General features: G+C 36.3%; 62 protein-coding genes and 1 other annotated feature (2 of these 63 only partly in view). Of the genes, 37 read left to right on the top strand and 25 right to left on the bottom strand.

Annotated elements, in window-relative coordinates; all coding sequences use genetic code 11:
• Positions 1 to 301, bottom strand: the 5' portion of a protein-coding gene (locus tag TY11_RS17225; RefSeq protein WP_042149107.1) for a YhjD family protein. 95 nt of this gene lie to the left of the window's left edge; only the first 301 of its 396 coding nucleotides appear in the window; it begins with the start codon at positions 299 to 301; its stop codon lies off the left edge, out of view.
• A 228-nt stretch (positions 302 to 529) separates the two neighbouring features.
• Here TY11_RS17225 and TY11_RS17220 point away from each other — a divergent pair, with 228 nt between their 5' ends.
• The 3 genes from TY11_RS17220 (at position 530) to addA (ending at position 8,674) form a co-directional block, all read left to right on the top strand.
• Positions 530 to 1,183, top strand: a complete 654-nt coding sequence (locus TY11_RS17220) for a TVP38/TMEM64 family protein (protein WP_042149102.1) — start codon at positions 530 to 532, stop codon at positions 1,181 to 1,183.
• Between the two features lie 251 nt (positions 1,184 to 1,434).
• The gene (gene addB / locus TY11_RS17215; RefSeq protein WP_042149098.1) at positions 1,435 to 4,938 is read left to right on the top strand and encodes a helicase-exonuclease AddAB subunit AddB; all 3,504 of its coding nucleotides are present in this window, start codon (positions 1,435 to 1,437) and stop codon (positions 4,936 to 4,938) included.
• On the top strand, positions 4,931 to 8,674 hold the full coding sequence (gene addA / locus TY11_RS17210) for a helicase-exonuclease AddAB subunit AddA (RefSeq protein ID WP_042149097.1): 3,744 nt from the start codon (positions 4,931 to 4,933) through the stop codon (positions 8,672 to 8,674). The genes addB and addA overlap by 8 nt, the downstream gene beginning before the upstream one ends.
• A 90-nt stretch (positions 8,675 to 8,764) precedes the next feature.
• On the opposite strand, the gene TY11_RS17205 is transcribed toward addA, so the two are convergent.
• The 7 genes from TY11_RS17205 to TY11_RS17175 all read right to left on the bottom strand — a co-directional run bounded on the left by TY11_RS17205 (position 8,765) and on the right by TY11_RS17175 (position 12,314).
• Positions 8,765 to 8,983 (bottom strand): spore germination protein, encoded by a 219-nt coding sequence (locus TY11_RS17205; protein ID WP_042149092.1) that lies wholly within the window; start codon positions 8,981 to 8,983, stop codon positions 8,765 to 8,767.
• 60 nt (positions 8,984 to 9,043) lie between these two features.
• On the bottom strand, positions 9,044 to 9,433 hold the full coding sequence (locus TY11_RS17200; protein ID WP_052345881.1) for a spore germination protein GerPE: 390 nt from the start codon (positions 9,431 to 9,433) through the stop codon (positions 9,044 to 9,046).
• Between the two features lie 15 nt (positions 9,434 to 9,448).
• Positions 9,449 to 9,628: a spore gernimation protein GerPD gene (locus tag TY11_RS17195; protein ID WP_042149090.1), complete on the bottom strand. Its 180-nt coding sequence runs from the start codon at positions 9,626 to 9,628 to the stop codon at positions 9,449 to 9,451.
• Positions 9,628 to 10,206, bottom strand: coding sequence for a spore germination protein GerPC (gene gerPC, locus TY11_RS17190; RefSeq protein WP_052345880.1), 579 nt, complete (start codon positions 10,204 to 10,206; stop codon positions 9,628 to 9,630). The genes TY11_RS17195 and gerPC overlap by 1 nt, the downstream gene beginning before the upstream one ends.
• Before the next feature lie 98 nt (positions 10,207 to 10,304).
• The gene (locus TY11_RS17185; RefSeq protein WP_042149087.1) at positions 10,305 to 10,505 is read right to left on the bottom strand and encodes a spore germination protein GerPB; all 201 of its coding nucleotides are present in this window, start codon (positions 10,503 to 10,505) and stop codon (positions 10,305 to 10,307) included.
• A 14-nt stretch (positions 10,506 to 10,519) separates the two neighbouring features.
• Complete coding sequence (locus TY11_RS17180) at positions 10,520 to 10,732, bottom strand: spore germination protein (protein ID WP_042149084.1); 213 nt, start codon at positions 10,730 to 10,732, stop codon at positions 10,520 to 10,522.
• 385 nt (positions 10,733 to 11,117) lie between these two features.
• A complete protein-coding gene (locus tag TY11_RS17175; RefSeq protein WP_155982728.1) occupies positions 11,118 to 12,314 on the bottom strand; it encodes an ornithine--oxo-acid transaminase in 1,197 nt (398 codons plus the stop codon).
• Between the two features lie 214 nt (positions 12,315 to 12,528).
• Between TY11_RS17175 and TY11_RS17170 the strand changes: the two genes are divergently transcribed.
• The 7 genes from TY11_RS17170 to TY11_RS17140 all read left to right on the top strand — a co-directional run bounded on the left by TY11_RS17170 (position 12,529) and on the right by TY11_RS17140 (position 18,023).
• Entirely contained in the window at positions 12,529 to 12,897 is a 369-nt protein-coding gene (locus TY11_RS17170; RefSeq protein ID WP_042149082.1) for a YisL family protein, read from the top strand.
• A gap of 193 nt (positions 12,898 to 13,090) precedes the next feature.
• Positions 13,091 to 14,587: an alpha-amylase family glycosyl hydrolase gene (locus TY11_RS17165; protein ID WP_042149079.1), complete on the top strand. Its 1,497-nt coding sequence runs from the start codon at positions 13,091 to 13,093 to the stop codon at positions 14,585 to 14,587.
• A 229-nt stretch (positions 14,588 to 14,816) separates the two neighbouring features.
• Complete coding sequence (locus TY11_RS17160) at positions 14,817 to 16,010, top strand: PstS family phosphate ABC transporter substrate-binding protein (protein WP_042149076.1); 1,194 nt, start codon at positions 14,817 to 14,819, stop codon at positions 16,008 to 16,010.
• 52 nt (positions 16,011 to 16,062) lie between these two features.
• Positions 16,063 to 16,491: a DUF1801 domain-containing protein gene (locus TY11_RS17155; RefSeq protein ID WP_042149073.1), complete on the top strand. Its 429-nt coding sequence runs from the start codon at positions 16,063 to 16,065 to the stop codon at positions 16,489 to 16,491.
• Positions 16,492 to 16,559: 68 nt separating this feature from the next.
• Positions 16,560 to 17,057, top strand: coding sequence for a hypothetical protein (locus tag TY11_RS17150; RefSeq protein WP_042149070.1), 498 nt, complete (start codon positions 16,560 to 16,562; stop codon positions 17,055 to 17,057).
• A 17-nt stretch (positions 17,058 to 17,074) separates the two neighbouring features.
• The gene (locus tag TY11_RS17145; protein ID WP_231495872.1) at positions 17,075 to 17,599 is read left to right on the top strand and encodes an NUDIX domain-containing protein; all 525 of its coding nucleotides are present in this window, start codon (positions 17,075 to 17,077) and stop codon (positions 17,597 to 17,599) included.
• Positions 17,600 to 17,612: 13 nt separating this feature from the next.
• Positions 17,613 to 18,023, top strand: a complete 411-nt coding sequence (locus tag TY11_RS17140; RefSeq protein WP_042149067.1) for an NUDIX hydrolase — start codon at positions 17,613 to 17,615, stop codon at positions 18,021 to 18,023.
• Between the two features lie 14 nt (positions 18,024 to 18,037).
• On the opposite strand, the gene TY11_RS17135 is transcribed toward TY11_RS17140, so the two are convergent.
• From TY11_RS17135 to TY11_RS17120, 4 genes are all read right to left on the bottom strand, one after another.
• Positions 18,038 to 18,904 carry an SDR family oxidoreductase gene (locus TY11_RS17135; RefSeq protein ID WP_042149064.1) on the bottom strand — a complete coding sequence of 289 codons (867 nt, stop codon included), beginning with the start codon at positions 18,902 to 18,904 and terminating at the stop codon, positions 18,038 to 18,040.
• Between the two features lie 140 nt (positions 18,905 to 19,044).
• The gene (gene yppF, locus TY11_RS17130) at positions 19,045 to 19,233 is read right to left on the bottom strand and encodes a YppF family protein (RefSeq protein WP_042149061.1); all 189 of its coding nucleotides are present in this window, start codon (positions 19,231 to 19,233) and stop codon (positions 19,045 to 19,047) included.
• 162 nt (positions 19,234 to 19,395) lie between these two features.
• Positions 19,396 to 21,645 (bottom strand): beta-propeller domain-containing protein, encoded by a 2,250-nt coding sequence (locus TY11_RS17125; protein ID WP_052345879.1) that lies wholly within the window; start codon positions 21,643 to 21,645, stop codon positions 19,396 to 19,398.
• Positions 21,646 to 21,822: 177 nt separating this feature from the next.
• Positions 21,823 to 22,683, bottom strand: a complete 861-nt coding sequence (locus tag TY11_RS17120; RefSeq protein WP_042149057.1) for a DegV family protein — start codon at positions 22,681 to 22,683, stop codon at positions 21,823 to 21,825.
• A gap of 99 nt (positions 22,684 to 22,782) precedes the next feature.
• Here TY11_RS17120 and TY11_RS17115 point away from each other — a divergent pair, with 99 nt between their 5' ends.
• Both TY11_RS17115 and TY11_RS17110 read left to right on the top strand, forming a co-directional pair.
• Positions 22,783 to 23,625, top strand: a complete 843-nt coding sequence (locus TY11_RS17115; protein ID WP_042149053.1) for a YitT family protein — start codon at positions 22,783 to 22,785, stop codon at positions 23,623 to 23,625.
• Between the two features lie 12 nt (positions 23,626 to 23,637).
• On the top strand, positions 23,638 to 24,042 hold the full coding sequence (locus TY11_RS17110; protein ID WP_042149051.1) for a lipoprotein: 405 nt from the start codon (positions 23,638 to 23,640) through the stop codon (positions 24,040 to 24,042).
• A 42-nt stretch (positions 24,043 to 24,084) separates the two neighbouring features.
• Here the strand turns inward: TY11_RS17110 and TY11_RS17105 are convergent, their stop codons facing one another.
• From TY11_RS17105 to TY11_RS20715, 3 genes are all read right to left on the bottom strand, one after another.
• Positions 24,085 to 24,348 (bottom strand): NifU N-terminal domain-containing protein, encoded by a 264-nt coding sequence (locus tag TY11_RS17105; RefSeq protein ID WP_042149048.1) that lies wholly within the window; start codon positions 24,346 to 24,348, stop codon positions 24,085 to 24,087.
• Between the two features lie 223 nt (positions 24,349 to 24,571).
• Positions 24,572 to 24,766 carry a DUF3813 family protein gene (locus TY11_RS17100; RefSeq protein ID WP_042149045.1) on the bottom strand — a complete coding sequence of 65 codons (195 nt, stop codon included), beginning with the start codon at positions 24,764 to 24,766 and terminating at the stop codon, positions 24,572 to 24,574.
• Positions 24,767 to 24,916, bottom strand: coding sequence for a hypothetical protein (locus tag TY11_RS20715; protein WP_176481878.1), 150 nt, complete (start codon positions 24,914 to 24,916; stop codon positions 24,767 to 24,769).
• A 33-nt stretch (positions 24,917 to 24,949) separates the two neighbouring features.
• Between TY11_RS20715 and TY11_RS20515 the strand changes: the two genes are divergently transcribed.
• A complete protein-coding gene (locus tag TY11_RS20515) occupies positions 24,950 to 25,087 on the top strand; it encodes a hypothetical protein (protein WP_155982727.1) in 138 nt (45 codons plus the stop codon).
• Between the two features lie 38 nt (positions 25,088 to 25,125).
• On the opposite strand, the gene TY11_RS17095 is transcribed toward TY11_RS20515, so the two are convergent.
• Entirely contained in the window at positions 25,126 to 25,956 is an 831-nt protein-coding gene (locus TY11_RS17095) for a Cof-type HAD-IIB family hydrolase (protein ID WP_042149043.1), read from the bottom strand.
• A gap of 156 nt (positions 25,957 to 26,112) precedes the next feature.
• On the opposite strand from TY11_RS17095, the gene TY11_RS17090 reads away from it, so the two are divergent.
• The 3 genes from TY11_RS17090 to TY11_RS17080 all read left to right on the top strand — a co-directional run bounded on the left by TY11_RS17090 (position 26,113) and on the right by TY11_RS17080 (position 27,727).
• Positions 26,113 to 26,871 (top strand): prolyl oligopeptidase family serine peptidase, encoded by a 759-nt coding sequence (locus TY11_RS17090; RefSeq protein ID WP_042149041.1) that lies wholly within the window; start codon positions 26,113 to 26,115, stop codon positions 26,869 to 26,871.
• Between the two features lie 68 nt (positions 26,872 to 26,939).
• A complete protein-coding gene (locus TY11_RS17085) occupies positions 26,940 to 27,251 on the top strand; it encodes a metal-sulfur cluster assembly factor (RefSeq protein WP_042149037.1) in 312 nt (103 codons plus the stop codon).
• Positions 27,252 to 27,397: 146 nt separating this feature from the next.
• Positions 27,398 to 27,727: a hypothetical protein gene (locus tag TY11_RS17080; RefSeq protein ID WP_042149034.1), complete on the top strand. Its 330-nt coding sequence runs from the start codon at positions 27,398 to 27,400 to the stop codon at positions 27,725 to 27,727.
• Between the two features lie 152 nt (positions 27,728 to 27,879).
• Here TY11_RS17080 and TY11_RS17075 read toward each other — a convergent pair whose 3' ends face one another.
• Entirely contained in the window at positions 27,880 to 28,059 is a 180-nt protein-coding gene (locus TY11_RS17075; protein ID WP_042149031.1) for a YjzD family protein, read from the bottom strand.
• A gap of 119 nt (positions 28,060 to 28,178) precedes the next feature.
• Between TY11_RS17075 and TY11_RS17070 the strand changes: the two genes are divergently transcribed.
• From TY11_RS17070 to TY11_RS17045, 6 genes are all read left to right on the top strand, one after another.
• A complete protein-coding gene (locus tag TY11_RS17070; RefSeq protein WP_042149029.1) occupies positions 28,179 to 28,793 on the top strand; it encodes a hypothetical protein in 615 nt (204 codons plus the stop codon).
• A gap of 47 nt (positions 28,794 to 28,840) precedes the next feature.
• Entirely contained in the window at positions 28,841 to 29,776 is a 936-nt protein-coding gene (locus tag TY11_RS17065) for a BMP family ABC transporter substrate-binding protein (protein WP_231495871.1), read from the top strand.
• 124 nt (positions 29,777 to 29,900) lie between these two features.
• Positions 29,901 to 30,839, top strand: coding sequence for a beta-ketoacyl-ACP synthase III (locus TY11_RS17060; protein WP_042149022.1), 939 nt, complete (start codon positions 29,901 to 29,903; stop codon positions 30,837 to 30,839).
• 70 nt (positions 30,840 to 30,909) lie between these two features.
• Positions 30,910 to 32,148: a beta-ketoacyl-ACP synthase II gene (gene fabF, locus TY11_RS17055; RefSeq protein WP_042149019.1), complete on the top strand. Its 1,239-nt coding sequence runs from the start codon at positions 30,910 to 30,912 to the stop codon at positions 32,146 to 32,148.
• Between the two features lie 360 nt (positions 32,149 to 32,508).
• Positions 32,509 to 32,715 (top strand): YuzI family membrane protein, encoded by a 207-nt coding sequence (locus TY11_RS17050; RefSeq protein WP_042149016.1) that lies wholly within the window; start codon positions 32,509 to 32,511, stop codon positions 32,713 to 32,715.
• Between the two features lie 139 nt (positions 32,716 to 32,854).
• Positions 32,855 to 33,628 carry a YjbA family protein gene (locus TY11_RS17045; RefSeq protein WP_042149013.1) on the top strand — a complete coding sequence of 258 codons (774 nt, stop codon included), beginning with the start codon at positions 32,855 to 32,857 and terminating at the stop codon, positions 33,626 to 33,628.
• Positions 33,629 to 33,955: 327 nt separating this feature from the next.
• On the opposite strand, the gene trpS is transcribed toward TY11_RS17045, so the two are convergent.
• Entirely contained in the window at positions 33,956 to 34,945 is a 990-nt protein-coding gene (gene trpS, locus TY11_RS17040; RefSeq protein ID WP_042149010.1) for a tryptophan--tRNA ligase, read from the bottom strand.
• A 54-nt stretch (positions 34,946 to 34,999) separates the two neighbouring features.
• Positions 35,000 to 35,172: a binding site (T-box leader), on the bottom strand.
• A gap of 174 nt (positions 35,173 to 35,346) precedes the next feature.
• On the opposite strand from trpS, the gene TY11_RS17035 reads away from it, so the two are divergent.
• Positions 35,347 to 36,204 (top strand): MBL fold metallo-hydrolase, encoded by an 858-nt coding sequence (locus tag TY11_RS17035; RefSeq protein ID WP_042149007.1) that lies wholly within the window; start codon positions 35,347 to 35,349, stop codon positions 36,202 to 36,204.
• 117 nt (positions 36,205 to 36,321) lie between these two features.
• Here TY11_RS17035 and TY11_RS17030 read toward each other — a convergent pair whose 3' ends face one another.
• Positions 36,322 to 38,379 carry a catalase gene (locus TY11_RS17030; RefSeq protein WP_042149002.1) on the bottom strand — a complete coding sequence of 686 codons (2,058 nt, stop codon included), beginning with the start codon at positions 38,377 to 38,379 and terminating at the stop codon, positions 36,322 to 36,324.
• A 217-nt stretch (positions 38,380 to 38,596) separates the two neighbouring features.
• Between TY11_RS17030 and TY11_RS17025 the strand changes: the two genes are divergently transcribed.
• The 4 genes from TY11_RS17025 to TY11_RS17010 all read left to right on the top strand — a co-directional run bounded on the left by TY11_RS17025 (position 38,597) and on the right by TY11_RS17010 (position 42,146).
• A complete protein-coding gene (locus tag TY11_RS17025; RefSeq protein ID WP_042148999.1) occupies positions 38,597 to 38,890 on the top strand; it encodes a DUF378 domain-containing protein in 294 nt (97 codons plus the stop codon).
• Between the two features lie 166 nt (positions 38,891 to 39,056).
• Positions 39,057 to 39,668, top strand: a complete 612-nt coding sequence (locus TY11_RS17020; protein WP_369797421.1) for a DUF47 domain-containing protein — start codon at positions 39,057 to 39,059, stop codon at positions 39,666 to 39,668.
• Between the two features lie 12 nt (positions 39,669 to 39,680).
• Complete coding sequence (locus TY11_RS17015) at positions 39,681 to 40,682, top strand: inorganic phosphate transporter (protein ID WP_042148996.1); 1,002 nt, start codon at positions 39,681 to 39,683, stop codon at positions 40,680 to 40,682.
• 309 nt (positions 40,683 to 40,991) lie between these two features.
• Positions 40,992 to 42,146, top strand: a complete 1,155-nt coding sequence (locus TY11_RS17010) for a PQQ-dependent sugar dehydrogenase (protein WP_042148994.1) — start codon at positions 40,992 to 40,994, stop codon at positions 42,144 to 42,146.
• Positions 42,147 to 42,196: 50 nt separating this feature from the next.
• On the opposite strand, the gene TY11_RS17005 is transcribed toward TY11_RS17010, so the two are convergent.
• On the bottom strand, positions 42,197 to 44,449 hold the full coding sequence (locus TY11_RS17005; protein WP_042148991.1) for an outer membrane protein assembly factor BamB family protein: 2,253 nt from the start codon (positions 44,447 to 44,449) through the stop codon (positions 42,197 to 42,199).
• 187 nt (positions 44,450 to 44,636) lie between these two features.
• Here TY11_RS17005 and TY11_RS17000 point away from each other — a divergent pair, with 187 nt between their 5' ends.
• The 7 genes from TY11_RS17000 (at position 44,637) to pepF (ending at position 52,187) form a co-directional block, all read left to right on the top strand.
• A complete protein-coding gene (locus TY11_RS17000) occupies positions 44,637 to 44,921 on the top strand; it encodes a hypothetical protein (RefSeq protein ID WP_052345878.1) in 285 nt (94 codons plus the stop codon).
• 473 nt (positions 44,922 to 45,394) lie between these two features.
• Positions 45,395 to 46,621, top strand: coding sequence for a putative glycoside hydrolase (locus TY11_RS16995; RefSeq protein ID WP_042148988.1), 1,227 nt, complete (start codon positions 45,395 to 45,397; stop codon positions 46,619 to 46,621).
• Positions 46,622 to 46,779: 158 nt separating this feature from the next.
• Positions 46,780 to 47,373: a GNAT family N-acetyltransferase gene (locus tag TY11_RS16990; RefSeq protein ID WP_042148985.1), complete on the top strand. Its 594-nt coding sequence runs from the start codon at positions 46,780 to 46,782 to the stop codon at positions 47,371 to 47,373.
• 240 nt (positions 47,374 to 47,613) lie between these two features.
• Positions 47,614 to 48,009, top strand: coding sequence for a transcriptional regulator SpxA (gene spxA / locus TY11_RS16985; protein WP_042148982.1), 396 nt, complete (start codon positions 47,614 to 47,616; stop codon positions 48,007 to 48,009).
• A 295-nt stretch (positions 48,010 to 48,304) separates the two neighbouring features.
• Positions 48,305 to 48,997: an adaptor protein MecA gene (gene mecA / locus TY11_RS16980; RefSeq protein ID WP_042148979.1), complete on the top strand. Its 693-nt coding sequence runs from the start codon at positions 48,305 to 48,307 to the stop codon at positions 48,995 to 48,997.
• Between the two features lie 87 nt (positions 48,998 to 49,084).
• Positions 49,085 to 50,272 carry a competence protein CoiA gene (locus TY11_RS16975; protein ID WP_042148976.1) on the top strand — a complete coding sequence of 396 codons (1,188 nt, stop codon included), beginning with the start codon at positions 49,085 to 49,087 and terminating at the stop codon, positions 50,270 to 50,272.
• Positions 50,273 to 50,372: 100 nt separating this feature from the next.
• The gene (pepF, locus tag TY11_RS16970; RefSeq protein ID WP_042148974.1) at positions 50,373 to 52,187 is read left to right on the top strand and encodes an oligoendopeptidase F; all 1,815 of its coding nucleotides are present in this window, start codon (positions 50,373 to 50,375) and stop codon (positions 52,185 to 52,187) included.
• A gap of 197 nt (positions 52,188 to 52,384) precedes the next feature.
• On the opposite strand, the gene TY11_RS21185 is transcribed toward pepF, so the two are convergent.
• The 4 genes from TY11_RS21185 to TY11_RS16955 all read right to left on the bottom strand — a co-directional run bounded on the left by TY11_RS21185 (position 52,385) and on the right by TY11_RS16955 (position 54,892).
• On the bottom strand, positions 52,385 to 52,564 hold the full coding sequence (locus TY11_RS21185) for a hypothetical protein (protein ID WP_081755968.1): 180 nt from the start codon (positions 52,562 to 52,564) through the stop codon (positions 52,385 to 52,387).
• A 410-nt stretch (positions 52,565 to 52,974) separates the two neighbouring features.
• The gene (locus TY11_RS16965) at positions 52,975 to 53,865 is read right to left on the bottom strand and encodes a ClpXP adapter SpxH family protein (RefSeq protein ID WP_042148971.1); all 891 of its coding nucleotides are present in this window, start codon (positions 53,863 to 53,865) and stop codon (positions 52,975 to 52,977) included.
• 14 nt (positions 53,866 to 53,879) lie between these two features.
• On the bottom strand, positions 53,880 to 54,257 hold the full coding sequence (locus tag TY11_RS16960) for a globin domain-containing protein (protein ID WP_042148969.1): 378 nt from the start codon (positions 54,255 to 54,257) through the stop codon (positions 53,880 to 53,882).
• A gap of 68 nt (positions 54,258 to 54,325) precedes the next feature.
• Complete coding sequence (locus TY11_RS16955) at positions 54,326 to 54,892, bottom strand: CYTH domain-containing protein (protein ID WP_042148966.1); 567 nt, start codon at positions 54,890 to 54,892, stop codon at positions 54,326 to 54,328.
• A 127-nt stretch (positions 54,893 to 55,019) separates the two neighbouring features.
• Here TY11_RS16955 and yjbM point away from each other — a divergent pair, with 127 nt between their 5' ends.
• Genes yjbM through TY11_RS16940 form a run of 3 tightly spaced genes read left to right on the top strand, consistent with a single transcriptional unit; the run spans position 55,020 to position 57,357 of the window.
• Positions 55,020 to 55,628 (top strand): GTP diphosphokinase, encoded by a 609-nt coding sequence (gene yjbM / locus TY11_RS16950; RefSeq protein ID WP_042148963.1) that lies wholly within the window; start codon positions 55,020 to 55,022, stop codon positions 55,626 to 55,628.
• A 26-nt stretch (positions 55,629 to 55,654) separates the two neighbouring features.
• On the top strand, positions 55,655 to 56,455 hold the full coding sequence (locus TY11_RS16945) for an NAD kinase (RefSeq protein ID WP_042148960.1): 801 nt from the start codon (positions 55,655 to 55,657) through the stop codon (positions 56,453 to 56,455).
• A gap of 20 nt (positions 56,456 to 56,475) precedes the next feature.
• Positions 56,476 to 57,357, top strand: a complete 882-nt coding sequence (locus tag TY11_RS16940; RefSeq protein ID WP_042148957.1) for an RluA family pseudouridine synthase — start codon at positions 56,476 to 56,478, stop codon at positions 57,355 to 57,357.
• Positions 57,358 to 57,360: 3 nt separating this feature from the next.
• Here TY11_RS16940 and prpE read toward each other — a convergent pair whose 3' ends face one another.
• Positions 57,361 to 57,671, bottom strand: the 3' end of a protein-coding gene (prpE, locus tag TY11_RS16935) for a bis(5'-nucleosyl)-tetraphosphatase PrpE (RefSeq protein WP_042148954.1). 436 nt of this gene lie beyond the right edge of the window; only the last 311 of its 747 coding nucleotides appear in the window; its start codon lies off the right edge, out of view; the stop codon is at positions 57,361 to 57,363.

Genomic DNA, 57,671 nt, shown 5'->3' with positions numbered 1-57,671 from the left:
CAGGGTTAAAGTAGTTTCGTTTTTCTTCCTTTCCTTTACAGTAAAAGAGATAGGAAGAAAAAGAGTCATTTTTATTGATTAGCATCACTCGGAGCTTTTTGTTTTCCATTTTGATTCGTAATTGTCTGCGTTCTGCTAGTGCATTTGCATTCATTTTTTCTAAGAGCTGTATATATGGTTCTTTTATTTTAAAAGCGCCTTTTTGGATGTTTTGAATATCTTGCTGAATCACGACAATAGCCATGGAAAGAAAAAGGAAGCGAGAAGCAATACCTAATTCTTCATCTGTGAGATAGCGCATAAGTTACCCCTCCGGTTAGGAACATTTGTTCTTATTATACGCCAAAGTTAATCAAAAATACACTATAAAATTATAAAAAAATAATGGAAAAAATGGAAAGGGTATAGGCTATACTATACTTGTAAGTAGTGTAGGTTAATTCTAAACTTTGGTTAAAACTTTTCATAATGGGAAAATTCCATTAAAATAGAAGTATACATAAGGCCTTGGATGGGGAGATTTACATAAATGATTGTACAAAGTATAATAACAGATTGGAAAACAGCTGTTCAAAATGATGAATTAGATCAATACATAATGGAGTTATTACAGGATTATGAAAAGTTAGGTCCATTACCGGGAATTTTGTTACCGTTTATCGAAGCATTTCTCCCTTTTTTACCTTTAGTTGTTTTTGTTATGGCTAATGCTGCGGCATATGGTTTGCTAGAGGGCTTTTTATTATCATGGGCTGGTTCAAGTTTAGGGGCAATATTAGTTTTTTTGATTGTAAGAAACCTCGGAGATAAACGCATTTTTGTTGCTGTACGAAAAAATAAACAAGTAAAAAAGGTAACTAGTTGGTTGGAGAAGCATGGATTCGGGCCATTGTTTTTGCTCATGTGTTTCCCATTTTCACCATCAGCTGTCATTAATGTCGTTGCAGGTTTGTCTAAAATAAATATGTATCAGTTTATTTTAGCTGTTTTACTTGGAAAGTCAGTGATGATATTTTCAATTTCGTATGTTGGGTCTAGTATTGTATCATTTGCACAAAATCCTACAAGAACAATAGTAGTAGGGGTTTGTATCATTCTCTTTTGGATACTGGGTAAATTTATTGAAAATAAGCTTCACCAGAAATCAAAGAAAAAACTACCCGATTCGGAAGAAGTTAAATAGTAAGTCAAAACTTCTGTCTTGTACTATTATTTAGTCAGAAGTTTTTTTATTAGACTATTCTCTATGAAGCTTTTGCTATTTTGAAAAGGAAAGATAGGCTAACGCTAGGAGCAGCCCGTATACACATAGACTCTTGCGGGAGGCTCACCAGCCGCTCAGCGAGTAGGAAGTGTATACGGGCTGCGGACATTAATTTAACAACAAACTTTATGAGAAGAGAGCCTTACGTTTAAAAAGTAGGAGGTTATACGATGGGACTCCGTTTTATTTTAGGGAGAGCAGGTACGGAAAAAAGTACTGTCGCATTTGAAGAGATAAAAGAAAATTCGATTAGGAACCCGCAAGGTCCACCCATATTCTATATTGTTCCAGATCAGATGACCTTTGAACAAGAATATGCATTATTCCGAGATGAAGCATTTCAAGGGAGTATTCGTACTCAGGTGACAAGTTTTTCTCGTCTTGCTTGGCTAATATTGCAAGAAACTGGCGGAGCCACAAAACAATTTATTAGTTCAGTGGGGATACAGATGATGCTCCGAAAGATTATTGAGGAAAAAGAAGGAGAATGGCATGTATTCCAGAAAGCCGTGGAAAAACAGGGCTTTTTGAGTCAGTTGGAGAAACTCATTACCGAATTTAAACGATATGAGGTTACCCCTGAAACGCTCCTCGCGCAGAAGTATCAAATTAACCAGTATGCGCATAAGGAGCCTGGAGAACAGGCTCTAATTAGTAAATTAGATGATTTACACTATATTTATGAAAAATTGGGACAAGCACTTGCCGGTCAATACATTGATAGTGAAGATCAATTAAGCCTTCTTGCTGAAAAAATTACGGAAGCAAAATCATTGGAGGGAGCCGAAATCTATTTTGATGGTTTCCACCGGTTTACTCCTAAAGAATTAGTAGTGGTAGAAACGTTACTTAAAAAATGTGACCGTATTACGGTTACCTTGACCGTAGATGATGCCGATAACCCTAATTTCTCTGATATGGATCTGTTTCACCAAACAAAGGAGACCTATCAGGTTCTCAGACAAATAGCCGAGGTTAATGCTATTGAAATTGAAAGCAATATTATGTTAGATCCGATTGATGGTGTATTTCATGAAAAACCTTATTTTGCCCATCTTGAACGAAACTTTGATATTCGTCCAGCGCCAAGTTTTAATGGTGATGCCCCAATACAAATTGCAGAGGCGGTTCATCCCCGTGCTGAAATAGAGGGAGTCGCCCAAGAAATTTTACGTTTAGTTCGAGAAGAAAATTACAGATATCGGGATATAGCGGTATTAATTCGTCAAACCGAAACCTATCAAGATATTATAGGGACTATTTTCGAGGATTATAATATTCCTGTATTTATTGATGAAAAAAGATCTATGTTAAACCATTCTCTAATTGAATTTATTCGTTCTGCTTTAGAGGTAGTAGATGGGAATTGGCGTTATGATGCAGTTTTCCGTATGTTGAAAACAGGATTTATACCTCCTTCAGATGAAAAATACCCATTAACTAATGATGCGATTGATGAGCTGGAGAACTATTGCTTAGAGTATGGAATTCGTTCAAGAAAACAGTGGATGTCCAAGGAGAATTGGATATTCCAACGTTTTCGAGGGTTTGAACGTGTAGCACAAACCGATGCGGAGAAGGAAATGCAAACAAGGATTAACCATTATCGCAGGCAGATTGTCCAAGCCCTGGGAGAATTTGATGAGCAGATTCGAGCAGCAACAACTATTCGAGAGCTTTGCATGAATATGTTTATGTTACTAGAAAAATTGGGAGCTCCTGAGAAACTAGAAGAGATGCGTAATCTCTTTGACCAAAAAGGACAGCTTTCTAAAGGCCGAGAGCAGGAGCAAGTGTGGAATGCGCTTATCCACTTATTTGACGAAATGGTGGAAATGGCAGGAGATGAAGAAATGAACCTTGCGACCTATCGTGTTACGTTGGATGCAGGTTTAGAGACACTGAAATTTTCCCATGTACCACCAAGCATTGACCATGTTATTGTTGGAACAATTGACCGATCACGTATTAGTGATATCAAATGTTCATTTTTAGTAGGTGTTAATGAAGGGGTATGGCCATTAAAACCTCCCGCAGATGGAATGATTAATGAAACGGAACGTGAGCTTCTAGCTACCCATGGGATGAAACTTGCTGATACTAGTAAACGTCAGCTTTTAGATGATTGGTTCTATATGTATTTAGCTTTTTCGTCAGCAGCTGATTATTTATGGATTAGTTACCCGCTTAGTGATGAAGAAGGTAAATCAAAAATGCCGTCCCAGTTAATCAAGCGGATAGAGGATATGTTCCCTGCTTGCAAGGGGCATATATTATTGCAGGATCCAGATGAATTATTCGAGGCAGATCGTTATATTACGTCACCTGTAAAAACAAGATCAGCATTAACCGCGCAGTTAGCGCGAAGTAGAAAAGGTTATCCGGTTAAGTCAGTTTGGTGGCATGTTCTGAACTGGTATATGATTAACCAACCAAAATATGATACAACCTATAATATTTTACAGAGTCTATTCTACGAGAATACCCCTTCTGATATGGCAGAAGAAGTAGTAGAAGAGCTTTATCCAAAACAACTGTCAGCAAGTGTATCACGATTAGAGACCTTCTATAGCTGTTCCTATCAGCACTTTGCAAAATATAGCCTTGGGCTTGATGAAAGAAAAACCTATAAATTGGATGCACCAGATATCGGCAATCTTTTCCATGAAGCATTAAAAATAATTACGGAATGGATTCAAGAAGAGGGAAAAGACTTTGCGCATTTAACCAAAAGGGATACAGAACAATATGCTGAACGTGCGGTATCAAGTCTGGCACCAATTTTACAACATCAGATTTTACACAGTACGAACAGGTATAAGTACATTCAAAAGAAACTACAAGATGTTATTGCTCGGGCTGCATATGTGTTAAGTGAACAAGCAAGATTGAGTAACTTTTCACCAGTTGGATTGGAACTAGGTTTTGGTACTAAGGGAGATAAGCTAAATCCGGTGACCTTACAGCTGCCAAATGGTTATGAAATCAAACTTCGTGGTCGTATTGACCGGGTAGATAAGGCACTAGACCAAGAGGATTTATATTTAAGAATCATTGATTATAAATCGAGTGCTCGTGGTCTTGATATGGTGGATGTTTATTATGGTATTGCGTTACAAATGCTAACCTACTTAGATGTTGTATTGTCGCAGTCTGAGCATTGGTTAGGGAAAAAAGCTACACCCGCTGGGGTTCTGTATTTCCATGTTCATAATCCAATGATTTCAAGAGAATCTAGTGTTTCAGATGAAAGACTAGAAGAAGAACTATTTAAAAGCTATAAAATGAAAGGCCTACTCATTAATAATGAACATGTTGTTCAGATGATGGATACGTCATTAGAGACAGGTCATAGTCAAATTATCCCTGCCGAGCTTAAAAAGGATGGTAGTCTGGCATCAAGGTCAAAAATTGCTAGTCGAGAAACCTTCTCAACCTTACAGGAACATATCCATAGTCTCATGTACCATGCGGGTATTGATATAACAAGTGGAGCTGTCCATTTAAACCCATATCAGCGTAAACAAAAGGTTGCTTGTACGTACTGTCCATTTCTATCAGTATGTCAATTTGATACGTCATTAGAAACAAACAACTTTAGAAGATTATCTGAAATGAAGGAAGATGAAGTTTTAGAAAAGCTTACCAAGAAGGAGGATGATATCATTGGTTAAATGGACGAAAGAACAAGAAGCGGCTATTTATACAGAAGGTAATGATGTACTAGTTGCTGCAGCAGCTGGTTCAGGTAAGACTGCTGTTCTTGTAGAACGTATTATTCAAAAGCTATTAAAAAAAGATAATCCGGTTGATATTGATTCCCTTCTTGTTGTTACATTTACAAATGCGGCAGCACAAGAAATGCGAAACCGGGTAGGGCTAGCGCTTGAGAAGGCGTTAGAACAAGACCCTAGCTCGGTCCATTTGAAAAAACAATTATCATTACTACAACGTGCTTCGATATCCACCTTACATTCGTTTTGTTTAGATATTGTGAAGCAGTATGCTTATTTAATTGATATTGATCCAAGCTTTCGAATTGCAAATGATATGGAAGCGGATCTAATGCAGCAAGATGTCTTATCAGATTTATTTGAGGACTGGTATGGAAGAGAAGGCGAAGACCAGGAAAAGTTCTTTGAAGTAGTGGAACGGTTTTCTGGTGACCGCAACGACGTAGATGTTGAAAAATTAGTACTTACTCTTTATAATTTTTCGGTACAAAATCCGTGGCCAAGTGTTTGGTTAGATGAACTGGCAGAAGTTTATCAGATACCAGACAACTGGGCAGAAGAAGATTTAGCTTGGTTAGAGATTATTAAAAGGGAAGTTCGGGATAAGTTTAGAGGGATTGAACAAGAAATGAATCACGCCCTGAAAATCGCCATGGAAAGTGATGGGCCATATCATTATGTGGAAGCAATTGAGGCTGACATAGCAATGATGCAAGACGCACTTGCTCATTTAGGAAGTTGGGATGAGATACAGTTATTTATGAGTAATAGTACATTTGTTCCACTTTCAACAAAAAGGCCAAAAGTGAATAAGGATAAAAGAGAAAAAGCAAAGACATTACGTGATGGTTATAAAAGTAAATGGAATAAAATGAAAAGCAACTGGTTTGAAAGAAAGCTAGCCTCACATGTGGAAGACATGCGTGAGATAGCTCCAGTTGTAAAAACTTTAACAGAGATTGTAAAAGAATTTATTAACCAATTTGCAATCGCTAAGCGGGAAAAATCAGTGGTGGATTTTTCAGATTTAGAGCATTTATGTTTACAAATAGTATTGGATGAAAACTCAACGATTGAGGATCCAAAGCCATCAACTATTGCGAAAAACCTACAAAAGCAATTTAGTGAGCTACTTGTTGATGAATATCAAGATACAAACCTTGTTCAAGAGACCATCATCACATTAATTAGTGACCAGGTTGGCCCGGGAAATATGTTTATGGTTGGGGATGTGAAACAAAGTATTTATCGCTTCAGACATGCTGAGCCATCATTATTTATTGAAAAATATAAGCGTTTCGCTAAAAATGATAACCCTGCTACTCGAATTGATTTAGCTAGTAATTTCAGAAGTCGTGAACTAGTACTTGTTGGAGCAAATTATATCTTCAGACAGATTCTTGATGAAAACCTGGGAGAGATCAATTATGACAAGGATGCTGAATTAATCTACGGTAATAAAATGTATGATACCTTGCCATTAAAAGAGCCAAATCCCGAGCTTATTATAATCGACCGTGAAATGCCTGAGGAAAAGGAAAAGTCAGTCGATGAGGAGAATATGGAAGAGGAAAATTATCAAGATCTTGAAAATGCCCAGCTAGAAGCTAGAGCCTATGCCATGAAAATTAAAAAGTGGATAGGCAATGAAAATAGTAGCCCGCTTCAAGTAGTGGATAAAGCTAGCGAAACCATGAGAGATGTACAGTATCGAGATATTGTCATATTACTTCGTTCAATGACCTGGGCTCCTACAATCGTAGAAGAATTGAAAAAGCAAGGTATACCAGTTTATGCAGAACTATCGACGGGTTATTTTGATGCAATTGAAGTAAAAATAATGCTAAATCTATTAAAGGTAATTGATAATCCTAGACAAGATATTCCACTAGCTTCGGTACTAAAATCGCCCATTGTTGGCTTAAATGAAAATGAGCTAGCAAAAGTCCGCTTAGCGGATAAACGAAGCACATACTATGAAGCATTAGATAAATACCGTAGAGAGCATCATGATAATCTAACAACTAAATTAGACCGATTTAAGCAATTGCTAGAACGTTTCCGATTGGCATCAAGACAAGGAGCACTCTCAGAGCTTATATGGCAAATATACCGTGAAACTGGGTACTTTGATTTTGTTGGTGGTATGCCAGGCGGACGACAACGCCAGGCAAATTTAAGAGCTTTATATGATCGTGCTAGAGGCTATGAAACTACTTCTTTCCGTGGATTATTCCGTTTTCTTCGCTTTATTGAAAGAATGGAGGAAAAAGGGGATGACTTAGGTGCAGCAAGGGCTTTGAGTGAACAGGAAGATGTTGTTCGTATTATGACGATCCATAAAAGTAAAGGGCTTGAATTTCCTGTAGTAATTGTAGGTGCTGTAGATAAGCAGTTTAACATGATGGATTTAAATCAGAGATATTTACTGCATAAGGATTTAGGTTTTGCATCAAAATATATCGATCCAGTAAAAAGAATTACCTACCCGACTTTATTTTTCCATGCCATAAGAGAGGAAAAACGAAGAGAGTTGTTAGCTGAGGAAATGCGTGTACTATACGTAGCACTAACCCGTGCAAGAGAAAAACTTGTGATGGTTGGTAATGTTGCATCATTTGTTAAAAAGCAGGAAAAATGGCAGTCCATCATGGAGCATTCAGAGTGGATTTTACCTGCTCATTTTAGAATTCAATCTAAATCATATCTAGACTGGATTGGACCTGCTTTGATGCGTCATCAGCATACAGAAGTACTGCGTGCAGAGGATTTAAGGGATAGAGTGCTAGAAGAAATACGAGTTGATCCTTCCGAGTGGGATATAACTATTTTACATGGTAGTGAGCTTGCGAATCTGGATGAAGAGTCTATCGAGGAAGATCTACAACTCAGGGAAAAGATCCAAGCTTGGCAACCTGTTGATTTAGAAGATGAGAAACTTGATACGCTTGTTGAAAAGCGACTATCTTATAAATACCCATATGTTGAGGCTGCACATTCACGCGCTAAACAAAGTGTAACTGAAATCAAAAGGCAACGTGAAATTAAAGACGAGTATAGCGCAACACAACTTGTACAGCCATTTAAAACGCCAATAGTCAAAAAGCCTGTTTTCATGCAAAAGGAAAAGACGCTTTCTGCTGCTGAAAAAGGGACAGCAATGCATACAGTGATGCAACATATTCCATTCCGTCGAAAAATGGAACGAGAAGAAATCCTTGAATTTGTAGAGAGTTTAGTGGAACGTGAAATTTTACGTAGACAGGAAGCGGATTCCGTTGATATAAAGGCAGTTGAGAAGTTTTTTGATACGGAAATTGCGCTGGAAATGCTACAGGCAGAAAAGGTTTATCGCGAGGTCCCGTTTAGTATCACACTACCGGCAAGTGATGTCTATGCTAATTGGAAAAGTGATACGAATGAGCAAGTTCTGGTCCAAGGGGTGTTCGATGCAGTGATTCCTTCCGGTAAAGGTTGGATAATCTTGGATTATAAGACAGATTCTATTCAACAAGATGAAGTAACAGATACCATTATTGAAAAACTTATCAATCGATATAAAGTTCAGCTATCCTTATATCGACATGCACTTGAGACAATATGGAAATCACCTGTTGAGGAAACCTATCTCTATTTCTTCAGTAAACAATTATTAGTAAAAGTTCCGAATGAGTAACAGCAAAAATCCGTCTCCTTGCTACAGGTAAGAGACGGATTTTTCTTAAGGAAAAAGTTATATGCAATGATATCTAGCTTCATGCAATTTTTATGCATTTGCTGTTTGATTTTGGTCGTTGACATCTGGGTCAATTGGGTTTGTTAAGCTTGCACCTGTATTAGTATTGATAAAGTCCCCGGTATTTAAAGATCCGGATCCAGCACTTGTTTTGGAGGTGCTTTTTGGAGATAAATAAAAAGAGTCTCCAAAATTAACTACTCCTCCGCTTATACTATTGATTTTAATTGGTCCGACGATTGATGGCATAGAGTACACCTACTAATAATGAATTTATTATAAAATATGATGAAATGTATAAATCCGTGTTCAGTGGTGTGTCCTATTTTCTTCATCCTGCAAAATGCGAATATGCTTGATTCGAGATTCGGCATTAATTTTCTTAATACCACCAAACTGTACGGTAGAAGCTTGGCTGACACCGGTTATCGATACATTTTTAACTTTTATGTCACCATCATGGTGCTTGTAATATGTTTCAACTGGTATCGATATCTCTATCCAATTGGCATCCCTTTTGAAAATAGAATAATCTTCAAAATCATGAGAATAAGTTTCATTCCAAACATTTGATTCTCGTTGTACAGCAATTGCTTTAAATCTTGGATTAAAATGTACTGTATCCCCTATATTAAAGATAGAACTACTTGCTATGGAATTAGTTGCACACATGTGTAGATGAACTAAACGATGATTCAATTTCATCACCTCTGTTTACGTTTGAGGAGCTAATGGGACCAGGCTTCCGACAATGTATGACTCAGGAGGTGTATCAAAGAAAGAGGATAGTTTTATCTCCTCGTTATCTCCAATTAAAAATACCGATGAGGAAGCCACTGTTTCAATAGCTACGTTTCCGACACATAACCCCCAATTATGAACTTCAATATTCATTAAGATTCCCCTTTTTGGTCTTCCGATTTTTCTATAAAACGTTGTAAAGAATGATAGACTTCCTTTTGAATATGATCTGAAATAAAGCTTTCTAATTGTTGGGGATGATTAATTTGATGCTTCTCTCTAGCTTCATTTTCATAAAACTGAATCCGATCTGGTATTTGACCTAGAATATCGTGAATGATATCGCCTTCTAATTTATGGTCAATTGGCTTTTTGTATTTCTGGGCTAATTCTCGTATCATTTTTGGACCACGTTCATTAACAAATTGATTTAATTGAGGAACGAGTTGTTGATTCACTGGATTTACTACAGTGGACTGTTTTACCGTAGGGATACCCAAATCATCAATATTTGCTAACTCATTAGGGGATAGTCCAATATGAAGTGTGCCATCTAATCGTTCAATTTTAAGTTGGTCAAAATGATATTCTATTTTATCAACAGTCAAACTATTATTTTCTTGTATTTTTTTTTCAAGTTTAAATACCCTTTCTTCTAGCTCCTTAATTTTCTCATTCTGTAGTTGTTGATTTTGCTGAAGTTGATACATGTAGTTGTTCCACTCGTACATCATTAGCTCCCCCTTGCTTAAATGTATAGTAGTTAGTATGAGATTAGGCAAATACCTAAAGTATCTTATGCACCGTAGTGAATTTTGTGCTACCTATTCTATGGAGAGAGGGGAACGAGTGGCGGAGCCTCACTAACTGCGGCCGCTTCTTCAGCAGGCTCGGTAAATTCACCGGTATTATAAAGCTCCGACTGTGCTTGTATTGCCCCAGTACTGCCGATTTGCAAGACTGAGGAGTTTGAAATCACACCTACTTTTAATAGATTAATATGAATGGATTGATGAACCGTAATATTCATGTGTTTTCACCCCATTAGGTTGTCGGTTGATCAATAAAGTCTTTGTCATACACATACGTATGTGATTGGTTAAGATTAATTCGATTTCCATCTCCAGTATTAAAGGATCCTCCACCAGCATAAGTTTTTGCACTACTCTGTGGATTCATGGAATATACATCACCAATATTGAAAATACTGGAAGACGATACTGTATTAATTTTTACAGCTCCTACTTTTGCTGGCATAAGATCCCTCCTTTTTGTTAGTTTATGTTTGGTAGTGGATTTGTTGAAAGGGTGGAGTGGGATTTTTGCGGGATTCGAATTGGAAGATATAACATTTACCTGAGAATTGTAATTATATGACCGAAGTTGGGGAGGTTGCACCTGGAAAAATTGCAATCATAAGCTCGTTGTTGGTGAGGTTACACCCAAGAATAGTGATCATGAGCCTGAAGTTGATGAGAATCAGCCCGAGAATATTAACCATGAGCCCGAAATGGATGAGCATGCACCGGAGGACTGCAACCTTGTGCGCGAAGAGAGAAACCATACACCAGCCGTCCCCAGCAATAAACATGCTCCATACCTATCAAAAAAATGCCGCACACCTAGTGCGGCATTTACTTAGTTAACCCTTCAATACTTCCTTAATATGACCTAATGCCCAATCTAAATCTTTTTTACTGATGATTAGTGGTGGTGCGAAGCGGATTACGTTTTCATGTGTTTCTTTACATAGTAAACCTTTTTCTTTCAATGCTTCACAGTAAGGGCGAGCAGATTCTGTTAGTTCTACCCCTATAAATAAACCTTTTCCGCGCACTTCTTTAATCTTTGGATTGTCGATGCCTCTCAGTTCCTGCATCATATAATTTCCTAGTTCCAGGGAACGTTCTGCTAATTTTTCGTCTTCTAAAACATCTAGGGAAGCAATGGAAACTGCACAAGCTAACGGGTTACCACCAAATGTAGAACCGTGAGAACCTGGGTTAAATACTCCTAGGATATCTTTATTGGCAACCACACAGGAAATAGGCATTACGCCACCACCAAGTGCTTTACCAAGAATCAACATATCAGGCTCAACTTCTTCCCAGTCATTGGCAAACATTTTACCTGTACGTGCTAGACCAGCTTGAATCTCATCTGCAATATAAAGAACATTATTTTCTTTACATACCTCATATGCTTCTTTTAAGAATCCTTCTGGTGGAATGACAATACCAGCTTCCCCTTGGATTGGTTCGAAAAGGAACCCTGCAGTATTTTCGTTTATTGCAGCTTTAAGTGCTTCGATATCACCATAAGGAATTAGTTTTATTCCGGGTAGCATTGGACCGAATCCACGTTTGTATTCAGCTTCCGATGAAAGAGAAACGGCAAGCATTGTACGACCGTGGAAGTTTCCTTCACATGCAATAATTTCCGCTTTGTTTTCTGGAACACCTTTAACATCGTATGCCCAACGGCGAGCTGCTTTTACAGCTGTTTCGACGGCTTCTGCACCAGTATTCATGGGAAGAGCCATATCTTTATTCGTAAGCTTACATACTTTTTCATACCATGGACCTAATTGGTCATTATGGAAAGCTCGGGAGGTTAGTGTAACACGCCCTGCTTGTTCAACTAAAGCATCAATTATTTTTGGATGTCGATGTCCTTGGTTGACAGCAGAATATGCACTTAGCATATCCATATAACGATTACCTTCAGGATCTTCTACCCAAACTCCCTCTGCTTTTGCTACAACAACTGGCAGTGGATGATAGTTTTTTGCACCAAAGTTATCAGTTTGATTTATTATTTTTTCACTAAAGTTTGTCATAATAATTCGCCTCCTATATAGCAAATGTAACACAACTTAGAAAATTGTTAAACTGAAATTGCTATGAAGGAAAATGCAGGAATTTTAGTCTTGAATCTATGAAAAGAATAAAATAGATTATTATTGTCAATAATTTTTCATATGTAATCGTTCTTATCCATGATATGATAGAATAGATATGTTATAGACTTGTTTTAGAAATAGGAGGAAAATAATGAATACACATTTACATGTAACAGCATGGGTACTTGCGATCATTCTGTTTATTGTATCACTAGTATTACATAAGCAAGGTAAAGAAAAAGCAGCTAAAATTGTACAAATGATTCTTCGACTAGATTATCTACTAATTTTATATTCCGGTGGAGATTTAATCATGCATTACTTAAATGGTAGTGGTACGATGACTGTGGAAGCTATTATTAAAGGCTTAGCTGGAGTAGGGGTAATAGCTGGAATGGAAATGACTCTCGGAAAAATTAAAGATGGTGATCCAGCTAAAGTTGGTTGGAGCGTGTTATTAATCTCATTTTTAATCACTTTAATTTTAGGTTTTTTCCGATTAGAAGGCGGATTTATGTAACAAGTTCGTGAGGATGTTCAAGGTACAGCCCTTAATCATCCTCTTTTTTATGTCGTTTTTTCTACAATTTAATAGATTTGGTTGATTATTTAATGATAAAGGTAATAATAAATACATGTATATATAAGGGCTACGATCTATGGGAAACAACATTGTTTATGGGATCAGCCTATAAAAAGCTGGAGGACAAAGAATGAAAAGAATGTCAATTTTAAGTTTAGCGATACTGTTATTTATGAGTGCATATCCAGCAGTAAGCTTTGCAGAGGAAAATCCTATTCAAGAAGAAATTATTTATAACATTTTGGTAGACCGCTTTAACAATGGAAACCAAGCCTTTAGTGATCAAGTCCGGATAGATGACCCATATGCATATCATGGTGGTGATTTAGAAGGAATAACGTTAAAGCTAGATGACCTTAAAGACTTAGGCTTCACAGCTATCTCTCTATCACCAATTATGGAAAATACTACCGATGGTTATCACGGATACTGGGTTGAAGATTTTTATTCCGTAGAAGAACAGTTTGGTAACTTGGAAGATTTGCAAACACTAGTACAAGAAGCACATAACCGAGATATGAAGGTCATTCTTGAGCTTGTTACTAATTATGTAGCTGATAGTCATCCTATTGTATCTGATCCAGATAAACAAGATTGGATTGTTCAAGATTCAGAAATCGATATAACCAATGAACCTTGGTTAGAAAATGTTTCGGTATTAAATCAAGAAAATCCAGAAGTACAAGACATGTTAATTGATGTTGCTAAGTATTGGATGAATGAAGGTAATGTGGATGGATTTGTTTTACATGCTGCTGATTATTCATCTGTAGATTTTGTTCATTCACTAACAAGTGAGCTGAAAGCCGATAAGCCTGACATCTATTTAATCGCTGATATTCTTTCTGAAGAAGAACCTACCGACTTATGGAACATGTCAACTATTGATGTAATAGAAAATCAAGCTCTTTCTCAAGCTATTGTGGATGTATTTGCTAAAGCGGATACTCCGGTAGATAACATCTATGAGAAATGGAAAGGACTTGGAGGAGAAAGCGGCCTTATCTATGTGGATAATAAATCAATGGATCGTTTTACTCAACTTGCTGCTGAGAACAAACGTGATGATGTGAACACATGGAATCTCGCACTTGTTTATCTATTGACAACTCCCGGTGTTCCTTATATTTTTCAAGGTTCAAACATTCCAATGTACGGCTCGGGAATGGAGCAGGTTCAACAGTTGGTAAACTTTAATAGCGGTGATCAAGATCTGGAAGAAGTCTTTTCTAAGGTACTGGCGCTACGAGTAAAGTTTCCAGTTTTACAGTACGGCGATTTTGAGTTAGTTGGTTCCGATCAAGGGATGAGCCTGTTTAAGCGCTCCTATGAAGAGGAAACAATGTATATTGCGGTAAATAATGATAGTGAATCAAGAAGGGTAAATATTACAGATTTAGAATCTGATTTACAATTACGGGGTCTCCTTGGGGATGATCTAGTTCGTGAGACGGCAGATGGAGAATATAAAGTTGCTCTTGCTAGAGAATCTGCAGATGTATATATTATTGAAGAAAACTCCGGTCTGAATTGGATGTTTATTACCCCAATCGTTGTGGTTCTTGTATTATTTATAAGTGCAGTAGTTTATTTGAGTAGAAAACAAAAAAAACGTGAAGCAAAATAAGCACAAACTTCCGTAGCATTAGATTGGATCTAATGCTACTTTTTTTGTTGTCGCAATTTAGAATATTGGGTACAATTAAATGGGAATTTATGTTTTTTTATCTTGGATAATTAAGTTACTATTTCCAATGAACAATAGTTTGGGGATAGCAAATCATTATAACTGCAACGTTAGATATTAAAGCTAGATAGGATAGGTCAATATAGTAGCCAAAGAGGAGCAAATTAACATGAAGCGTAGTGCAAGAGTTCGAATTTTATTATTTCTATTAATAAGTGGTGTGGTTGGTATATTTGCTTTTATCGCTAGTGTTTTTACTTTATTATTTGGTGTACAAGAATTTTATACTCCATTCATCATTGCGGTTGCACTCGGATTTCTGTTTTTTGTTTTTAATAGCTTCTTTCCATTCTTAAAAGGGAAAATGCTTCGTCGAACATTGTTAGGGTTTGTTATAGTAGCAGTGCTTTCTGTTGTTGTTCATGAAGTGATTAGTGCCTATGATAGAGGGATTCCAACTATAAGCAATGGAGATGTGGATTTATTTGAGTATCAACCTTTTGTGGAAGATACAAAAGCGGTGAAACTTGACGAACCAGCTACCTTTAAAATGGAGGGACAACTCCTTATTATCGATGGCGCTACCGCCTTGTATCCAATTTATGCTGCTTTTGCACAAGCTACATATCCGGAAAAAGGGTATGATGTATACGCTAGTGAGGTAATGTCCAATCGAACACAAGTTGCTTATGATACATTAATTAATGGCGAGGTAGATATGATATTTGCTGCTGCTCCATCTAAGGCACAAATAAATCGTGCCAAAATTAGAGGCGTAGAGTTAAAACTCACACCGATAGGGAAAGAGGCATTTGTGTTTTTCGCCAATTCAAGGAATGAAGTTAGTGATTTAACGTTAAATCAAATAAAGGATATTTACTCTGGAAAAATAACAAATTGGAAAGATGTTGGTGGAGCTAATGATTCTATCCGAGCTTTCCAAAGACCAGCTGACAGCGGAAGCCAGACTGCACTTGAAAATTTAATGGGTGATACACCAATCATGGAAGCACCTTCGGATGATATTGTTAGCTTAATGGGCGGTATTATTGAAGAAACCGCAGACTATAAAAATTATAAAAATGCCATTGGATATACTTTCCGCTTCTTCTCCAATGAAATGGTTCAAAATAATGCTATCCGTCATTTAGCTATTGAAGGTGTACCACCTACAGAAGAAACGATTAAAAGTGGGGATTATCCAATTACTTCCGAATTTTATGTTGTCACGGCAGGAAGTCAGAATACAAATATCGATCCTTTTATTAAGTGGATTCTGTCTGAACAGGGGCAATCTATCATTGAGAAAACCGGATATGTTCCAATTGTGGGTTCATCGGAAAATAGTGAGGAAACAGAATGAGATAACGATGATTAAGGCTAGAATGTATAATAATAGTTAAGGAGTGATATTTGTGTACGAATTAAAAACCAAAGAAAATGATAGTAGTGTCATAGAATTTATTGAATCCGTAGAAAGTCCAAAGAAAAAAGAAGATGCTTATAAGTTGCTAGATATCTTTACGGAAACAACAGGTTATCCTGCCAAGATGTGGGGAACAAGTATTATTGGGTTTGGATCCTATCATTATAAATATGCTTCTGGGCATGAAGGGGATGCGCCGCTTGTAGGGTTCTCCCCTCGTAAGGCAAAGATTAGCCTATATTTTGCAACAGGAGACCCTGAGCGTGAAGAATTGCTAAAGGACTTTGGAAAACATACAACTGGAAAAGCTTGTGTGTATATTAACAAAATTGCTGATGTGGATGTAGATGTCATGAAGGCGATGATTAAACAATCCATCAAGTTTTTAAGAGAAATCTATCCAGAGGGAACAGAATAATAAGTATAAATGACTATCATGTATGTTTTGGATAGTCATTTTTTATACGATATAGGGAGGATTATCATTTGAGGTTAAAATATACGCTTGGAATTCTAGCTATTATTCTATTATTCGCATGTACACCGAAAGAAGAGGATAGTAAAAAACTTTTGTCTTCAGGAATTCAGTATATTGGTAACCAAGAAAAAATTGTTACCGAGCTAGATAAATCGGAAATTGAAAATGAAAATCTTTCCACGATAAACTTAGAATTAGAAGATTATAAATTAATCATTATTGAACCTAATTATATCGAGAGGATTAGCAAGGATAAAGTAACACAAGCATTAAACAATGATTTTTATATATTTTTCATAAACATTGAGGATAGCCGATTAATTCCAGAACAGTATCTAAATACCATTACATATAACGAAAGAAAACAAGAAAAAATCTGGACGGAACAATTATATTTGATGGATGGACAGCTTAAATCGATTGTTTTCCCAACAGAACCGAATATCGAAGAAGAGCTTTTGAACTGGTTACAGTATTTTGATAAGTATAAGGAAGATAGTGAATAGGAAGAAGGAGGGTATTCGTGGATAAACAAAAACAGGTTGTTAGTCAAGAAATTTCCAGAAATGCTTTACTGAAAAAGCAGTTCCAAACCAAAAATCATGGATTAAAATTTCAGGACTTCATAATTGTAAAGGAAAGAGGAATGGATCAGTTCCAACCACTGGCAGGGTCATATGCGGTTATTCAGTGTAGGGGGAAATACCTTCTTTGTTATAATGTGTGGCGCAATCAATGGGAAATCCCATCTGGAAGCCGAGAAAGTACAGAAACACCAAAGGAATGTGCAATTCGGGAACTTTACGAAGAAACCGGACAACTAGTAACGGATATGGAGTTTATCGGTCTTTTAAAAACTGAAAATATAGTGAGTAAGGAAGTCAAATATAATCCAGTTTATCGCTCGAAAGTAGATCAACTCAAGCCATTTCAAGATAATGATGAGACTTCAAAGATTATGTTATGGGATTTGGAACAAGAAATTGGACTTATAGACGAAGTGGATCTAGAATTTTTGACTTTATTTGATAAAGTTGATTATGAGTGAAGAAGGAAAAACAATGGGGGAATGGCATGGTGCAGCCGGAGTATGTTTGAATGAGGATTATGAGGTGTTAATGGTGCGAGCGAAAGGATCGAATGCGTGGTCAACTCCTTCGGGTGGCATAGAAGTAGGAGAAACACCTCAAGCCTGCTGTATACGAGAATTAAAAGAGGAAACAGGGTATTCTGTTAGGATTAAAAAAGATTTATTTGTAAAAGAAACAGAAATAAAAGGGATTGCGGTAATAATTCATTATTTTCTAGTTGAAAATATTGGTCAAAGCAGTGGGATTAATGATCCAGATCGACTAATTGGGGAAGCAGCCTGGAAATCTTTAGCGGATATAGAGAACCTTGAACACGCATATCCAGAGGACCAGAAAACAATTGAGAATCTAATTAAATACCAGCTATTAGAGGAGGACTAATAGCTGGTTATCCGTTATCCGTTCACGATTGTACCACCATTAACATGAATGACTTGTCCGGTTACATAACTAGAATCATCACTTGCTAAATAGACATATGCTGGTCCAAGTTCTTTTGGTTGTCCCATACGTTTCATAGGAGTACTAGAGCCAAATGAGTCCACTTGTTTAGCATTAAAGGTAGAAGGAATCAATGGTGTCCATATAGGACCGGGTGCAACAGCATTGACACGAATACCTTTCCCAACTAAGGAAGCAGAAAGGGAACGGGTAAAACTGGTTACAGCACCTTTTGTAGAACTATAGTCAATCAAATCTTTGTTTCCTTCGTAGGCAGTAATTGAAGTTGTATTAATAATGGTACTTCCCTTTATCATATAAGGTAGTGCAGCTTGGGTTAGATAAAACATTCCAAATATATTGGTTTTAAACGTATTTTCAAGCTGGAGCTTGGATATATTCAGAAAGTCGCTTTGAGGATGCTGCTCAGCTGCGTTATTCACTAGGATATCCATTTGATTAAACTTGTCGAGTGTTTGGGTGATTGCTTTTTTGCAAAATTCAGGATCCCCTATATCTCCGGGAATCAATAGGCATTTCTGTCCGGATTCCTCGACTAATTGCTTTGTTGCTTCTGCATCGCTATCTTCATCTAAATAGACAATTGCGACGTTGGCACCTTCTTTTGCAAAGTGGACACTTATAGCACGTCCAATACCACTATCGCCGCCTGTAATGAGGGCAGTTTTTCCTTTTAATTTACCACTACCTTGATAGTTTTTGCTTATATATTCTGGTTCAGGGTGCATAATGGATTCAATACCTGGTTGCTGCTTTTGTTCCTGGGGCGGTGGGGTCTTTGGTTCCTTGTTTGTAGCCACTTCAGAAAACCTCCTAAAATGAATTCGTTATCCATTTTTCCCTATTGTGTGGAATCCATGAGAAGAATATTGGAAAATGTATCTCTTAAGGGGATAGAAAAGTTGGTCTTTCCCAAAAGAAAAAGCCCTTAATCAGGACTTCAGTAGACATATTCATGAGCTGATGTAGCGCCTTGTTGATGGAGGAAATTATAAATATCGCGGTAAAATTTAATATCAATTTCACCAGCGATATATTTTTTTTGGTAGTAGTCTAATATGTCGTTTAATGTTTTAGGTGTTTCCTTACGGTTAGTTTCGTAGTCAGAAATTAATTCGTTTATTAGCATATCATATCCCCCTAAAAGAATCGCTTGTACGAAAGTATATGAATGGGAGGAGGGAATCATGACAAAAAGTTAGCATTTGCATAAATACGGAAATTTGTCTTCAATAGCTGAGGATTTTGTCTACATAAAAAAGAGAATGCCTGTAAGCATTCTCTACCTAAATTAATATTCAAATGACAATTCTGGTAATTCAATCGTTTTCAGAATTTGCTTCTGATCCATATCATATACTTTCATTGTATCCCAGGAGAAAGTGTAAATTGTATCATCTACAGAAACGATTCTCCTAATTTCAGAGAGCCATTCTGGGTGCTCTTTAAAATCTCCTTGGTGTGTGATGGTATCCATTAATTTAATTCCATTTGGTGTGATTTCGTAAAGTAGGGCGCCTTCAAAAATAACCTTGTCTTCTTCATAGGTGATATCCTTTTTCCTTACTGTCTTTGTCTCTGTAAGAACTGCAGGAAACCCAAACAAGTTTTCAGTTGGATGCTTAAATAATACTTTGTGATTATATAGTAATTCCGAATAGGACCATCCTTGACCAATTACTTCAGAGAACTTTTCTTTTGGATTGGTAGGGTCACTGACATCAAAGACAGATATTTTTATACCATCGGTTTGTACCCTTGGTTCACTATTACCTTCTTCTTCAATGAGTTTTGTGTTTTGTCCGAATCCGATGACATGATTTTCATCAAGCGGATGGAGGTAATTACTAAAACCAGGGATCTTTAGTTCACCTAAAACACTTGGATTCTCTGGATCCTCTAAATCAATTACAAATAAGGGATCGACTTCCTTAAATGTTACCATGTAAGCCACATTATCCATAAAACGAACACTGTAAATTCTTTCCCCTTCGGCAAGCCCCTCAACAGAGCCAAGTGGTTTAAGGTTGCTATCAAAGGTATATAAATTATTCGTTGATAGGTTTTCTTCATCCGTAGTTCCGTCTTTAGTGGTAGCCACTCGGAATGTGTTGTTTCGCTCATCCATCGCAAACTGGTTAATAAGGGTGCCATTAACCAATGTAGAAGCATTGTATGTCAGTGTACCGTTATCTACGCTAAATTGCGTGATTTCAGTATCAACATCTTGCGGGCGCCAAATCGCAATATCCATGGCAGGTTCACTTGTTTCTGCTTCTTTGGATTCTGTGTCGGTTTCTTCTAGTTCCTTATACTTATTAACTGCTACATAGAGATTGTCATGTGACATATAAATTTGATTAGATGCACCTAGATAGGTTTCCATATTTGCTTCTTTTTCCATATCGTTTAGATCAATAGACGTTAACATAAGAAATTGTTCTTCTTTACTCTCCGGGAAGAAATACATATCCTCAAAGTCTACAGGCGTACTAGCTTCACTTACGGCTGTATCTTTTATAAATGGTCTTACCTCTACATCCTCTTCTGAACGTAAAATGTGATATGGTGGGTGTTCGTTAGCGATTACATATAGATAACCATCGAGGATTCTAGATGTATTATAACTTCCTTCTTGACTTACTTCGCGAACCTGCTTTGGTTTACTTGGATTCTTGATATTGTAGAATAAAATAGTTGTTTGATTATAATAAATTGGTTCTGGGATCCCAATTTCACCTTTCAATTCTGATTCTTCCACTTCACGTAGGGGTTCAGATTTTTGCCCAATCGTAATTAATAAATCATCTTGTACATAAATTTCTTGTGGATAAAAATTGTCAATCTTGATTTGACTGAGTATGGAACTTTTTTCTTTATCTGTGGAAGTAATAATGATGTCTCCATCGCGGACAAAGAAAATAGATTTGCCATCTGTTTTGATAATGTCTGCTTCACCAATACCTTCAACTTGAACATTTGTAGATGAAGTTCCATCTCCTCCAGCAGAACTATCATTCGATGACTCAGCAGTTTCCATGGCAGCATCTTCATTTGCATCGCTGCTAAATAGGTTAAAACCTGCACGATCTTCTCTCATCCGTTCTTTTAATAGCGTTACAAGTTGTTTTTGATCTTTAATTGACGGTAAATTAGCCATAGCAGTAAAGTTATGAGTAAATGTTTTAGGTAGCTTTTCGCCACTAGCGGTTAGAACTTCTTTCGTAATAATAATTTCGTATTCCTCATCGAGTTTATACCCTTCAACTGGTGCTCGTAGAGTTAGAACTGTAAAAGAATCATTCCACTCCATTTCAGTTGCGATTTGCACGCCGTCTTTGCTTTCAACCATAACAGTATCGTGTGTAAAGGTGTCTGGATCCATTGGTTCGGAGAAATGAACGGTCCAGTCCTTGTTTGCTAGAACAAAGCTTGTTGCAGAAGGAATCTCCGCGGTAATCTTATTGGAGAAACCAAAGAATATTATTGCCCAAACCCCTGCAATCAAGAGGATACTAACTAACCCAATCTTTTTATACAATTTGTTCACCCCATTTTAATAAAGGAAAATTTGTCCTTTATCGATAAGACGGATTGAGTAAAAAATATGTTTCAAATACGGGAAAAGGGCTTACATTAAATCATTCGACAAAAACTGGCAAAAACCGGGAAGTGACAGACGCCAATTAAAAAAACTCGGGGAGTTGTTCCCCCGAGTTTATTTAAATGATTTATTCAAGAAGAATAGTGCTAGTGTTCCTGGACCAGCGTGGGCACCAATTGCCGATCCAACGTATTCGATGACAAAATCCTTTGTGCCGAATTTCTCTTTGATCATTTCTGCTAGCTTTTCAGCCCGTTCTAAATCATCACCATGGCTAATTCCAATTACTTGATTTTCAAAGTTGCCACCACGTTCTTCCATAATCTCAAGCATTCGACCTAATACTTTTTTCGATCCACGCATTTTTTCAAGTGGAATTAGTTTACCCTGTTCCACATGAAGAATTGGTTTAATGTTAAGTAAAGTACCAACAAAAGCTGCTGTTTTACTAACTCGTCCACCACGTTTAAGATACTCTAAATCATCTACAGTAAAGATATGCTCCATATGTAGTGCGCGATTTTGTGCATCCTCAATTATTTTATTTTTACTTCTTCCTTCGTTGGCCATTTTAGCTGCATTCAGTACAACTAGACCATACCCAATAGAAGCACATTTTGTATCAATAACATGAATGTCAGCATCTGGGTATTCTTCTTTTACTTCGGCTTCCATCATTTTTGCTGTTTGATATGTACCTGATAATTCAGATGAAAATGCTAAGTAAATTAAAGTTTGTTTATTCTTTGCATACTCGGTGAAAATATTCTTAAACGTCTGTGGTGAAACTTGGGATGTTTTTGGAGATTTACCCTTTCTCATTGCATCGAAAACATTTTTTGGTGTAATATTGATGCCATCTTCATAATCTTTATCATCTAGATGAACTGTTAAAGAGACCATTTCCATGTCATACTTAGAAAAGTAATCTCTTGTCAGGTCACTTGCTGAATCAGCCATAATTTTAATACTCATCTCGATTCACCCTCAATCCTCTGAAATAATTATATTATGTTTAGTTTATAGCTATAATGGGTTATAGTCAAAACAATTGTAATAAAAAAGGAGACTGCCATGTTTTTAATAGAGGCTAAGCGAATTATAGTTGTCATACTTGGATCGCTACTAAATGCATTATCGTTAAATTTATTCCTAGAAAGTGCCAATGTATATGCCAGTGGTTTCACTGGTACGGCACAATTAATTTCAAGTGTCTTTACTGATTTTGTCGGAATCAGTTTATCCACAGGTATTCTACTATTCCTTCTAAATATTCCAGTATTCATATTAGGGTGGTTTAAGGTTGGGAAGGGCTTTACCATTTATAGTATTATTTCTGTAATATTTTCTTCCATATTTCTACAATTTTTACCGATAATCCAGTTATCAGAGGACATCATTTTAAATGCAGTGTTCGGTGGGCTTGTTGCTGGGGTTGGTGTTGGCATGACACTTAAGGTTGGTGCTTCAACAGGAGGAATGGATATTGTGGCAATGTACTTATCTCGTCTGAATGACAAGCCACTTGGGGTTTATTTTATCTCCTTGAACGCTATTATTATCGCATTGGCAGGCATATTATATGAACCTGAGAATGCTTTATATACCATGGTGGCGCTATATGTAACTACGCGAGTAATCGATGCTATTCATACTAGATTTAACAAGTTAACTGCCATGATTGTGACACGTAAAGCAAAAGAATTGCAGCAGGCTATTCATGGTACAATGGTTCGTGGTATTACTATTTTGCCGGCTGTAGGTGCCTATACAAATGAAAATAAACATATGCTTTATTTGGTTATTACACGCTATGAATTATACGATTTAGAAAGAATTATTAAGGAAGTGGATCCAGACGCATTCACAAATATTGTACAAACTACAGGTATATTTGGTTTCTTTAGAAAGGAATAGGGGATTTTTATTATGAAGAAAATCATCATTGTCATAGGATTATTGTTATTATTATCGGCATGTGGAAACGAAAAGGAAAAGGAAGCATCTGTATCCAAAACAAGTCCAGATGTATATGCAAAATTTCAAAATATTGATATTCAAATAGAGCAAAAACAAGCACGTATAGTCGGAGATGCAAATGCCTCAGGTAATGAATTTTATTATCAAGTTGAACAAGGGGAAAAAACACTGAAAACAGAAGAAATGGTTAAGGTAGGAAGTGAATGGGGAGACTTTGAAATAATAGTTGAAATTACGGATGAAATGGAACAAGCAGATGATATTGTTATTGTCCACATGTACACCAAAGATGAAGAGGGTAGTATCATAAACCCTAACTATGTGCCGTTGGACCTTGACATAGAACAAGAATAAAAACAAGGATGGGAGTTGCAAAATCCCCATCCTTGTTTTTTATTAATAACCGTGTATTTCAAAAACTTCTTTAACTCTTGGGGTAACCTCGTCCCATTCTGCATCGAAGCTTTTATTTACTGTAATGAAGTTTTGATAACCAAAGACATTGTCAACGCCTTCTAATTTCATTAAGTCATTCATTATTTCATGCTCACTTGTGTCACCAGGCATAACAGAAATACTGTTTGTGCCTTGAAATATAAGCTTGTCTGTTGTAAATTTAATAGCATTTGGATTCGGTGTACCTTCAGCTCTAACTGCCATTTTTCTACCTCCCGTGAATCTTCTTCTTTTATATCTATATTAGCAGAAAAGCATCGGATAAAAAAGGAAAATACGAAAAGTTGTTCTTATTATTGAAAACAAAAATAAAAGGTGCTCCAACTAGGAGCACCTTTTATGTGCTTGTTTCATCAGTAATACCGTTCCATCCAAAGAATGAATTGGCTATTACCATAACAAGATTTTTTCCTGAGGAATATGGAGGTTAGCTAAGTTTCTGTTGCTCAAGCTGCTGCTGTAACTGTTGTAACTGTTGCTTTTCCTCACCGGTTGCATCTTGCATTGCAGCTTGGATAGCATTTTGAGCTGCTTGTTTATCCTGCTCATTTGTTCCACCTGCAAGATTATTTGTAAATTGGGTTACAGCATCTTTTGCTTGTTGAAATAAATTGTTCTGCATTTAGAATCCTCCTACTGTATGATTATCTGCTTCTTCCTGTTTTCGTTCTGCCTCTGTGAAGGTAGAACGATATGGAAATTTTTCAGCATGTTTCTTTACAGCGTCTGCGCTTTGTTGGCTAAATCTTCTCGATTTACTCCCTTTGGCCAAGACGATTCCTCCCTTTATGCAGGTGGGAAAGGTATGATACTTTCCTATCTGCCAAGAAAAAAAGTGAACGTTTTTATCCGTTCACTTGTAGTATGGAAAAGTTCAGCTTATTTTATTGAAGGTAAAATACGGTATGGATGGCAGAAAGGAATAACAAACTTTTCTGTATAAGAAAAACTTAGCCATATAATGTCTTAGTTTTCTAACATTTACCTAACATTTGCTTTAAGATTTAAATATTCTTCTAAAAAGACTCCAATTCCATGTTCTTCGTTTGTAACCGTTACATGTTTCGCGATGTTTTTAAGTGGTTCAATTGCATTGCCCATCGCAACACCTACACCAGCATAGTCAATCATTTCTAAGTCATTGTCTTCATCACCAAAAGCGATTATACGATCCTCAGGTATTTGGTAGTAATGTGCAATCTTTCGTAGGCCAACTGCTTTGTTAATTCCTTTTTTTACTATTTCAATGATGTTCCATGGTGCACCCCATTTGCGATGTTCGATTACCTCGGCATGGAACTCGTCTAAATGGTCACGGAGAGTGTGGATGTGTTCTTCTTTCGGATGGATTAATAAGGATGTTGGATCATCGTTTAATTTACTTTTCAAACTTCCAATAACAAATGGAGTATCATCTGTTGTTTGATAAAAGATATCAATAATTTCTTGACTATATTTATCAAGATAGACATTGTCTTTGACTTCAGCTAATACATTATATACATCTAAATCATAACAAGCTTGAACGATGTTTAATGCTGTACGCTTTGACATTGGGTTATGAAGCATATCCCATTTTTTGTCTACTGGATGATGGATTAATGCACCATTAAAGTTAACCATTGGTGTTTGTAGACCAAGCTCCTTGTAGAACTGAATACTTGCACGATGTGGTCGACCTGTCGCTATGACAACAATATGGCCTTCATCCATTGCTTTTTGTAAAACTTGCTTATTTTTCGCACTAATTTCTTTAGCATCGGAAAGTAACGTACCATCCAAATCTAAAGCGATTAAATGTTGTTTTGGCATTTTTATTTTCACCTCGTATGACCTAGTTTATTAGTGTTTGCAAGATATGTAAAGGATTATAACGTAAAAAATAGTTAAATTAGTTTAACTATTTTTTTAAAAGGATTATCATATAATTAATATAAATTTATTTTACAGATGAGAGGATTATACAGAATGATTGGAATTTATAAAGAGAAAATTGGTGGGGTACCAAGTCTTATAGTTGTAGATAAAGCCTATGAAAAACAGGCTCTTCCAACAGTATTTTATTTTCATGGAATTACGAGTGCAAAGGAACATAATTTGACTCAGGGCTATTTACTGGCGGAAAAAGGATTTCGTGTGGTGTTACCGGATAGTATGTACCATGGAGAAAGGGAAGTTGGCGATATTTCAGAGGTGACCTATTACTTGTTCCAAATCGTTTTACAGAATGTGAAGGAATTAAATGACATGAAGGAAGACCTTGAAACCCGAGGTCTTATTCTCGATGGAAGAGTCGGGGTTGCGGGAACAAGTATGGGTGGAATCACAACAGCTTCAGCACTTTCTCAATACCCATGGATCAAGACTGCTGCTATTTTAATGGGTTCTCCAAAACTATCGACATTTGCTAGGGAGCTTGTAGATGTTTACGCAAAAACAGGAAAGCTTCCATTAACCGATGAAGAAATAAATCAATTATATGATACCTTAACATTATATGATTTGTCGTTACAAGCAGAAAGGTTATCGGACAGACCGGTACTATTTTGGCATGGGGATAGCGATCCAGTTGTACCATTTGCACATTCCCATAGCTTTTATGAATATGCGAAGAAAATATACTCGAATCCTAATCATTTAAAATTTATTAGAGAAAAAGGAAGAGGACATAAAGTAAGCAGATATGCTACTTTAGAAACGGTTAAATGGTTTGTCCGGTACCTGTGATTTAAATCATTTAAAAATACTCAAAAATATGTTTAAATGAAGATATGATGAAAGAAGGAGGTAATACCATGGATGAAGCGTTAAAAGAAAATCTCATGGGTGCTCTTGAAAATGTTATCGACCCCGAGCTAGGTATTGATATTGTTAACCTAGGATTAATATACGATGTTGATTTAGATGACGAGGGCGTTTGTGTTGTAACAATGACATTAACAGCAATGGGTTGCCCATTATCAGCACATATTGAAGCCGATATAGGGCGTGCATTATCCGATATTCCAGAAGTAAAAGAAACAAGAACAAATATTGTTTGGGATCCACCATGGGGTAAAGACAGAATGTCTCGCTATGCGAAAATAGCATTGGGAATTCCAGATTGATTATAAACCGACTGATAATCACAGTCGGTTTTTTTATTTTCTCAGATATTTTAGCTCACAAAGTTCATATTAATATTCTACTTGGTAAAATTAGTCACCTCCTTATAGGCATCTGAATAGTCTATTTTGTGAGGAGGTCGAACAACATGAAACATAAACATATGTACGATTTATGTAAAAGCCATATGCATTCTTATGTGTTAGCAGAGCTTGAGGACGGATCTAATTTTGATGGAATTATTACAGGATTAGATGAAGAATATGTTTATTTCGCTGTACCAATTGATAATGAAGTCACTTCACAAATGATGCCAAGTATGAGCGACCAGCGTCAATTTGGGTGGTATGGTTATGGTGGTTATCCTGGGTATGGCTTTCCAGGTTATGGATTTTATGGCTATCCGCGCCGTCGTTTTAGAAGACTTGTTTTACCTTTAGCAGCACTTGCTGCATTAAGTGTGTTACCGTGGTATTAAACTGTGCTTTTTAGGTGGATTAGAAAGTAATAAAATTTTTCATGTCTAGATAAATGCACTATTGTCTGGAAAAAGAGTAGCCAGGTTTTCTAAAACATAAGTAAACCCTTGCCAATTAAAGTTAGGCAAGGGTTTCTAAGTTATTATACAAGTTATTGTCCTTTTTTCTCGCGTAGTATGCCATCTCCAAGAATAAAAATAAAGATAGAGAAAATTGCTGCCATTACTAAAGTAGCTACTAGGTCTAATGTTGCACCGGCCATACTTGATAATACGTAAGAAAGTACAAACGTTACTAAAACTGCCCAAAAAATTGTAGCAAGATAACGCATTATGTAACACTCCTATTCTTTTTGAAAAAAATATCATAATTTCCTTTATTAAGTTTACCAAATCAATACATAAATTAAAAGTATTTCTTCATAGTTTACATAGAAAGGAGGAAAGTAAAGTGACAATTCTTATTCAAAATTGTTTTCATTGGATTGGTTATCATTATGTTAATTTTTTACTGGAAAAGGGTATAGTGGTAAAAGGTGTAGACAAGATCGATACAGAGAAGAAGGAAAATCTATATATGTTCATTGGTCGAAATAGCTCATTTGAATTAATGGATTCTCCAAAAAATAATAAAGCTAAAATTGCGATTGTCATTGGTGATTGTAATTCGGCGGCGCCCTGTATTGATGCGGAGAGAATCTTTCAACTTGATGTAAATGGTTTGAAGAATAAGATAGATAATGCAACTATTATAAAGGCACCGTTACTTTTTGGAGAATGGATGGACATGACAGAAGAGGGACTCGTGACAGGGGAAAAAATAATACGCTTTGATTCTGTAAAATTCCAATCGGAATCAGTTTACATTGGAGACTTTGTTAAAGCAACCTACCCAGTGCTGAAATTACCTCCTAATTCTTCCAATATTACTGTATTCTCAAAAAAAATTTTCTTAAATGAGTCTGTCAAACTTGAAAATTCTATTTATATTCGTGACAATGTACCTATAGAGGATAGAATGAAAAAGGTATTGACTCATTATCGACGCTATAAGAAATTTTATTAACGCATTGTATTTGAATGGAGTGCACAGACTTGAGGAGAAGATTTATCTTGGTTATATTAATTGGAATACTGTTTGCAAGCGGGTGCGCACAACAAGAGCAAGATAACTTACTAAAAGTAGGTATGATTTTAGAAGGTGAAGTTAACGAGAAACCCTGGAATGAAAAAGGGTATGAAGGGTTGCTTGAAATTGAAGAAGAACTAGGCGTTGATATTGAAATAAGAGAAAATGTTTATGCTGATGTGGAAATTTCCAAAGCAGTAAGTGAACTCGTCAACGAAGGAGTTAATCTAATTTTTGGCCATAGCAGTATATACGGTGAGAGATTTTACCAACTTGCAAAAACATATTCTGATGTTCATTTTGTATATTTTAATGGTAATTATTATAGTGAAAACCTTACGAGTTTAACTTTCAATTCCCATGCAATGGGCTTTTTTGCTGGTATGATTGCAAGTCAGATGTCTAAATCAAATCAAGTTGGAATTATTGCAGCTTATCAATGGCAACCAGAGATAGAAGGATTTTATGAGGGTGTTAAGTATCAAAATCCAGATACAAATGTGAATATGGAATTTATTTATGATTGGACAGAAAGTGAAGTGGCACTGCAAGCCTATAACAGGATGAAATTAAAAGGTGTAGATGTTATATACCCAGCTGGGGATGCCTTCAGTGAGGAAGTAATAAAAAATGCGGGAAATGATGGTTTATACGCAATTGGTTTTGTATCAGATCAAATAAACATTGAACCTGAAACTGTATTAACCAGTACGGTTCAACACGTTAATCGACTATATTTGCTTGCTGCAGAGAAATTTAACGAAGGTACATTAGATGGTGAGATTTTATCATTTGATTTTAAGGATGACTATATTACATTAGGTAAGTATAGTTCAGAGGTTCCAACATATTTTCAAGAGAAACTAAACGCTTCAATTGAAAAGTATAAAGAAACTGGCTTGCTTCCTAATCAGTACTAGGGAGAAATAACTTTTTTATTTCTTCCTTAGAAACTTACCTCTTGCAAGTCTTTCTTTTTTGCATTAAAATTAGTACCAAGTCATAATATTTGATAATAACTTTAAGTTAAGGGGATGTATATAGATGGGTGTAGGAGTTTTAGGAGTAGGTCATTATGTACCCACTAATATTGTAACGAATAGTGATTTAGAAAAAATTGTTGATACTAGTGATGAATGGATTCGTACCCGTACAGGTATTGAGGAAAGAAGAATAGCCGAGGATGATATGAATACATCCGAGATGGCATACCATGCATCTTTAAGTGCAATGGAAGATGCAGGTGTTAACCCAGAGGATCTTGATTTAATTTTAGTAGCTACAGTTACTCCGGACACACCTTTCCCATCCATTTCTTGTATGTTACAAGAGAAACTGGGTGCATGGAATGCTGCCGCGATGGATGTGAGCGCTGCTTGTGCTGGATTTATGTATGGAATGATAACCGCAAAACAGTTTATTGAAACAAAAGTGTATAAGCATGTTTTAGTTGTAGGTGCCGAGAAGTTATCGAAAATTACAGATTGGTCAGACCGTAACACATGTGTCTTATTTGGTGACGGTGCTGGAGCAGCTGTAATGGGAGAAGTTTCGGAAGGTAAAGGAATTTTATCGTTTGAGCTTGGAGCAAATGGAGCTGGTGGAAAGCATCTATATCAAAAGGATGATGGCTTTATTACAATGAACGGTCGAGAAGTGTTTAAATTCGCTGTCAGACAAATGCCAGAATCATCCCTAAATGTTATTGAAAAGGCTGGATTACAAAAAGAGGATGTGGATTATTTAGTTCCACACCAAGCAAATATTCGTATTATGGAAGCTGCTATGGAAAAACTGGGCATCTCTGAGGATAAAATGGCTAAGGTCATCAATAAATATGGTAATAATTCCTCAGCGAGCATACCTATGGCTTTATCAGAGAGTGTTAAAGATGGTAAAATTAAGGAAGACGATGTAGTTGTTCTGGTAGGATTTGGAGCAGGTCTTACATGGGGAGCGGTAGCATTACGCTGGGGTTGCTAATAAATTTCAGCAATTGCAATGGTTTGTTCCCGAAAAAATCATTATTTAAATTTAGGAGGAATACCGAATCATGTCGGAAAGAAGAGTAGTAGTAACTGGGCTTGGAGCAGTAACCCCAATTGGTAATGATGTTCAAACCATGTGGGAAAGTCTTCTTGCTGGAAAGTCTGGTATAGATTTTGTTACACAAGTAAATAAGGATGAATTCCCAGCGAAAGTTGCAGCAGAGGTTAAAGATTTTGATCCAACTTTATACGTGGATAAAAAAGATGCACGAAAAATGGATCCATTTACACAATTTGCTGTTGCTGCTTCAAAAATGGCTTTACAAGATGCAAAACTGGAAGTTAGTGAGGACATTGCCCATCGAGTGGGAGTGTGGATTGGATCTGGAATTGGTGGTATGCAAACCTATGAAGAACAGTTCCGAAAGTTTATGGAAAAAGGACCTAAACGTGTTAGTCCATTTTTCGTACCAATGATGATTCCAGATATGGCTGCTGGACAAGTTTCCATTCAAACAGGAGCTAAAGGGATCAACTCTTGTTCGGTAACAGCTTGTGCATCTGGGGCAAACTCAATTGGAGATGCATTTAAAGCTGTTAAGCGTGGTGATGTAGATTATATTATCGCAGGTGGAGCAGAAGCACCGATTACGAACATGTCATATGCAGGATTCTCTGCAATGAAGGCTTTATCCTTTAACGAAGATCCAAAAACAGCAAGTCGCCCATTTGATAAAAATCGTGATGGATTTGTTATGGGTGAAGGATCCGGAATCTTGATTTTAGAAACATTAGAAACAGCTTTAGAACGAGGTGCGCATATATATGCTGAGATTGTTGGCTATGGGGCAACAGGAGATGCATACCATATCACAGCACCTGCTGAGCATGGTGAAGGTGCAGCAAGAGCTATGCAACATGCACTTGAGGATGCTGGATTAAAACCAGAAGATGTAGACTACATCAACGCTCACGGTACTAGTACCGATCTAAATGATAAATATGAAACAGAAGCAATCAAAACAATCTTTGGAGAGCACGCATATAACCTAGCTGTTTCGTCAACAAAGTCAATGACTGGTCACCTGCTTGGGGCAGCTGGTGGAGTGGAGGCAGTAATTGCGGTTAAAGCAATTGAAGATAGTATCGTTCCACCAACCATTAACTACGAAACTCCAGATCCGGAATGTGATCTAGATTACGTACCAAATGAAGCAAGAAAGCAAGAAGTGAATGTTGTAGTAAGTAACTCGCTAGGCTTTGGTGGTCATAACGTAGCACTTATTTTTAAGAAATATGAATAAAATATTATAATTGAAAGGCTGACCTTGACTAAGGTCAGCCTTTTATAATTGGGTTGGGATATTAAGAATCATGGATTGTAGATCATGATGAGCCAAAAACAGGTACCGTTGTGTCTTTGATGCAGGAGCATGAACTCAAACCTGCTAACCATAAGCGCCCATGGCCAAGTAACATGCGCCCAAACATATAAACCATATGATCATATTCGGGAACCATCAACCGTTATTTAATACCAAGTCGCCGCTACAACACATATCTTCTTTTGAAAATCTATTCTCTCTATCATTTCTATCATTTTTCCTAATACACTAGCATATACATGAAAATAAACTTTAGGACAAGCATAGGTGGTAGAAAAGATGGGCTATATTTTTTTGTTTTTAATAGGATTTGGACTTGCTGTTACTGGTGGGGTGACACTAATTTCCTATATGAACTTTTTACCGGCAGGTGTGTCATGGGCTGAATACTTTTTATTTGTAAGTGGACGGTTGGAATGTTATTTTTTGCCGATTGGTTTATTAATTATGACTTTTGTTATCTATACATCTCCGTTTAAGCCTTGACCAGTTAATTTGCGCTCTCTCGAATAAAATTTTAAATGATGGTCATAATGTATTTTAAAGCGTATGTTCAAAAATTATGGTATTACTGGTAATTTTTGAACAACCTCGAATGTTTCATTTTGGGAGTGAGGGGTGTTGTATGTTATATTTACACGATGTTTGGGTGAACTGGTTTGAAGGAGAAGAAAACGGTTATAATGTTTGTTATTTTCATGAATGGCGTAAAGACGACGGTATCGAATTACTTGACCAAGTACCATTAATCTACATAACAGAATCGCTTTATCAATATATTGAAAATGATATGCACGATTTACCACAAGGCTTACTAGATGCTATTTATAAACGTGCATATACTCGTAAAGGTCAGGAGCGTTCTGTAGTTGAATACGCATGCATTATAACAGATGGAAATGACATTTTAGCAATTGACACAATAGGTTACCGTATTCCAATTCGAAAAAGTCGGTTAATCCCAAGGCAAGAACAATTAGTTTATGAAATGATTGAAAAGACAAAAGCCCAAAGCTTCGGCTTCGATGATTCTAATTATGTAAAGGAATATCATATGTTATCGATGTCTCCTAACCTTGTATTTGGTTTAACTAGAAGAGAGAGACAAGTAAAGCAATTATTAATGATGGGATTAGACCAGCTTCGTACATCTAATAATATTGGAGAGTTACGTTATTGGTTAACGGAATGGGACCCAAAAAAGTATCCTGATATTCGTTACATGGATGAAGAAGAGGTTTGGCAAGCTTTATATGATGGCGTCAAATATGGCTGGAGTCTGGCTCATGAGGAGCTTTGTGAAAAGTTAATTAAAGGGCAACCTTTCCTTGAAAAAATGTGGGAGCTTGAAAATAATTATGCAGAAGGTGCTTCAAAACAGAAATCGAAAAATCAGTGAGTATTTCTCACTGATTTTTTCTATTTCACTGAGTTTTGTACAATTAAACAACTGGAAGTAAGAAAGTTCTCCCGGAATGTAAGATGTTCACATGAAATTTGGAATGTTTCTATGTCAGTTAATTATTAAGATATTCGCTCAACTACAAAATACCATTTTATTGATGTCTTGTTTTTCGAATATAAGTAGAAATTATAACTCCACCCAAAATAAAGATTGGACCATCATACTTACGTTTAAACAGTATAAAAAATAGACTCGAGATCACTTGAATGAAACCGAGCCTTTAAAAAAATATTTCATGTGTACCTTTATTGTCCACTGATTTTACTTTTTCACTCGTCCAAGTCCCATTGCTTTTTTTGCTTTTTGAATAGTTTTATTTGCAATTAGTGAGGCTTTTTCAGCACCTTCATCAAGGATATCGTCTAACTTACTTGATTCTAAGATCTCATAATAACGGTCTTGGATTGGTTTTAGGACGGCAATAACTGCATCAGCCACTCCTTGCTTAAAATCTCCATATCCTTTACCTTTATATTTAGTTTCCAACTCTGTAATTGATTCACCAGAAAAAGCAGAGTGGATATCTAATAAATTGGTTACACCAGGCTTGTTTTCTTTATCGTATTTTACGATACCTTCAGAGTCTGTCACAGCACTTTTTATTTTCTTTTCAATTTGTTTTGGGTCATCAAGCATAAAGATTGATGCTTTTACATTCTCATCTGATTTGCTCATTTTCTTAACTGGGTCTTGAAGTGACATAATACGTGCGCCCACTTTTGGAATGCTAATCTCTGGAATAGTGAAGACTTCTAGAAATCGGTTATTAAAACGTCCAGCTAGGTCGCGTGTTAGTTCTAAGTGTTGCTTTTGGTCATCACCAACTGGTACTAAGTTTGCTTGATATAATAAGATATCTGCAGCCATTAAGGATGGGTACGTGAAAAGTGCTGCTGAAACAGCTTCCTTACCTTCAGATTTATCCTTAAATTGTGTCATGCGTTCTAGTTCACCCATGTAGTTAATCGATTGCATCATCCATCCTAACTGTGTATGGGCAGGAACTTCTGATTGGATGAATAATGTTGCTTTGTTAGGGTCAATTCCTGCCGCTAAATATAATGCTGCCAAAGACCGGATGTTATTACGAAGTTTTAAGCGGTCCTGTGGAACAGTAATGGCATGTTCATCAACAATACAGAAAAAGCAGTTATGTGTGTTCTGTAGCTCGACAAATTGACGGATTGCACCAATATAGTTTCCGATTGTTAAAGAGCCACTAGGCTGGATACCTGAAAAGATTGTTTTCATGAATAATCACTCCTTTATTTTTGGACAATAAAAAAAGCCCATTTATCCCCTAATAGAAGGGACGAATGAACCGCGTTGCCACCCTAATTATCTTAAAACAATAAGATCACTTCATTATAATTAGCTCCAAAGTCCAATTCCATTTTACCTTGATGCTTGTTCTCACCAGCCACAAGCTCTCTAAAAATCAGAGGGTAAAAGTACTACGCCTTTTTCATTGCTAACGATATTGATTTTTTATTATTATATATAGTCCTTTCCGGAAATGCAAGTGAGAAAACTAATTTAGGGTGGGGAGCCTAATGAAGGATAATTTTACTGCCTAACAAGTAGCATTCATATTCACGCTGTTTTTGTGGAACAATACCTATGATAGTTTGGAAATAGAGGAGGCTTCATAGATGGAAAAGGAAATGAATTATGGTAGTGATTATAAATATATTCCTACAACTTCTGTAGGAAGTGGAATGGGGATTCAAGTATTACCAGATTTATACTATCATACAATCCAAATTGTTAACATCAGTTTAATAGGAAATCCAGAAACACAAGAATTTGTATTAGTTGATGCAGGTATGCCTGGTTCTGCAGATACCATTATTTCAATTGCCGAGGAACGTTTTGGTAAGAACAGTCGTCCTAAAGCTATCATCTTGACACATGGACATTTTGATCATGTCGGAGCAATTATAGATTTAATTAAGCATTGGCAAATTCCTGTCTATGCACATGAATTAGAAATGCCTTTTTTAACGGGGAAAAAAAGCTACCCTAAGCCAGACCCAACTGTTGAGGGTGGTATGGTAGCAAAAATGTCGCCAATGTTTCCGATTGAACCTATCAACTTAAGAGATAGTGTAGAGGCCCTGCCTTCTGATGGAACTGTCCCACACATGCCCGAGTTTCATTGGATCCATACACCTGGACACACCCCGGGTCATGTATCATTGTTTCGGGATAAGGACAGGGCATTAATTGCTGGGGATGCTTTTATAACTGTAAAACAAGATTCGCTATATAAAGTTTTAACTCAGCAACAGGAAATAAATGGTCCACCGAGATATCTAACAACCGATTGGAAAGCTGCGAAGGAATCGGTGATTAAATTAGAAGCGTTAAAACCAACTGTTGCCGTTACAGGTCATGGATTACCTATGACTGGTCATTTACTCTCCGAGAGCTTAGAAAAGTTAGTACAAGAATTTGATCATATTGCTGTTCCAGACTATGGAAAATATGTCGATGATAATTTACATTAAAAGATATAAAAGCCTTATCATAATAAATGATTGGGGCTTTTTCTTGTCGATAGAAAGGTAATAATCTTTTCCTACCGCTATAAGAGAAATTAACCCAGGTATTTCTAAACTTATATTTTATCTCCGATTCCAAAAACGCATTTGACCAATTGCAGTAACAAAGTCCCTTTCAAAGTTTGGATTATTAGCGGCAAACACAACACCTGCTAAATTATTATTATTGGAAGTCTGTATAAACGACTGCCCCGTTGTAGCAACACCAATTGGTTTATATTGTTTATAGGCCTCATGTATGAAATTTGTTACATCTGAATTGAATCTTTCTTGATTGCTAGCACTTCCACCCACTATATAGAGTGAATCAACTAGGTACGGGCTTAATGTTAGAAAGATATCGTTGACTTTAAGTTTAGTACCATCTGAACCTGTGACAGTACCAAGCTTTTCACTTATGACTACAACAAAAATGCCTTGTTGTTGTAATGCAGTGAGTACACTGGTTACTTCCCTCCCATTAAATCCATTGCCAACCAGTACACCTACTTTTTGCGTTACTGCATAACGAGGTGTATTAAATTGACTGAGAGAAGGATAACTAATTGATACAGGTACATGAGAACCACTTGGAGGATTAACACCAATATTATCGGCAACAATTGTAGCTAGTTCTTTATCTACATTGGCCAATAAATCGACATTTTGCTGGCGAACTGATTCACTTTTTACTTTCCCAAGCTGATAGATGAACGCTTCTATTGTGTGTTGCTTTTCAATAGGTGTTATGCTATTCCAAAATATTCTAATTTGTGAAAAGTAATCTTTGAATGAATCGCTTCTAGCACGTATAACGTGTCCTTCTACTTTCTTAGGATAGGATTCATAACCGCCTTCCTCTGGTGGTACTGTATATGGTGTGTTATTTGCTAAAGAATTTTGATGATAGTTTACCTCATCTACGTCAATTCGCTGTCTCATAAAACCTCTACGCGTGTTGTTATGAAATGGACAAAGTGACCGGTTAATCGGTAATTCATCATAATTAGCACTGCCAAGTCGGTGTTGCTGTGTCTCTCTATAGGCCATTAACCTTCCTTGTAGGACAGGGTCATTGGAAAAATCAATTCCAGGAACGACATTCCCTGGATTAAATGCGACTTGTTCAGATTCTGTGAAGTAATTTTGAATGTTTCGGTTTAATGTCATCTTGCCAATAATTTGAACTGGGACGAGTTCTTCTGGCCAAAACTTAGAAGGATCTAAAACATCAAAATCAAATTTAAACTCATCCTCCAATGGAATGAGCTGGACACCTAATTCATATTCCGGGTAAAAACCTTTGTCAATTGCTTCTCTCAGATCTTTTCGGTGAAAGTCAGGGTCAATTCCACCAATTTTAATTGCTTCATCCTGAGTCAGGGAATGAACACCGAGGACAGGCTTCCAAACATATCTCATAAATGTTGCTTTCCCTTGTTCATTAACAAATAAGTACGTATTAATTGACCACGATTCCATCATACGATAGCTTCTTAAAATACCACGGTCAGACATAATCCATGTCACCATATGAAGTGACTCTGGATTGTTGGCTACATAATCCCAAAAATGGTCGTGTGCACCGGTAGCAGTTGGTATATCATCATCCTGCTTCGACTGATACGCATGCATCGCATCTGGAAACTTCATCGCGTCTTGATTAATTAATACTGGCATTGCTATCGTTGTCAAATCAAGATTTCCTTCTTCTGTATATAGTTTAACGCCCTGACAACGTAAATCCCTAGCCGTATCATAGGAACCTTTAGGGCCTTGTACGGTAGAGAAGCGGATTGTTAAAGGCGTCTTTTTTCCTGCTTCTGATAAGAATTTTGCTCTTGTCACATGTTTCATGGACTTGTAACTTTCAAATTCACCATGTGCACTATAACCCCTTGCATGAACTACTCTTTCTGGTATTTCTTCATGGGCAAAATGCGCCATTTTTTCAAAGAACTCATAATCTTGCCTTAAGGAAGGACCTCTCACGCCAGCTTTTAATTGATCTGTATCCTGTGATCTTTTTTTTCCTTGCAATGTCGTCATTGGTTTCCCGGTATTTTGTATTCGGAACTGATCTAATTGCTCCTGTTTCGGATCAGTAGGAGGCTTTTGGTTTCTTGATGACTTATCATCCATGTGTAATCACCCATCCTAAATTTTTTATAAAAATTGCCATTTATATTCTATGCCTCATACCTGGTACTTATTACATATTTATAGATAAGTAGAAAATGGTGGCCGAATGCATTTTTCTTGGTATGAATTTTTGCTAAATGGCAGAAGATAATAATGACTTAGGAAAGTCAAGATTTGTTTTGCCTTATATGGAATTGAAAGTGGAGGTGAAATTGTAATGGACACGTTAAAAAGAATAGCTTTAACTTTAGTAATAATTGGCGCGATAAATTGGGGACTAATTGGACTTTTTGATTTTGATTTGGTCGCAACGCTTTTTGGTGGCCAAGATGCGTTATTCTCTAGAATTGTCTATTCTTTAGTTGGACTAGCTGGATTGTTGAGTATTCCTTATTTATTTGAACCAGCAAGAGAAGATAATAATACAGCAACAGGTAGATTGAATTATGGTACTGAGTTTGCGGAAGAAGAAGACTTTTCAAGAGTTAATAAAGAAGACAAAGATCTATAGTAAAAGTAGAGCTGTACATCTGTATAGCTCTACTTTTTTTGTATCGTGGATTACACTGATCAGTAAAGAAAACGAACAATAGATTAAACACTATTTCCTTTTCAGTTGGATAAATATTACCGGTCTTGCTTAACCTAAGAAAAAATTTATGAATAGGGGAATTATTATGGCAAAAAAGAATAAGTTTGCAGATTATTTAACTGGAATCGCAACTAATTTAAAAGAGTCTGCTGATTATTTCTCTGACTACAAGGTAAAATCCGAAAAGGATTTAGCTATCTTTACGAATAAAATGAAAGAATATGAACATAAAGGCGATGAAATAGTTCATCAGGTTATTAAGGAACTTAATAATACATTTATAACTCCAATAGAACGTGAAGATATTTTATATTTAGCCAATTCTATGGATGATGTATTGGATGGTTTGGAGGAGTGTGCAGCATTATTTGAGATGTATAATGTTACCGATATTAATCCATATATGCTTGAGTTTGTGAAAGAAATTAAATTATGCTCTTATGAAATATTAGATTCAGTTGAACTGTTAACAACCAAAAAGTATAAGGCTATACGGGAAAAAGTCATCAAAATTAATGCTATGGAATCTAAATGTGATGTCATTGAACGGGAGTCGATTAAGAATTTATTTCTAACAGAGAAAGATCCTATTCGGATTATACAATTTAAAGAAATTTATGAGAGTTTTGAGGATATTGCGGATGCGTGTGAAATGGTTGCGAATACACTTGAGACAATTATCATGAAGAATGCTTAAAGGAGCTGAATGATGGATAGTATATTTTTAATAACAGTACTTATCGTAATATTTGCTCTGACTTTTGATTTTATTAATGGATTTCACGATACTGCTAATGCAATTGCTACATCTGTTTCAACAAAAGCATTACGACCACGTCATGCAATTATTTTGGCAGCAGTAATGAACTTTGTAGGTGCAATGACATTCACAGGAGTAGCTAAAACGATTACAAAAGATATAGTCGATCCATTTACTTTGCCAAATGGCTCACTAGTTATACTGGCGGCATTAATTGCTGCAATAACTTGGAATTTAATTACTTGGTATTATGGTATACCTAGCAGTTCCTCCCATGCATTAATCGGTTCCATTGCTGGTGCAGCTATTGTAGCTGCTGGTTTTTCTGAGCTTCAGTGGGGAGGGTTCTTAAATATTCTTGCTGCATTGATTATTTCACCGATTTTAGCTTTTGTTGCAGGGTATATTGTATATACCATTATTAAGACAATATTCAGAAATGCAAATTTAGCTAAAACCAATCGTAATTTTCGTATAGTGCAAATAGCTACAGCGGCTGTCCAATCCTACTCTCATGGTACAAATGATGCGCAAAAGGCAATGGGGATTATTACATTGGCGTTAATGGCAAATGGCTACCTTTCGACACATGAGGTACCATTCTGGGTTCAATTAGCCTGTGCAACGGCAATGGGTCTAGGAACTTCAGTAGGTGGATGGAAAATAATTAAAACTGTTGGTGGTAAAATAATGAAAATACGTCCTGTTAATGGCGTAGCTGCTGATATAACGGGTGCGTCTGTTATCTTTGGAGCAACATTGATTCATTTACCAGTAAGTACGACACATGTAATTTCATCATCCATTATGGGGGTTGGAACTGCCCATCGTGTGAAAGGGGTAAATTGGGGGACAGCGAAGAATATGTTAATTACTTGGGTTATTACATTGCCAATTTCCGCAACTTTAGCAGGCTTGGCTTATGTAATCCTATCCTTTTTTATGAGCTGATAAAGATTACGGGTATTCTGCATGAGAGTATTGAATACCTCTTTTTTAGGGATAGGAATGGTTACCCAATTACACATGAATATCCCATTATACAATACATCTTATAATTGTCCTTTTAATCCCTCCTTTAAGCTCTTGCACCAACTAAAAAATATTTTGGGATTGCACCAATTAATTCACTTAGTTTGCTATTCTGTGAAAATACTATTCAATCTATGAAAATATGTATAAGTTACAAAATTTTGGAAATAACTATTCTTAGAGATTACTTCGTCTTAATACGAAGAAAAAAACTAAGAGGTGAATGATTTGAAGAAATATGGTTTTCTAAGTTTAATAGGAGTTCTTTTAGTTGCAGCACTTGTATTCCTATTCATTAATGATGAGGACTCACCAGAGAACGAAACCAATCAAGCTAATCAGGAAAAAAATAAAGAACCAGATACAGTTCAAGTGTTTGAGGAATCAATCGAGGTTTTTGCAACTGATGACGGCAATATTAATGCTAATAAACTTTTCATTCCTTGGACGATTAACAAAACGGCAGGTACATTCTATTTAAGTCAACGTGATGGAACTGTAGTAGAAATTGATGGTGACTTTGGAATAGTAGATGTACAAGATGTTGACTTATCCGAAGAGATTTTCCATAAAGGAGAGGCAGGATTTCTTGGTTTTGCGTTAGCTCCAGACTTTGAAGAATCTAAGGAAGCATTTGCTTATCATACTTATGATAAGGATGGGAAAATTTTGAACCGTATCGTTTCACTAGTGCTTGATGGATCCACATGGAAGGAACAAGAGGTAATTTTTGATAATATTCCAGGTGGGGAAAAGGATACTGGTGGTAGAATTTCGATTGGACCTGACGAAAAGCTATATGTTACTACTGGTGATGTTGGTCAAAATGAATTAGCGCAAGATTTAGATAGTCTGGCTGGTAAAATTTTACGTATGGAACTAAATGGCGACATACCTTCTGACAATCCATTTAAAGATTCTTATGTATTCTCTTATGGACATAGAAATTCTCAAGGGTTTACATGGGATGATGATGGAAATATGTACAATTCAGAGCATGGTGAAGATGGTCATGATGAAATTAATCTAATTGAAGCAGGTAAGAACTATGGTTGGCCAGAGATTCAAGGAGATGAAGAGGCTGAAGGTATGGAAGCGCCATTGGTCCATTCTGGTGAAGCTACATGGGCACCATCCGGGGTTGGATTTAGTGATGGTAAACTATATATTGCTTCCTTAGCTGGTAAGAAGATTTTCACATATGATATAGCCACAGACACAACGGCAGATTTCTATGATGAAGCCGGAAGACTACGTGATGTATTCATAGAAGAAGATGCCTTATATGTTGTGACGAGTAACCATGACAGCCGTGGTGAACCAACGGATAAAGATGATCGTTTGATTCATATCCCATTAGTAGAGAAAACATCTGCTAATTAATTGGAAAGAGGTAATTGCATTACTAGCAATTACCTCTTTTATCTTTTATCTTACTTATTTTTGTTGATTAGTGACTCTAAATATTCAACTACAGCATTTATTTCCTCTTCAGATAAGCTTCCTTCGAACGGTGGCATATTTCCACTACCGTTCTTAACTTGTTCAATTAATTCTTCCTTTGTCCAATCGAGATTGCTAAGCTTCGGTCCATTATGACCACCAACACCCTCAGCACCATGACAAGCTAAACAGTTATTTTCATAAATTTTTAGCCCTTCTTGAACAACTGCGTCACCTTCAGGAGCTTCTGTCTGTCCTTGACTTTCTTCATTATCTGTATCTTTAAAATACGGTGATGAATTAATATCTTCCTCCGGTACATCTTCTAAGGTAGCATACTGTCCTTCTAACGAGAAGGTGTAAATTTTATCACCGTGCTGTGTGCCGGCAAGGGAGTTTCCTCCAGAGAATATGGAAATATATTGTTTTCCATCAACTTCATAAGTTATTGGTGGTGCATTCGCGCCAGCATCTGTCATAAATTCCCAAAGTTGCTCACCATTTGTTGCATCATATGCAATTATTCTTCCATCATTATGACCAACAAATACGAGATCTCCACTAGTGGTTAAAACGCCGCTATACGCCAGGTCATCCCATTGTTTTTGCCAAACAATTTTATTTGTTTTTACATCAATTGCTGTGACAGTTCCTCGGTTAGGAGCATTTTGAATTGGCTGCATAACACTACCTATCCAATTCTGTCCTTCTTTATATTCGTTTGCTTCATCGCCTTCATTATGTGCATAGGCGAAATATGTCCAGTTACCTAACACATAAAATAATTCCGTTTCAGGATTGTAAGCTGATGGTGGCCAGTTAGCACCACCTTGCGGGGAAGGTGTAATTGTAACTGGTTCATCCCAAAATGGTGTAAACAAATCTGCAATCTCATATTCAAAGTCTTCTCCGAGATCTTTTTTCGCCATCTCTTCTGTAATGGATTGAGGAACAAAGCTATCACCAACTGGATATGGCTGGGTAGCTGCCGTTTTCTGTCTTTCATCTTGTGGAACAGGCTTATCCTCTATTCCAATGAGTGGCTCACCATTCGTTCTATCCAGTAGATATACCCAGCCAGTTTTACCTGCCTGTCCAAGACCTTTTCTATTTTCTCCATCTATTTCTACATCAAATAAGATTACTGGATTTGGTGCATCTAGATCCCATATGTCGTGTTTAACTTCTTGAAAATGCCATTTGTAATCTCCTGATTCCAAATCTAAAGCCAAAATTGAGGCTGTAAATAGATTATCCCCAGCTCGATTACTACCATCAAAATCTGGTGAGGCATTCCCTGTTGAAAAGTAAATTGTGTTGAGATCCGGGTCAATAGCAGGTGTTTGCCATATTGGGGCTCCGCCTTTAAGCCATGCATCATTATCCTGTGGCCATGTATCATGCCCTACTTCGCCAGGGCCTGGAACCGTATACGTACGCCAAATCTCTCTACCCATATCTGCATCATAGGCTGCCAGATAGCCGCGAATACCATATTCACCACCTGCAACTCCAATATATACTTTATCGTCGTGATAAAGAGGAGCAGCGGTAATGGTATAACCCTTTTCCCAATCATCAACAGTTGTTTCCCAAACAACTTTTCCAGTTTTTTGGTCTAAAGCAACTAATCTGGAATCTAAGAGACCTACATAAACTTTTCCGTCTCCTAGTCCCACTCCACGGCTGATCCAGCCACAGCACGCTGTGTCTAAACCGTCAGCTAATTGGGGGACATATTCCCAAATGATTTCTCCAGTCGTTGCATCCATCGCTTGCACAACGTCAGCACCAGTAATATTAAACATAATGCCATCATATACAAGCGGAGTTGCTTCTGCAGAGTATTTAAACTCTAAACCAGAGCCTAAACTAGTCACCCACTCAAGTTTTAAATCAGCTACATTGGAAGTAGTGATTTTTTCTAATGTGGAGTATCTTCGATTGTACATGTCACCACCGTGTGTAATCCAATTCGTACTTGGTGGTTTAAGTAATTGTTCTGAAGAAAATTCAGGTGCTACCTCACCTTGATATTCCGAGTGTTGAACAGCGGTGTGATCTTCTTTTGGTGTTGGAGTAGATTCCGTCTCGTTGTTCTCAGCTGCTTGATCATTCTCGGCTTGATTTTCTCCAGCTGGAGGTTCAGTGGTGTGATCTTCTGCCATATTTTGAAAAGCTAAAAATCCAACTACTGTTAAAATAGCAACAGCAGCAATTACAATCCACATTTGTTTATCCATTTTCATACTCCTTTCTTAAGATATAACAGTTCTTCTGTAATTTGCCCGTATAATTACAAATTAATCTTTTATAGTTAAAAATCCCTAAATTTTCATTGATATTGTGACTTTTTTTACAGGAGTGTGTTGTGTAAGTAGATATGATCAGGGCAGAAAAATAACTCATTAAAAATAGGGAGGTCTAAAAATGGTTCAAACAGCAGCATGGGTTACAAGCCTAGTTTTTATGAGTCTAGTAATAGTTGTGTATGCAGTAATAGCTTGGAAGTCAAGAGAAAAAAGTGATTATGAGCCTATTAAGAAGGAATGGAATAAGGCTAGAAAGGTTTATGCAACATCATTAGTTACATTATTATTGGTGGTTTGTATTTATACATTAAGGGAATTACCATTATCCACCAATTTACGGAGAAGGGCAAGATCCGACCGTTGTAGATGTGGCAGCAGTACAGTTTGGCTGGATTATGAGTGACACTATGATGGCGGTTTCTCATGCACATATTGGATAGGAAATTTAAGGGAAAAGTAGATGAGGAGGGTTCTCATAAACATTTTGTCTGAGAAACTGAGGGGAATAGTAGATGAGGCGACTTCTCATGCACATTTTGGACAAGAAAACCAGGTGAAAAGTACTTGAGATGTCTCCTCATGCACATTTTTGACCGGTAAAACCATAATTATAAAGCACATGATGCACAGCAACCATAGAAAAATACCGTAATACTCAATCAAGACGTCATTTTTTCTTCAGCTTAAATATTTTGTAAATAATGAGGAAGTTTAGTAGATTCGACATACTTTCTAAGAAAAAGACAAAAATCTAGTAAATACCATTCAAAAACTAGTGTTTCTGTTCTATAATGAATATAAAAGTGTTGCAAACGTAAAGTTGCTTGTATCAACTTCCCGGGAGCAAGCTAAAATTTAATTTAGGAGATTGATAGAATGAATAATAAACATCTTAAGAGAATCATGATACCAATTGTTCTCCTACTCGTCATTATACTTCCGTTTGCAATACCGACTAAAAGTAGTGGGGACGAAGAATTGTTAGCTGCCTTTCATAAAGAACGGCAAACATCCATTCAATTAATTGAAGAAAAAACAAATCTAAAAAGATTTGTATTTGACTCAGGCTATCATTTTGAATATCCTGATGCAGTTCGTGGGATCTATGTAACAGGACATTCTGCTGGTGGTAGTCGATTTGATTATTTAGTAGACTTAGTTAATAATTCTGATTTAAATTCCATGGTAATCGATATTAAGGACGACTTTGGTTATTTAACATTTATACCAGAAGAAGATTCACCTTTTTCTGACCTCGGTCAAAATTATATTAAAGATATTCAAGAGATGATGAAAACCCTTGAGGAAAATGAAATTTATCCAATTGCAAGGATTGTTGTGTTTAAAGATAGTGTTCTTGCTGAGAAACGCCCGGAACTTTCTTTTACTGAAAATGGTTCGGTTTGGAAAAATAACCGTGGGGAAGCTTTTGTAAATCCGTTTGAACAGGAAGTTTGGGAATATAATGTTGAACTTGCTAAAATGGCAGCAGAATTAGGATTTCAAGAAATTCAGTTTGACTATGTTAGATTCCCTGAGGGATTTGAACATCGCGACGATCAATTAGGCTATTCTAAAGGGGAATACGCTGACGATGACACTGATGATGTTCAAAAACGTGTTCAAGCAGTTACAGACTTTGTAGCCTACGCAAAAAAAGAATTGGAGACTTATGATGTCGATGTAGCTGTAGATATTTTTGGATATTCTGCAACAATTACAGAAGCACCTGGAATAGGCCAAAACTTCTCAAAGATATCTGAAAATGTTGATGTCATTTCTTCCATGATTTATCCAAGTCACTGGTCCAATAATTACTTTGGCATTCCGTTCCCAGATACTGAGCCTTACCGCTTAACGGATGAATATGCAAAGGTGGAAATTGAAGTACTTTCAAAACTCGAAAATCCACCAGTTTCAAGACCTTGGATACAGGATTTTGAAGCACCATGGATATACAGTGGGACTGGTATTCCAGTTACACAATATGGAAAAGAAGAAGTAGAAGCACAGATTAAAGCATTGCAAGATAATGGAATAAATGAGTATCTAATTTGGAATGCTGGTAACACATATAGTGAAAACGTTGATTATACGCCATAATGTATGAAAAAAGCCGGAACTTTAATAAAAAGTTCCGTTTTTTTTCGCTTTTTTTTAGATAACTACACATACTGAACATATACAACCCAAATGACGATTTAACATATAACTGTTATTTCGTTATACTTACAACGTAGAAAAGTTGAAGGAGTAGATCCATGGATTGGTATGAGAAATTAAGTGAATATTTTCCAATAGAGGAAATGAAATCAAAAGAGCATATGGAGCTTTTGCTAAAAGAAAAAGGGGACGTTTATCATAAAGATGAAGGTCCATATCATGTAATGATGTACGCAGAATTCGATACGTTTATTTTTATTGATTATGTATGGGTTTCTTCAAGATCGAGAGGACAAGGGATTGGACATAAGCTTATTGAAAAACTTAAACAACGAAATAAGCCAGTCATTCTGGAAGTAGAACCTGTTGATTATGATGACTCGGATACAGAAAAGCGACTTCATTTTTATAAGCGAGAAGGGTTTAGTCATGCACAATCAATTGGATATAACCGTAGATCTTTGGCAACCAATAAGGAAAACCCGATGGAAATTCTTTTTTGGTCCCCAAATAATGAAACAGAAGAAATGATCTTTGAACAAATGAAAAAAATGTATGAATCTATTCATACGTATAAAGATGAAGAACTGTACGGTCAGGCATATCAACCTGTTGACGAAGTATTGACTTTCGATGAAGCACGAGAGTCTGATGATATTTTAGCTAGGCTGGAAAAAAATCAACTAAAGTAATAGAGGGGCTGCCAAGTGCAGCCTTTTCTAATGGAATTATAGTGTTTACCAAAAAAAAGCTTTGGGAAAGATGGTAGTAAATTAAAACATTTTGTGAACATTACAAAATAGATGGGATATGACCTATCCTTTACTAGATACATATAGTATAATCATATATGTTGTTATTTAAATTAATTTTAATTTAATAACAAATTAAATGTTCATAAAATGGAACTACAGATTGAGGAGTGAAGTACCATGGTAACACTTTATACCTCACCAAGTTGTACGTCTTGTAGAAAAGCAAAAACGTGGCTGAAAAATCATGATATTGCTTTTACAGAAAAAAATATGTTCTCTGAAACATTATCATTGGATGAAATAAAATCAATATTACGAATGACTGAATATGGAACAGATGAAATAATATCAACTCGTTCCAAAGCATTTCAAAATCTGGATGTAACGATTGATCAACTTCCATTACAAGAATTATTAGTATTAATTCAAGAAAATCCTGGGTTGCTTAGAAGACCAATCATTTTAGATGATAAAAGACTTCAAGTTGGATATAATGAGGATGAGATTCGCAGATTTTTACCAAGAACTGTACGTGCATTTCAATTAGAAGAAGCACGACGCATAGTGAATTAGTAGGTAATAAATGTAAAAGTAAAAAGCGCAGATCGAATTGGATGATCTGCGCTTTTGATATCCGAATAATAAGGTGACAAAACCGTTAATTTAAGTTAAAATAATAATTTAAATAGATATTTATAGGCATATTAATTTCCATTAAGCAATATGCTAACATACAATATTAATGAGATATCATTCTTTTATATATAGAAAAGGAGCAGACCTTCTTCTGCCTATTTAAAAAAGCAAAAGCTCTTGTAGTATCAGGGTTTAGGCTTTTGCTTAATAATAAAAGAAGGGAGAGAAATACATGGAAATCGAAAGAATTAATGAAAACACGGTTAAGTTCTTTATCTCTTATGTGGATATTGAAGATCGTGGTTTTGGAAGAGAAGAGATTTGGTACAATCGCGAACGCAGTGAACAACTATTTTGGCAAATGATGGACGAGGTAAATTATCAAGAAGACTTTCATGTAGATGGCCCTTTATGGATCCAAGTTCATGCCCTAGAAAAAGGTTTAGAAATTGTTGTTACTAAAGCTCAACTTTCAAAAAATGGGGATAACTTAGAATTCCCGATTGATGAAGATGGCTCTACACTAGATATTCCAGTTGATGAAAAAGTGGAATCCTTCTTGGAAGAAAAATTTGGTAAAAGTGAGAATAACACGGAATTAGAAGAGGATTTTATTGAAGAAAACCTTTGGATTATTGCAGGCTTTAATGATTTCGAAGATGTGATTCAATTAAGTCATCACTTCCAAGAGGATACTGGTAGTGAAGAAGAAACCTTATATTTCTATAATGGAAAGTACTATCTATATATGGAATTTTCACAAGATGTACTGGATGAGAATTCACAAGAAGATATTATTTCACGCATATTTGAATATGGTGATGATTCGAATATTACAATTCATGTATTGGAAGAATACGGTAAGAAGATATTTGATACTACCACTTTCGAAGAAGTTCGTGCACACTTTCCTGCAAATGTTTAATAAGATGCCTATCGGGGGCGTCTTTTTTTTCAGGAAGCAGGATTTTTACCACCTCTGTCGAATTATGTAAAGATGGAGGTGATTCTTTTGCTTCAAGCAAAATTAAAAAGTGGAAAGTTAATTACTCTGTTCCAATATTCCAAAGAGGAAATTGAAACACTTCGGGAGAATCAACAATTTTTCTGTCCTACATGTCATAATAAAGTAATTATTAGAGCCGGTTCAAAAACGATTGCTCATTTTGCCCATCTTAGTATTACAAACTGCCAGGCAAATGAAGGAGGAGAAGGGGCGTATCATGAAAAGGGAAAACTTTTATTATTTAGGTGGTTAAAGGAGCAAGGATTAACGGTATCATTGGAGGAGTATATTCCTTCCATCAAGCAGCGACCTGATATTTTTATAAGAATAAAAGCTAAAAAAATTGCAGTTGAATATCAATGTGCAAGAATATCAGCGGTTGATATTAAAAGTCGCACAAAAGGCTATTTATCCGAAGGTATCCAACCTATATGGATACTAGGTGGCAATCTATTTCAACGCACCGGTAGAAATCAAGTAAAAACGGATCACTTTATTCTTCAATTTCTTCATCAATATCGCCACGATATTTTACCAGTACTGTATTTCTTTGACTCCCAAACAAACAACTTCCTTACTGTTTCTAACATGTATCAAATACGAAAAAATCAAATGTTTGGAAGTTTTGCCATAAAGAAACTTAAACATATGCGGTTTATTAACTTGTTTAAGACCACTCCTATACAGCCTAACATCTTAATAACTGAATGGAAGAAAGCTAAATATAAGTTTAGAATCCACCAGCCAAAAAGGACAGATGGCAAAGAAAAACTTTGGTACCACTGGCTTTACTCTAAGGGAACTCATCGAGAGCACTTACCATCCATTATTTATTTACCGGTTCCTTCGCAATTCGGGATGAAGACTCCACAATGGGACTGGCAGAGCAGAATATGCTTAGAAATCATCGATCCTTTACCTCTAAACGGAGTTTTTACAATAAGTGCTTGCCGGTATCAATTACAGCAGTCAATTTCCAATGAATCATTACCACTTATCAGGTCCTCAGGTGATCCCATTCTTGAATACCTCCAAATTCTTTGTACCCTAAATATTATAAAGCAGCTATCAAAAAATCAGTTTGTGAAAGAGAAGGTGCTAATACATTATACGCATATTGAAGATGCTCTAGCAGGAGATAATAAGATAATGGATGAACTTTCAAAATTTTTTCAAGACAAAATACGAGCATGATTCATATATGTTTCGTTATACTAATTATTAGGTGGTTCGGCAGGAATTTTTTAGTTTTTTGACGAATTACTTTATGTAGAGAAGTATAGGAGGATGAAAAATGGCAAAGGCGACTAAAGAACTACAAGCAAGAAGCGAAGTACCTGTAGAAAGAACTTGGCGTTTAGAGGATATTTTTTCGTCAGACGAGGACTGGGAAAAAGAACTTAATAACCTTAAAAATGATATTCCCGGGATCAGTGAATATCAAGGAAAAGTAGCAGGGTCTTCTGATACATTATTCAATGTCTTAAAACTGCAAGATCAATTATCAGAAAGACTTGGAAAACTTTATACATATGCACATATGCGCTACGATCAAGATACCACTAATTCATTCTATCAAGCACTTAATGCAAAAGCAGAAAATGTGTTGACATTAGCTCAAAGCTCCATGAGTTATTTAGTGCCAGAAATCTTAAAAATGGATGAAGCAATTATTAAACGCTATTTGGATGAAAAGGAAGAATTAAAACATTATGAACATGTCCTAAATGAAATAGTAAGACAACGAAAGCACGTATTAAGTGAAACAGAGGAAGCACTTCTTGCTGAGGCATCAGAAGCATTATCAACTGGATCACAGACATTTAGCATGCTTAACAATGCGGACTTAAAATTCCCTAGTATTAAAAATGAAGATGGGGAAGAAGTGGATTTAACACATGGTCGTTATGTTGGTTTCCTTGAATCTAAAGAACGTCGTGTTCGAGAAGAAGCATTTAATGCAATGTATGATACGTATGGTCAATTTAAAAATACATTTGCGTCTACATTAGGCGGAACGGTTAAAGCACATAATTTCGATGCAAAAGCTCACCATTATGAATCTGCTCGTCAAGCAGCTCTCGATAACAATAATATCCCTGAGCAAGTATACGACAACCTAGTAGAAGCAGTAAATGAGAGACTACCATTGTTACACCGCTATGCTAAATTACGTAAAGAGGTACTTGGAGTAGATGAACTTCATATGTACGATATGTACGCATCTTTAGTGCATGATGTAGACATGAATATCCCATATGAGAAAGCACAGGAGTACGTATTAGATAGTCTTCAACCACTTGGAGAAGAATATTTAGAGGTTATTAAGGAGGGCTTCGCCAATCGTTGGATTGATGTCGAAGAAAATAAAGGGAAACGTAGTGGGGCATATTCTTCTGGTGCATATGGAACTAACCCATACATCCTATTGAACTGGCAGGATCGCGTAAATGACCTATTTACATTGACACATGAGCTTGGACACTCAGCACACAGTTATTTCACAAGAAAATTCCAACCTTACCGTTATGGTAATTATTCTATTTTCGTTGCTGAGGTAGCTTCCACATGTAACGAAGCTTTACTAAATGATCATATGTTAAAAACATTAGATGATGAAAAGCAAAAGTTGTATCTTTTGAATCACTTCTTAGAAGGATTCCGTGGAACTGTGTTCCGTCAGACGATGTTTGCTGAATTTGAACATGAAATTCACAAGCGTGCACAAGAAGGTGAAGCATTAACTGCTGATTATTTAACGAATATGTACTATGAACTTAATAAGAAATATTTTGGCGAAGAAGTTGTTTCGGATGAAGCTATTGGTTTAGAATGGGCAAGAATTCCTCACTTCTACTTCAATTATTATGTCTATCAATATGCAACAGGATATTCAGCTGCGACTGCACTTGCAAACAAAATCTTATCTGGTGAAGAAGGAGCAGTAGAACGCTACTTAGGATTCTTGAAATCAGGTAGCAGTGATTATCCAATTGAAGTATTGAAAAAAGCAGGAGTAGACATGACATCTAAACAACCAATTTTAGATGCATTAGATGTGTTTGAAGAAAAGCTTAATGAAATGGAAAAACTTTTGTTGAATAAATAAGTAGAAGGAAGGATGACATTGGTCATCCTTCTTTTTTTGAAAATATAATCAAGTTAACCCCGTTTTTTGTCAAAATGGTGTGTGGAGTGCTTTATTAATTATTTCAACCAAAGTGATGTATAGAGCGAATTCATAACCTCATGCAACAACTCATTAGGTTACACAATTCATTGCATCGTTCGAATTGATTCAACCAGTCACCGTGCTCGCCCACGAAATTTATTCCTATTCGTAAACGAGAATAATGTAATATAAATACAAAAAAACAGAACCGGTAATGTTATGTACAACGGTATCAATTGCATTAAGCCAAATATATTTAAAAATACAGCAAAGAAAGTAAGGATGATAAATAAATATGGAAGCAATTCTCGCATTGGATTATCCCCCTTATTAACGTAAATAATGGTCTACTAATATATATGTGATCAGAAATGGGAATAGAAGTGACAGATTTGTGAAATGTATAACAAACTTGTTGAAAAAAATGTGTGTCCTTGTTATATTATATATGTGAGATGAATCACAAACAAAACCCCTTTGTTTGATCATGAAACTTTCTCCCATCCCCCTTTGTTATATACAAAGAAGTGAGAAAAAGGATATACGCTGCCCCGTATATCCTTATTTTTTTGTTTGAAAATGGATTGGTTATTTACAATGCTCCTGGCTTTTGACAATTCCCCTTTCTTCCAAGCAATCCCCCATTAGAAATTAACTAAAAATAAAAACCCAGGAAATCTACTGGGTTCATACAAATCAATAATGCATATAAATATAGACTTTATCACTTAATATATTGCCAAAATGAACCATGTTTTGCTGGGATTTTTTGTACATATTGTTTTAAGCGTAGTTTTTTCATTTCTCGCTCAGCCTTCTCCATAGACCAGTTATAAACTACTGAAACCTCTTTTGTTCCAACAACTCCATAATGTTGAACAAAGTCTTCTAGTGATGGAAGTTGTGAGGGGATTGGTAGATGCTCAACCATCTCACTTAGTACGCGCACATATATATCGTATGGATATAGTCCAGAGATTTTAATCCCTTGTTCTTCAATATTTTTATGGAAAAAGACCATAGTGGGCATATAATCAATTTCCATTTCTTCGTTTAGTTTATAGTCGCTTTGTAGGGCCTTCATTGCCGAAACAGAATGGAGGTCATTTTTAAACTCCTGAATGTCCAAGTTTGCTGCTTTCGCACATTCTAGGAGAACTGCTTCATCTGATATATTTTGCTTCTTTAAAAATAAACTTTCTTGTATTTTACGTAAGAATACTTTTCCGAAACGAATTCCTTGTAGCTCGGCAGCTTTTACTGCTAGGTAGGCGGTAATAGGTGAATGGATAGGGTTCTCAATCCATAGGTCACCATCACAACTCATTCCAGTCCTAGAAGCAGTTCGTTCCCAAATTTCTCTAAGTTTCCTTGGTTGGTCAAAATTATCATGGTTAAGTGGCTTAGAAGTTCCTGAAATTATTGGTCTAATTGTAAAAAATCGTCCATATTCAATTGATAGCTTTTTTAAATACGGCTCAAGTGACCAACATTCAGGGCACATCGGGTCGATAAATAAATAAATTTCAATTGGTTTTTTGATAGTACCACAACTATATTCGGACGATGTGTTTGCTTTCTGTGAGCTCAAAAGCTCAAGTAGTTCCCAACTCACATCGATATCTCCTTTCATGATTCAGGTGTATTCATCATATGGTTGGCGGTCATGGTTAGTTTTTCAAATATAGCTGAACGGTAAGGTTCATCGATTTCTGCTTCTTCCAATGCTAGCTCCATACATTCTAACCAAGCATCTCTTCTAGAAGGTGTAATTTCAAATGGTAAATGTCTCCGTCTCATCATTGGGTGACCACGTTCTTCTGTATAAAGTCTAGGACCACCGAAAAATTGAGTTAAGAAAAGGCGCTGTTTTCTAGCCGTTTCTGTTAAATCTTCAGGGAAAATCGGGGTTAATTTTGGATGTTTCCCAACTAGTTTATAAAAGTGAGTGACAAGGCGGTCAATCGTCTCGAAACCACCAATTGCCTCGTATATAGTTCCATGCATTGCAATTACTCCTCAAAGTTTGTGTATATATTGTAGCAACATTAGTGAAGGCTGGGCAAATTATCTGATTACATCTTTTGGAAAAAACGAGCAATTTTATTTGGAGTTTCTTTTCTAGTAATCCCGCATTCCATTAAAATGGTTTCGAGTGCTTTCAACCCGGATTCTTTATCCTTAGCTTCTATTTCCAACTCGTAATCTTCGTGATTATGATAGCTACTATGATCTAGAACATAGATCAGACCACTATGAATATATTCTCTCCGAATTGTCGATAAGCTACCATAATACTGTAACTCGTTAATTGAAATATTCATTTTACTAAGTTGTTCAGATGTCTCTGCTTTTGGTACTGGGTTACCATTAAGCCATTCTGTTACTTCTTCTTTTATAAGACTATCATGAGTTTCTAGCAGTCCATCCCCGAACGGTTCTTTTAATGTTAATTGGTACTTCCCATTTTTCTCTCGTATTCGCAAAGCAGATTTATGCTGGCGTAGTTTGAAATCTATCGTTTCAAAATAATAGTTTATTTGCTTTTTCCCAACACTAGGAAAAGGTAGGTAATTTAGTAGAATTTCATATTCAGCTTTCGTAAGTAGGTTTTTAAATTCAATTTCTATTTCTTGTGCCATACATATTTCTCCTAAAGTTTCGTTAATTACATTGATTATGTCTAAATTGAAGTAAATATGCAAAGAATATCCTTTTTAATTGTGTTAAAATAAGGACGAATAGTTATTAGTCACAGGTGGTGTTAGGATGAATTGGGAGGCAATAATTGCACCATATTCACAGGTTGTCGAAGAACTTAAAGTTAAATTAAAAGGAATGCGTAGGCAGTTTGAGTATGAAGCAAGGCATTCACCAATAGAATTTATCACTGGTCGAGTAAAACCAGTACAAAGTATTTTAGAAAAAGCGGAGAAAAGACAAATTCCTCTAGAGAGAATTGAAGAAGAAATACAAGATATTGCTGGTGTCCGCGTTGTATGTCAGTTTGTTGATGATATTTACACGGTAGTCGAAATGCTCCGTTCCCGCAAAGATTTCACCATTATTGAAGAAAAAGATTATATCTCTGATAAAAAAGCCAGTGGATATCGTTCATTCCATATGACTATTGAATATCCTGTTGAAACAATTCATGGTAATAAAAAGGTTCTGGCAGAAATCCAAATTCGTACACTTGCCATGAATTTCTGGGCTACTAATGAGCATTCATTGAATTATAAATATAAGGGAAGAATTCCGGTAGATGTTAAAAAGAGATTGCAACGAGCAGCAGAAGCAGCATTCAAGCTGGATGAGGAAATGTCTAAAATAAAAACAGAAGTACAGGAAGCACAGCGGATTTTTCATCGAAAATAATGCCAGTGGTAAAGGGAGGTAATGTTATGAAGTTCAAAATCATTTCTAAAGGTGATGAGAGATCGAACATAATAAAAGCAAGAATGAAACAGCATTTGATTGATTTTGATTTAGTATATGATAAAGAAGAGCCAGATTTAGTTATTTCGGTTGGTGGTGATGGAACTTTCTTGGAGGCTTTCCACCGATATCAGCATCGCTTAAGCAACACAGCCTTCATTGGGATACATACTGGTCACCTTGGGTTCTATGCAGATTACCTACCAGAGGAGTTAGAAAAGCTAGTAATTGAAATTGCGAAGACTCCGTATCATATTGTGGAATATCCATTATTAGAGGTTATTATTCGTTCCAAAACGGGAAATAAGATGGATTGCTATTTAGCTTTAAATGAAGCGACTATTAAAACACCGGAAAGCTCTGTTGTATTTGATGTTGAAATTAGGGGAGAACGTTTTGAAACTTTCCGTGGTGATGGATTATGTATTTCAACACCTTCTGGAAGCACAGCCTATAATAAGGCACTTGGTGGTGGAATCATCCACCCCTCTTTAGAAGCCATACAATTAACAGAAATGGCATCCATTAATAATCGTGTATTCCGAACTATTGGTTCACCATTAATTTTACCCAAGCATCATACATGTTTATTGAAGCCTATCGTAGACCGTAGTTTCTTTATTACGATTGATCATAATACGCATAACTATACAAACGTTAAATCAATCCAATGTCGAGTAGCAAAAGAAAAAATTCGCTTTGCACGTTTTAGACCATTTCCATTCTGGAATCGTGTTCGTGACTCATTTATTGCAGATAATAATTAAAAAGCTAAGGTGAATACTTCATGAAATGGACAATTGAAAAAAAAGATGAAGGTAAACTGCTGCGAGATTTTTTGCGGAATGGACAAGGCTTTTCAAGGAGAATCCTGAAAAGCCTTATTTATGATGGTGGTAGCATATTGGTTAATGAAAAAGAAGTGAATGTGCGCTATTGTTTAAAGTCAGGAGACCTTGTCAGAATCGAGTTTCCTGAAGAATCAAAAGGGATTAATATGAGTCCTGAAAATATTCCAATAGATATTATATATGAAGATGAGTTTGTTTTGGTTATTAATAAACAAGCAGGTATTGCCTCGATACCTGCTTTAAATCATCGTAACAATACAATAGCAAATGGAATTCTATATTATTATCAAAAGAATGATATTCCCTACACAGTTCATGTTGTTACTCGACTTGACCGAGATACATCAGGACTATTGTTAATTGCCAAGCATCGTTACAGCCATTCGATTTTGTCTGCTTTACAGAAACAGGAGAAAGTGAAAAGAAAGTATTATGCAATTATAGAAGGTATGTTACAAGATAGGCAGGGTATTATTGATGCAAATATTGGAAGGAAAGAAGGCTCTATTATTGAAAGGGTAGTTAGAACCGATGGGCAGCGCGCCATTACCCATTACCAAGTCATAAAACAAACTAATTTATATTCCTGGTTGGATGTACAGCTTGAAACAGGAAGAACACACCAAATTCGGGTTCACTTTTCACATGTAGGTCACCCACTTGCAGGTGATGATTTATATGGTGGTTCGAATGATATTATTCCTCGTCAAGCATTGCATTGTTATTCTATAGGTTTTGAACACCCTCAAACAAAGGAATGGATGACCTTTACATCAGAATTACCAGAAGATATGAAAAAGATCCTTTCAGATGAATAATGATTATTCATCTGGAAAGGATCTAAATTTTTCCACCTTAAATGGTTGTTCAGATGGGACAGAGACAGTTGTTTCTTCAGGAAGCCTAAAAGCGGTTAACTTATTCCCGAAAACACATCCTGTATCAATATTAATCGTTTTATTAACCCTTCTTGGCTTTAATACAGGTGTATGCCCATATACAATCCAGGCATCTCCATTATAATTTTGGGCCCAATCTCTACGAATCGGCCTTCCAGCCTCGTCAAATTCTCCAGTAATATCTCCATATAAAACGAAGGTTTTCACTTTTTTATCATGTCGACCAATATAGG

It is taken from the genome of Paucisalibacillus algeriensis (assembly GCF_000577245.1).
GTDB lineage: Bacteria > Bacillota > Bacilli > Bacillales > Amphibacillaceae > Ornithinibacillus.
Note: the sequence above shows the minus strand (reverse complement) of the source record. Positions and strands in the feature narration are given on the sequence as shown.

Coding starts and splice junctions, on each gene's coding strand:
- TY11_RS17220 (WP_042149102.1), top strand. CDS start 530: ATGATTGTACAAAGTATAATAACAGATTGGAAAACAGCTGTTCAAAAT.
- addB (WP_042149098.1), top strand. CDS start 1,435: ATGGGACTCCGTTTTATTTTAGGGAGAGCAGGTACGGAAAAAAGTACT.
- TY11_RS17205 (WP_042149092.1), bottom strand. CDS start 8,983: ATGCCATCAATCGTCGGACCAATTAAAATCAATAGTATAAGCGGAGGA.
- TY11_RS17195 (WP_042149090.1), bottom strand. CDS start 9,628: ATGAATATTGAAGTTCATAATTGGGGGTTATGTGTCGGAAACGTAGCT.
- gerPC (WP_052345880.1), bottom strand. CDS start 10,206: ATGTACGAGTGGAACAACTACATGTATCAACTTCAGCAAAATCAACAA.
- TY11_RS17185 (WP_042149087.1), bottom strand. CDS start 10,505: ATGAATATTACGGTTCATCAATCCATTCATATTAATCTATTAAAAGTA.
- TY11_RS17180 (WP_042149084.1), bottom strand. CDS start 10,732: ATGCCAGCAAAAGTAGGAGCTGTAAAAATTAATACAGTATCGTCTTCC.
- TY11_RS17175 (WP_155982728.1), bottom strand. CDS start 12,314: ATGACAAACTTTAGTGAAAAAATAATAAATCAAACTGATAACTTTGGT.
- TY11_RS17170 (WP_042149082.1), top strand. CDS start 12,529: ATGAATACACATTTACATGTAACAGCATGGGTACTTGCGATCATTCTG.
- TY11_RS17165 (WP_042149079.1), top strand. CDS start 13,091: ATGAAAAGAATGTCAATTTTAAGTTTAGCGATACTGTTATTTATGAGT.
- TY11_RS17160 (WP_042149076.1), top strand. CDS start 14,817: ATGAAGCGTAGTGCAAGAGTTCGAATTTTATTATTTCTATTAATAAGT.
- TY11_RS17140 (WP_042149067.1), top strand. CDS start 17,613: ATGGGGGAATGGCATGGTGCAGCCGGAGTATGTTTGAATGAGGATTAT.
- yppF (WP_042149061.1), bottom strand. CDS start 19,233: ATGCTAATAAACGAATTAATTTCTGACTACGAAACTAACCGTAAGGAA.
- TY11_RS17120 (WP_042149057.1), bottom strand. CDS start 22,683: ATGAGTATTAAAATTATGGCTGATTCAGCAAGTGACCTGACAAGAGAT.
- TY11_RS17115 (WP_042149053.1), top strand. CDS start 22,783: ATGTTTTTAATAGAGGCTAAGCGAATTATAGTTGTCATACTTGGATCG.
- TY11_RS17110 (WP_042149051.1), top strand. CDS start 23,638: ATGAAGAAAATCATCATTGTCATAGGATTATTGTTATTATTATCGGCA.
- TY11_RS17105 (WP_042149048.1), bottom strand. CDS start 24,348: ATGGCAGTTAGAGCTGAAGGTACACCGAATCCAAATGCTATTAAATTT.
- TY11_RS17100 (WP_042149045.1), bottom strand. CDS start 24,766: ATGCAGAACAATTTATTTCAACAAGCAAAAGATGCTGTAACCCAATTT.
- TY11_RS20515 (WP_155982727.1), top strand. CDS start 24,950: ATGATACTTTCCTATCTGCCAAGAAAAAAAGTGAACGTTTTTATCCGT.
- TY11_RS17095 (WP_042149043.1), bottom strand. CDS start 25,956: ATGCCAAAACAACATTTAATCGCTTTAGATTTGGATGGTACGTTACTT.
- TY11_RS17090 (WP_042149041.1), top strand. CDS start 26,113: ATGATTGGAATTTATAAAGAGAAAATTGGTGGGGTACCAAGTCTTATA.
- TY11_RS17085 (WP_042149037.1), top strand. CDS start 26,940: ATGGATGAAGCGTTAAAAGAAAATCTCATGGGTGCTCTTGAAAATGTT.
- TY11_RS17080 (WP_042149034.1), top strand. CDS start 27,398: ATGAAACATAAACATATGTACGATTTATGTAAAAGCCATATGCATTCT.
- TY11_RS17075 (WP_042149031.1), bottom strand. CDS start 28,059: ATGCGTTATCTTGCTACAATTTTTTGGGCAGTTTTAGTAACGTTTGTA.
- TY11_RS17060 (WP_042149022.1), top strand. CDS start 29,901: ATGGGTGTAGGAGTTTTAGGAGTAGGTCATTATGTACCCACTAATATT.
- fabF (WP_042149019.1), top strand. CDS start 30,910: ATGTCGGAAAGAAGAGTAGTAGTAACTGGGCTTGGAGCAGTAACCCCA.
- TY11_RS17050 (WP_042149016.1), top strand. CDS start 32,509: ATGGGCTATATTTTTTTGTTTTTAATAGGATTTGGACTTGCTGTTACT.
- TY11_RS17045 (WP_042149013.1), top strand. CDS start 32,855: ATGTTATATTTACACGATGTTTGGGTGAACTGGTTTGAAGGAGAAGAA.
- trpS (WP_042149010.1), bottom strand. CDS start 34,945: ATGAAAACAATCTTTTCAGGTATCCAGCCTAGTGGCTCTTTAACAATC.
- TY11_RS17035 (WP_042149007.1), top strand. CDS start 35,347: ATGGAAAAGGAAATGAATTATGGTAGTGATTATAAATATATTCCTACA.
- TY11_RS17030 (WP_042149002.1), bottom strand. CDS start 38,379: ATGGATGATAAGTCATCAAGAAACCAAAAGCCTCCTACTGATCCGAAA.
- TY11_RS17025 (WP_042148999.1), top strand. CDS start 38,597: ATGGACACGTTAAAAAGAATAGCTTTAACTTTAGTAATAATTGGCGCG.
- TY11_RS17020 (WP_369797421.1), top strand. CDS start 39,057: ATGGCAAAAAAGAATAAGTTTGCAGATTATTTAACTGGAATCGCAACT.
- TY11_RS17015 (WP_042148996.1), top strand. CDS start 39,681: ATGGATAGTATATTTTTAATAACAGTACTTATCGTAATATTTGCTCTG.
- TY11_RS17005 (WP_042148991.1), bottom strand. CDS start 44,449: ATGGATAAACAAATGTGGATTGTAATTGCTGCTGTTGCTATTTTAACA.
- TY11_RS17000 (WP_052345878.1), top strand. CDS start 44,637: ATGGTTCAAACAGCAGCATGGGTTACAAGCCTAGTTTTTATGAGTCTA.
- TY11_RS16995 (WP_042148988.1), top strand. CDS start 45,395: ATGAATAATAAACATCTTAAGAGAATCATGATACCAATTGTTCTCCTA.
- TY11_RS16990 (WP_042148985.1), top strand. CDS start 46,780: ATGGATTGGTATGAGAAATTAAGTGAATATTTTCCAATAGAGGAAATG.
- spxA (WP_042148982.1), top strand. CDS start 47,614: ATGGTAACACTTTATACCTCACCAAGTTGTACGTCTTGTAGAAAAGCA.
- mecA (WP_042148979.1), top strand. CDS start 48,305: ATGGAAATCGAAAGAATTAATGAAAACACGGTTAAGTTCTTTATCTCT.
- pepF (WP_042148974.1), top strand. CDS start 50,373: ATGGCAAAGGCGACTAAAGAACTACAAGCAAGAAGCGAAGTACCTGTA.
- TY11_RS21185 (WP_081755968.1), bottom strand. CDS start 52,564: ATGCGAGAATTGCTTCCATATTTATTTATCATCCTTACTTTCTTTGCT.
- TY11_RS16960 (WP_042148969.1), bottom strand. CDS start 54,257: ATGCATGGAACTATATACGAGGCAATTGGTGGTTTCGAGACGATTGAC.
- TY11_RS16955 (WP_042148966.1), bottom strand. CDS start 54,892: ATGGCACAAGAAATAGAAATTGAATTTAAAAACCTACTTACGAAAGCT.
- yjbM (WP_042148963.1), top strand. CDS start 55,020: ATGAATTGGGAGGCAATAATTGCACCATATTCACAGGTTGTCGAAGAA.
- TY11_RS16945 (WP_042148960.1), top strand. CDS start 55,655: ATGAAGTTCAAAATCATTTCTAAAGGTGATGAGAGATCGAACATAATA.
- TY11_RS16940 (WP_042148957.1), top strand. CDS start 56,476: ATGAAATGGACAATTGAAAAAAAAGATGAAGGTAAACTGCTGCGAGAT.